The 57,671-nt window shown below is 70.7% G+C and carries 47 protein-coding genes, 2 tRNA genes and 1 other RNA gene (1 of these 50 running past the window's edge); 19 read left to right on the top strand and 31 right to left on the bottom strand.

The genetic code is table 11. The features are described 5' to 3' along the window. Nucleotides 1-213 carry the start of a MetQ/NlpA family ABC transporter substrate-binding protein gene (locus Q6350_RS12245; RefSeq protein WP_305066307.1) on the bottom strand. 675 nt of this gene lie to the left of the window's left edge, so the window shows 213 of its 888 coding nt (coding positions 1-213); it begins with the start codon at nt 211-213; the stop codon falls past the left edge of the window. Between the two features lie 408 nt (nt 214-621). Next, nucleotides 622-718: signal recognition particle sRNA small type (ffs, locus tag Q6350_RS12240), an RNA gene on the bottom strand. A 145-nt stretch (nt 719-863) separates the two neighbouring features. Here ffs and Q6350_RS12235 point away from each other — a divergent pair. From Q6350_RS12235 to Q6350_RS12225, 3 genes are all read left to right on the top strand, one after another. Further along, nucleotides 864-948: transfer RNA gene (locus tag Q6350_RS12235), tRNA-Ser, on the top strand. Nucleotides 949-1,248: 300 nt separating this feature from the next. After that, a complete protein-coding gene (locus Q6350_RS12230) occupies nt 1,249-1,545 on the top strand; it encodes a type II toxin-antitoxin system VapB family antitoxin (protein WP_171245656.1) in 297 nt (98 codons plus the stop codon). A 36-nt stretch (nt 1,546-1,581) separates the two neighbouring features. Further along, a complete protein-coding gene (locus Q6350_RS12225) occupies nt 1,582-2,256 on the top strand; it encodes a LytR C-terminal domain-containing protein (protein ID WP_305066305.1) in 675 nt (224 codons plus the stop codon). Between the two features lie 37 nt (nt 2,257-2,293). Here Q6350_RS12225 and Q6350_RS12220 read toward each other — a convergent pair whose 3' ends face one another. The 6 genes from Q6350_RS12220 to Q6350_RS12195 all read right to left on the bottom strand — a co-directional run bounded on the left by Q6350_RS12220 (nt 2,294) and on the right by Q6350_RS12195 (nt 10,105). Next, nucleotides 2,294-3,634 (bottom strand): uracil-xanthine permease family protein, encoded by a 1,341-nt coding sequence (locus tag Q6350_RS12220; protein WP_304604540.1) that lies wholly within the window; start codon nt 3,632-3,634, stop codon nt 2,294-2,296. A gap of 117 nt (nt 3,635-3,751) precedes the next feature. After that, nucleotides 3,752-5,884: a glycosyl hydrolase gene (locus Q6350_RS12215; protein WP_305066304.1), complete on the bottom strand. Its 2,133-nt coding sequence runs from the start codon at nt 5,882-5,884 to the stop codon at nt 3,752-3,754. Further along, a complete protein-coding gene (locus Q6350_RS12210; RefSeq protein WP_171245660.1) occupies nt 5,881-6,612 on the bottom strand; it encodes an HlyD family efflux transporter periplasmic adaptor subunit in 732 nt (243 codons plus the stop codon). The genes Q6350_RS12215 and Q6350_RS12210 overlap by 4 nt, the downstream gene beginning before the upstream one ends. Next, complete coding sequence (locus Q6350_RS12205) at nt 6,609-8,363, bottom strand: cellulose synthase catalytic subunit (RefSeq protein WP_304607465.1); 1,755 nt, start codon at nt 8,361-8,363, stop codon at nt 6,609-6,611. Before Q6350_RS12205 ends, Q6350_RS12210 begins: the two co-directional genes overlap by 4 nt. Before the next feature lie 192 nt (nt 8,364-8,555). After that, complete coding sequence (locus Q6350_RS12200; protein ID WP_304604543.1) at nt 8,556-9,479, bottom strand: LLM class F420-dependent oxidoreductase; 924 nt, start codon at nt 9,477-9,479, stop codon at nt 8,556-8,558. An 8-nt stretch (nt 9,480-9,487) separates the two neighbouring features. After that, nucleotides 9,488-10,105, bottom strand: coding sequence for a DsbA family protein (locus tag Q6350_RS12195; protein WP_305066303.1), 618 nt, complete (start codon nt 10,103-10,105; stop codon nt 9,488-9,490). A gap of 98 nt (nt 10,106-10,203) precedes the next feature. Between Q6350_RS12195 and Q6350_RS12190 the strand changes: the two genes are divergently transcribed. Genes Q6350_RS12190 through pnuC form a run of 3 tightly spaced genes read left to right on the top strand, consistent with a single transcriptional unit; the run spans nt 10,204 to nt 11,959 of the window. Then, entirely contained in the window at nt 10,204-10,431 is a 228-nt protein-coding gene (locus Q6350_RS12190) for a hypothetical protein (RefSeq protein ID WP_246246253.1), read from the top strand. Nucleotides 10,432-10,475: 44 nt separating this feature from the next. Continuing rightward, complete coding sequence (locus tag Q6350_RS12185; RefSeq protein WP_171245664.1) at nt 10,476-11,255, top strand: TetR/AcrR family transcriptional regulator; 780 nt, start codon at nt 10,476-10,478, stop codon at nt 11,253-11,255. An 8-nt stretch (nt 11,256-11,263) separates the two neighbouring features. Further along, entirely contained in the window at nt 11,264-11,959 is a 696-nt protein-coding gene (gene pnuC, locus Q6350_RS12180; RefSeq protein ID WP_305066302.1) for a nicotinamide riboside transporter PnuC, read from the top strand. 372 nt (nt 11,960-12,331) lie between these two features. On the opposite strand, the gene Q6350_RS12175 is transcribed toward pnuC, so the two are convergent. Together Q6350_RS12175 and Q6350_RS12170 are read right to left on the bottom strand one after the other, a co-directional pair. Continuing rightward, nucleotides 12,332-13,576, bottom strand: a complete 1,245-nt coding sequence (locus tag Q6350_RS12175) for an acyl-CoA dehydrogenase family protein (protein ID WP_171245666.1) — start codon at nt 13,574-13,576, stop codon at nt 12,332-12,334. Between the two features lie 138 nt (nt 13,577-13,714). After that, the gene (locus Q6350_RS12170) at nt 13,715-15,031 is read right to left on the bottom strand and encodes an Nramp family divalent metal transporter (RefSeq protein WP_305066301.1); all 1,317 of its coding nucleotides are present in this window, start codon (nt 15,029-15,031) and stop codon (nt 13,715-13,717) included. Nucleotides 15,032-15,153: 122 nt separating this feature from the next. Here Q6350_RS12170 and Q6350_RS12165 point away from each other — a divergent pair, with 122 nt between their 5' ends. Further along, entirely contained in the window at nt 15,154-16,494 is a 1,341-nt protein-coding gene (locus tag Q6350_RS12165) for a glycosyltransferase 87 family protein (protein ID WP_305066300.1), read from the top strand. Nucleotides 16,495-16,590: 96 nt separating this feature from the next. Beyond that, nucleotides 16,591-17,718 carry a glycosyltransferase family 1 protein gene (locus Q6350_RS12160; RefSeq protein WP_304604548.1) on the top strand — a complete coding sequence of 376 codons (1,128 nt, stop codon included), beginning with the start codon at nt 16,591-16,593 and terminating at the stop codon, nt 17,716-17,718. A 39-nt stretch (nt 17,719-17,757) separates the two neighbouring features. Here the strand turns inward: Q6350_RS12160 and Q6350_RS12155 are convergent, their stop codons facing one another. Beyond that, nucleotides 17,758-18,429 carry a DUF2461 domain-containing protein gene (locus Q6350_RS12155; RefSeq protein ID WP_305066298.1) on the bottom strand — a complete coding sequence of 224 codons (672 nt, stop codon included), beginning with the start codon at nt 18,427-18,429 and terminating at the stop codon, nt 17,758-17,760. 163 nt (nt 18,430-18,592) lie between these two features. Between Q6350_RS12155 and Q6350_RS12150 the strand changes: the two genes are divergently transcribed. Both Q6350_RS12150 and Q6350_RS12145 read left to right on the top strand, forming a co-directional pair. Beyond that, on the top strand, nt 18,593-19,270 hold the full coding sequence (locus tag Q6350_RS12150) for a Type 1 glutamine amidotransferase-like domain-containing protein (RefSeq protein WP_305066296.1): 678 nt from the start codon (nt 18,593-18,595) through the stop codon (nt 19,268-19,270). A gap of 29 nt (nt 19,271-19,299) precedes the next feature. Beyond that, nucleotides 19,300-19,863, top strand: a complete 564-nt coding sequence (locus tag Q6350_RS12145; protein ID WP_304604551.1) for a hypothetical protein — start codon at nt 19,300-19,302, stop codon at nt 19,861-19,863. On the opposite strand, the gene Q6350_RS12140 is transcribed toward Q6350_RS12145, so the two are convergent. The 4 genes from Q6350_RS12140 to Q6350_RS12125 all read right to left on the bottom strand — a co-directional run bounded on the left by Q6350_RS12140 (nt 19,822) and on the right by Q6350_RS12125 (nt 30,245). Next, complete coding sequence (locus tag Q6350_RS12140) at nt 19,822-20,448, bottom strand: class I SAM-dependent methyltransferase (RefSeq protein ID WP_304604552.1); 627 nt, start codon at nt 20,446-20,448, stop codon at nt 19,822-19,824. The genes Q6350_RS12145 and Q6350_RS12140 overlap by 42 nt on opposite strands. 210 nt (nt 20,449-20,658) lie before the next feature. Further along, complete coding sequence (locus Q6350_RS12135; protein WP_304604553.1) at nt 20,659-24,771, bottom strand: NPCBM/NEW2 domain-containing protein; 4,113 nt, start codon at nt 24,769-24,771, stop codon at nt 20,659-20,661. Nucleotides 24,772-24,851: 80 nt separating this feature from the next. Then, a complete protein-coding gene (locus Q6350_RS12130; RefSeq protein ID WP_305066294.1) occupies nt 24,852-27,896 on the bottom strand; it encodes an alpha-N-acetylglucosaminidase TIM-barrel domain-containing protein in 3,045 nt (1,014 codons plus the stop codon). Between the two features lie 117 nt (nt 27,897-28,013). Beyond that, on the bottom strand, nt 28,014-30,245 hold the full coding sequence (locus Q6350_RS12125; protein ID WP_305066293.1) for a hypothetical protein: 2,232 nt from the start codon (nt 30,243-30,245) through the stop codon (nt 28,014-28,016). A gap of 334 nt (nt 30,246-30,579) precedes the next feature. Between Q6350_RS12125 and Q6350_RS12120 the strand changes: the two genes are divergently transcribed. Next, nucleotides 30,580-31,221, top strand: coding sequence for a hypothetical protein (locus tag Q6350_RS12120; RefSeq protein WP_304604556.1), 642 nt, complete (start codon nt 30,580-30,582; stop codon nt 31,219-31,221). Between the two features lie 31 nt (nt 31,222-31,252). After that, on the top strand, nt 31,253-32,296 hold the full coding sequence (locus Q6350_RS12115) for a WxL protein peptidoglycan domain-containing protein (protein WP_304604557.1): 1,044 nt from the start codon (nt 31,253-31,255) through the stop codon (nt 32,294-32,296). 9 nt (nt 32,297-32,305) lie between these two features. Here the strand turns inward: Q6350_RS12115 and Q6350_RS12110 are convergent, their stop codons facing one another. From Q6350_RS12110 to Q6350_RS12070, 9 genes are all read right to left on the bottom strand, one after another. After that, entirely contained in the window at nt 32,306-33,583 is a 1,278-nt protein-coding gene (locus Q6350_RS12110) for an N-acetylglucosamine-6-phosphate deacetylase (protein WP_304604558.1), read from the bottom strand. Beyond that, nucleotides 33,580-34,413 carry a class II fructose-bisphosphate aldolase gene (locus tag Q6350_RS12105; RefSeq protein WP_304604559.1) on the bottom strand — a complete coding sequence of 278 codons (834 nt, stop codon included), beginning with the start codon at nt 34,411-34,413 and terminating at the stop codon, nt 33,580-33,582. The genes Q6350_RS12110 and Q6350_RS12105 overlap by 4 nt, the downstream gene beginning before the upstream one ends. After that, nucleotides 34,414-35,349 (bottom strand): 1-phosphofructokinase family hexose kinase, encoded by a 936-nt coding sequence (locus Q6350_RS12100; RefSeq protein WP_305066292.1) that lies wholly within the window; start codon nt 35,347-35,349, stop codon nt 34,414-34,416. A gap of 35 nt (nt 35,350-35,384) precedes the next feature. After that, nucleotides 35,385-36,404, bottom strand: coding sequence for an ROK family protein (locus tag Q6350_RS12095; protein ID WP_304604561.1), 1,020 nt, complete (start codon nt 36,402-36,404; stop codon nt 35,385-35,387). Beyond that, a complete protein-coding gene (locus Q6350_RS12090; RefSeq protein WP_304604562.1) occupies nt 36,401-37,297 on the bottom strand; it encodes an SIS domain-containing protein in 897 nt (298 codons plus the stop codon). The genes Q6350_RS12095 and Q6350_RS12090 overlap by 4 nt, the downstream gene beginning before the upstream one ends. Nucleotides 37,298-37,359: 62 nt before the next feature. Then, complete coding sequence (locus Q6350_RS12085; RefSeq protein WP_304604563.1) at nt 37,360-38,214, bottom strand: DeoR/GlpR family DNA-binding transcription regulator; 855 nt, start codon at nt 38,212-38,214, stop codon at nt 37,360-37,362. Continuing rightward, the gene (locus Q6350_RS12080) at nt 38,211-39,113 is read right to left on the bottom strand and encodes a carbohydrate ABC transporter permease (RefSeq protein WP_304604564.1); all 903 of its coding nucleotides are present in this window, start codon (nt 39,111-39,113) and stop codon (nt 38,211-38,213) included. The genes Q6350_RS12085 and Q6350_RS12080 overlap by 4 nt, the downstream gene beginning before the upstream one ends. Continuing rightward, a complete protein-coding gene (locus Q6350_RS12075; protein WP_304604565.1) occupies nt 39,110-39,940 on the bottom strand; it encodes a carbohydrate ABC transporter permease in 831 nt (276 codons plus the stop codon). The genes Q6350_RS12080 and Q6350_RS12075 overlap by 4 nt, the downstream gene beginning before the upstream one ends. Before the next feature lie 225 nt (nt 39,941-40,165). Beyond that, nucleotides 40,166-41,449, bottom strand: a complete 1,284-nt coding sequence (locus Q6350_RS12070) for an extracellular solute-binding protein (protein ID WP_305066291.1) — start codon at nt 41,447-41,449, stop codon at nt 40,166-40,168. A gap of 291 nt (nt 41,450-41,740) precedes the next feature. On the opposite strand from Q6350_RS12070, the gene Q6350_RS12065 reads away from it, so the two are divergent. Beyond that, nucleotides 41,741-44,692, top strand: coding sequence for a discoidin domain-containing protein (locus Q6350_RS12065; protein WP_305066289.1), 2,952 nt, complete (start codon nt 41,741-41,743; stop codon nt 44,690-44,692). A gap of 603 nt (nt 44,693-45,295) precedes the next feature. Here the strand turns inward: Q6350_RS12065 and Q6350_RS12060 are convergent. The 3 genes from Q6350_RS12060 to Q6350_RS15355 form a co-directional block, all read right to left on the bottom strand. Beyond that, entirely contained in the window at nt 45,296-45,895 is a 600-nt protein-coding gene (locus tag Q6350_RS12060; protein ID WP_305066288.1) for a hypothetical protein, read from the bottom strand. A gap of 419 nt (nt 45,896-46,314) precedes the next feature. Beyond that, complete coding sequence (locus tag Q6350_RS12055) at nt 46,315-47,118, bottom strand: hypothetical protein (RefSeq protein ID WP_305066286.1); 804 nt, start codon at nt 47,116-47,118, stop codon at nt 46,315-46,317. Nucleotides 47,119-47,169: 51 nt separating this feature from the next. Continuing rightward, nucleotides 47,170-47,517 carry a leucine zipper domain-containing protein gene (locus Q6350_RS15355; RefSeq protein ID WP_370375394.1) on the bottom strand — a complete coding sequence of 116 codons (348 nt, stop codon included), beginning with the start codon at nt 47,515-47,517 and terminating at the stop codon, nt 47,170-47,172. A gap of 179 nt (nt 47,518-47,696) precedes the next feature. On the opposite strand from Q6350_RS15355, the gene Q6350_RS12050 reads away from it, so the two are divergent. Further along, nucleotides 47,697-49,253: a pentapeptide repeat-containing protein gene (locus Q6350_RS12050; RefSeq protein WP_305066285.1), complete on the top strand. Its 1,557-nt coding sequence runs from the start codon at nt 47,697-47,699 to the stop codon at nt 49,251-49,253. Nucleotides 49,254-49,341: 88 nt separating this feature from the next. On the opposite strand, the gene Q6350_RS12045 is transcribed toward Q6350_RS12050, so the two are convergent. Together Q6350_RS12045 and Q6350_RS12040 are read right to left on the bottom strand one after the other, a co-directional pair. Further along, a complete protein-coding gene (locus Q6350_RS12045; RefSeq protein ID WP_305066284.1) occupies nt 49,342-50,151 on the bottom strand; it encodes a hypothetical protein in 810 nt (269 codons plus the stop codon). Further along, on the bottom strand, nt 50,139-50,969 hold the full coding sequence (locus Q6350_RS12040) for a hypothetical protein (RefSeq protein ID WP_305066283.1): 831 nt from the start codon (nt 50,967-50,969) through the stop codon (nt 50,139-50,141). The genes Q6350_RS12045 and Q6350_RS12040 overlap by 13 nt, the downstream gene beginning before the upstream one ends. Before the next feature lie 146 nt (nt 50,970-51,115). On the opposite strand from Q6350_RS12040, the gene Q6350_RS12035 reads away from it, so the two are divergent. The 5 genes from Q6350_RS12035 to Q6350_RS12015 all read left to right on the top strand — a co-directional run bounded on the left by Q6350_RS12035 (nt 51,116) and on the right by Q6350_RS12015 (nt 56,311). After that, nucleotides 51,116-51,547, top strand: coding sequence for a plasmid replication, integration and excision activator (locus Q6350_RS12035; protein WP_305066282.1), 432 nt, complete (start codon nt 51,116-51,118; stop codon nt 51,545-51,547). Further along, nucleotides 51,547-53,088, top strand: a complete 1,542-nt coding sequence (locus Q6350_RS12030) for an FtsK/SpoIIIE domain-containing protein (protein WP_305066281.1) — start codon at nt 51,547-51,549, stop codon at nt 53,086-53,088. Before Q6350_RS12035 ends, Q6350_RS12030 begins: the two co-directional genes overlap by 1 nt. Next, nucleotides 53,081-54,643 carry a replication initiator gene (locus tag Q6350_RS12025; protein ID WP_305066280.1) on the top strand — a complete coding sequence of 521 codons (1,563 nt, stop codon included), beginning with the start codon at nt 53,081-53,083 and terminating at the stop codon, nt 54,641-54,643. Before Q6350_RS12030 ends, Q6350_RS12025 begins: the two co-directional genes overlap by 8 nt. Before the next feature lie 219 nt (nt 54,644-54,862). Then, the gene (locus Q6350_RS12020; protein ID WP_305066278.1) at nt 54,863-55,090 is read left to right on the top strand and encodes a helix-turn-helix domain-containing protein; all 228 of its coding nucleotides are present in this window, start codon (nt 54,863-54,865) and stop codon (nt 55,088-55,090) included. 3 nt (nt 55,091-55,093) lie between these two features. Then, nucleotides 55,094-56,311, top strand: coding sequence for a site-specific integrase (locus tag Q6350_RS12015; RefSeq protein WP_305066277.1), 1,218 nt, complete (start codon nt 55,094-55,096; stop codon nt 56,309-56,311). Nucleotides 56,312-56,380: 69 nt separating this feature from the next. Here the strand turns inward: Q6350_RS12015 and Q6350_RS12010 are convergent. Both Q6350_RS12010 and Q6350_RS12005 read right to left on the bottom strand, forming a co-directional pair. Then, nucleotides 56,381-56,466: transfer RNA gene (locus Q6350_RS12010), tRNA-Ser, on the bottom strand. A gap of 116 nt (nt 56,467-56,582) precedes the next feature. Next, nucleotides 56,583-57,443 carry an SDR family oxidoreductase gene (locus tag Q6350_RS12005; protein ID WP_304604580.1) on the bottom strand — a complete coding sequence of 287 codons (861 nt, stop codon included), beginning with the start codon at nt 57,441-57,443 and terminating at the stop codon, nt 56,583-56,585. Nucleotides 57,444-57,671: the final 228 nt, after the last annotated feature.

Genomic DNA, 57,671 nt, shown 5'->3' with positions numbered 1-57,671 from the left:
GTCGGAGAAGTTCACGATCTCGACCTCGATCCCCTCGGCCGCGGCGGCCTCGGCGAACGTGTCCCAGTAGTCCTCGCCGGCGGAGACGACACCGACGCGGATCGGGTCGTCGGAGGTCCCGGCCGAGGTGGCAGCGGCCTCGCCGGAGCAGGCGGCCAGCGCCAGGACGGAGGCGGCAGCGCCGGCGGCGAGCAGGGTGGGGCGCAGGGTCATGACAGGGGTCCTTCCGGGCAGGGGCGCACGACGACGAGCCTCGCCGTGGCGCGACGAAGAGGGAGAAGCACAGGGGGAGAGCGGCAGGCCGCGGCCATCAGCGCGCGACGGGCCTGGTCGTCGTCAGCGGTGGACGACGGCGGGGAGCTGGGCGGTCAGCGACCGCACATTCGCGGGGCCGGCATCGCCGCGGTGCACATCAGGCCGCGCAGGGAGGTCTGCGCGGTGCGGTGTGCGGCGGGGGCGATGCGGTGCATGCGAGGAGCAGACCATCCGCCGCACCGGCGCACCAACTCCGTGGGGGAAAAATCTCGCGATACGAACGTCCCGGGTATCGCATATCGAGAAGTCGCTGGTCAGCGCCGGGACGTCGCCGTTGACGCCTCGATCACGCATCCGGCCGAAGACGCAAAGGACCCCTCGCGCACCCGCCAGAGCCCACCTACCCTTGCTGCCTTCCGGCCCTGGGGGAGTTCAGCGAGATGACGCCGCACGAGGGGTCTGCCCACAGCCTAACCGAGAGTGGGCGCCACCTCGAAACCGTCCCGGTCGAGGGTCGCGCACCTCACACCGGGCCGATTCGGAGACTCGGGCCTCCGTCCGCTATTCTGCTGGGGTTGCCCGGCGCCCTGAGCGTCGGTCGCGTCCGAGGAGGATTCGCCTAGCGGCCTATGGCGCACGCTTGGAAAGCGTGTTGGGTTCACGCCCTCGGGGGTTCGAATCCCCCATCCTCCGCCGGCACGAAGGGCCCGCACCTCGAGGTGCGGGCCCTTCGTCGTTCCCGGGCTCCTGCGGGGGCCGCACGGCGCCCGAACGAGCACTGCACGTCACGGACGAGGGAGACCAGCCGAGCACGACACCGCACGAGTCAACGACGAGTCACGGATCGGTGAGGCGAGGGGCGCGATCGCACCTCCCCTGCCCGCTGCCGACGGGCCGGGCCGACGAGATCGTGGTGCGATCGTGACCTCGAGGTGACGAATCCTGACAAGTCGTCCTCGTCGGGCGTCACCCCCGGGCTCTACGATGACGTCCATGATTTTCAAGGCCGTGGGCGACGGGCGCCCCTACCCCGACCACGGACGCGAGGGATCCATGGACTGGTCCGACGTCCCCCCGCGTCAGGTGCGTCTCGACGAGCTCGTGACCACCAAGCGCACGCTGGACCTCGACGCCCTGCTCGCGGAGGACTCGACGTTCTTCGGCGATCTCTTCGCCCACGTCGTCGAGTACCGAGGCGTCCTCTACCTCGAGGACGGTCTGCACCGCGCGGTGCGCGCGGCGCTCCAGCAGCGCCCGATCCTGCACGCCCGCGTCCTGACGGTGGGCTGACCCGCCGTCGCGAGGAATCTCGGGTATTTTCTTCGCGTGACTTCACCAGCCCAGGACCCGGCCCGCGTCGCTCGACGACGTCGCAAGCACGAGCGCCAGGCTGTGGTCTTCGGGCTCCTGATCGCCCTCATGGTGATCCTGGGTCTCGGCGCCCTCGCGGTCTACACCGAGACCATCGACTCCCCGATCAGCGAGCCGATCGTCACGCCGGAACCCGCCTCGGCGAGCATCGAGCCCGCCTGCCTGCCCGTCGCGGAGAAGTGGCCGGACGGCACACCGCCGATGGAGTACTCCAAGGTGAAGGTGCGGATCTACAACGCCGCCGACTACACGTTCAACCTCGCCAGCGCGAACGCCGACGCGCTCACGGAGCGCGGTTTCGACGTCCGCGACACGGGCGACTTCACGTACCAGATCGAGGGCCCCTCGGAGATCCGCTACGGGATCAAGGGCGTGCGGCAGGCGTACACGCTGGCCGCGCAGTACGAGAACGTCCGCCTCGTCATGGACGACCGCTCCGGATCGTTCGTCGACCTGATCGTCGGGCAGGAGTGGCAGGAGCCGCTGTCGGTCGAGGAGGTCCCGCTGGAGACCGGCGAACCCATGACCAACGCGCCGGGGTGCGTACCGCCCGAGGACCTCGACCCGGTGGAGCGCGAGTACGGGTACGAGCGAGGTCCGAACGCGGGCGAGAACGCCGACGAGGCCTGACGAGGTCCGACCCCGGGGACGCGGTCCGCAGCCCTGATCAGTCCGCCGGGTCGGTCTCCCGATCGCCGTTCGCCGACCCGCCGCTCGTCGGCGGGGCGACGGAGGCCGGTGACGCCAGGTCGGGCGTGGTCCCCCGCCACCGACCGATCCACCGCATGCCGTGGTACAGCACGAGCGCGGACGCCGTCCCGAGGGCGATGCCCTCGAAGGTCAGGTCACCGGCGGTCCACGTGTAGTTCGCGATGGCCACCACGAGCGGAACAGCGGCCGTCGTGAGGTTCACCGGGTCGCCGAAGTCGACGCGGTTCTGCACCCAGATGCGGAACCCGAGCACGCCGATCATGCCGTACAGGATCGTGGTGACACCGCCGAGCACACCGGCCGGGACCGTGTTGACGACCTCGCCGAACTTGGGCGAGAACGACAGCACCAGCGCGCCGGCCCCGGCCACCCAGTAGGCGGCGGTCGAGTATACGCGCGTCGCGGCCATGACCCCGATGTTCTCGGCGTAGGTCGTCGTGCCGGAGCCGCCACCCGTCCCGGCCAGCGTCGTCGCGACGCCGTCGGCCAGCAGCGCGCGTCCCATCCGGTCGTCGAGGTCCTGGCCGGTCATCGCGGCGACCGACTTCACGTGGCCGACGTTCTCGGCGACGAGGACGAAGACCACGGGCAGGAACAGCCCGAGCACGCCGGGTTCGAAGCTGGGTGCGGTGAACGTCGGGGCGCCGAACCAGGCCGCCTCCCCCACCGCGGCGAAGTCCACCTCGCCGCGCACGACCGCGAAGGCGTACCCGACGAGCACCCCGACGAGGATCGCCAGGCGGCCGAGGATCCCGCGGAACAGCACCGACACCAGCACCACGGCCACCAGGGTCACCACGGCCGTCACCGGCGCCACCTGGAAGTTGCCCCAGGCCGCGGGCGCGAGGTTGAGCCCGATGAGGGCGACGATCACGCCTGTCACGACCGGCGGCATGACGACGTCGATCCAGCGGGCGCCCGCGAGGTGCACGACCAGGCCGACGACCGCCAGGAGCACACCGGTGACGAAGATGCCGCCGATGGCGGCGGACTGCCCGTCCGAGGCCGTGGCCGCGCCGATCGGGGCGATGAACGCGAAGCTCGACCCCAGGTAGCTCGGCAGCCGGTTGCCCGTGATGAGCAGGAACCCGATGGTGCCGATCGCCGAGAAGAACAGCGTCGTCGACGGCGGGAAGCCGGTGATCAGCGGGACGAGGAACGTCGCACCGAACATCGCCACGACGTGCTGCAGGCCGATCCCGATCGTGCGGGGCCAGGTGAGACGTTCACCCGGGGCGACGACCTCTCCCGGCGCCACGTGCGCGCCGTCACCGTGCTTCGTCCAGCCCAGCTGCATGTCGCTCCGTCCGTCAGCCCTGTGAAGACCCGCACACCCTATCGGCGCACGGGAGCTGCGTCCGCCGACCTGCGGACGGCCCGGCCGGGTCGCCGGGTCGGGGGCGGGTCCTCGGGCTCATTCCGCGCGGCCGTGCAGCCAGGCCAGCAACCAGGAGCGTGTCGACCCGTCGTCGATCCGGTCCTCGGGGAGCTCGCGCGCGACTTCGAGGGCCGCCGTCGCCTCCTCAGGCCCCATCAGGCCGGCGTACATCAGCAGCTGGTCGCCGAACATCACGTCCCACGTGGCGTCGTCCGCCCAGAGGTCCGTGGTCCCCAGCGCCTCGGCGAGGTTGTCGTGCACGCGCGCCGGGTCCTCGCCCAGGTACGTCGAGACCCCGGTCACCGGCAGCACGACGATGCCCAGCGCGGCGCTCGGCTCGGCGGAGAACCACGTCGCACGTTCACGCTTGCCGTCCCACACGAGCGAGGTCACGTCCGCCTGCAGCCCGTCGGCGACCGGGTCGGACCGGTCGAAGTCGGTCCAGTAGGCCCGGGCCGAGGCGGCCTCCAGCGAGAGCATCCACCGGGCCTGGGAGGTCAGGCCCTCGTCCGGGAGCCCGGCCGCCGCCCGCGCGTCGGCCCAGAGGGCCAGCCCGTGCCAGGCGGCGACGGCCTCGGAGGCCGACTCCTGGTTGTTGCCGTCCCCGAACGGTGACGGCCCGGAGGCCCACGAGTGCCCCATGACGACGTCGAGCGTCCGCAGGGCCGGCATCGGCGCCCCGTCCCCGGCGGGCACGTCGGCGGCCGCGGCCACGTCGGCGGCCAGCAGGTCGACGACGGGCGCGACCTCCTCGGCCAGCTCGGCGTCCTCGGCGGCCAGCAGGCCGGCCGCGTACAGGAAGTAGCCGTAGTGGAAGTGGTGGTCGTTGCCCTCCTCGGAGCCGAACGCGGTGGCCTGGCCGACGACCGTCCCCAGGGTGGGCTCCCACGTGAAGCACCGTTCGGGGCGCTCCTCGCAGCCGTCCGGGTCGGTCCACAGCCGCAGGTCCGTCAGCAGGCTCTCGCGCAGGTCCGCGGCGACGTCGTCCATCCCGAGGTCGCGCGCCAGCGTCCACAGCTCGGCGTCCCGCGCGAGCGCCTTGCCGCCGAAGTACGTGTCGGCCGGTCGTGTCTCGGCGAGCACCCGGTCCGCGTCGGCGCGCACCTGTTCGACGAGCTCGTCGCGCGCCGACTCCCCCAGGTCCGACAGTTCGAGACCGACGACCGGCTCCCGTGCCGGCGAGCGCCACGACAGCTCGGTGGCCCGGCAGACGTCGACCGTGCCGAGCACCGTGGCGTAGGAGCCGAGCCCGCACGTGGCGTCGTCGACGGCGTCGCGCTGGTGCGGGAAGCGCACGGCGACGGCCGGCCCGCCGGAAGTCGTCTCGTACCCCACGGTGGTGGTGACGTCGTCGGTCCCGGTCGCGTACGAGACGGTGGACGCCTCGACCGCCTCTCCGGCCGCCCGGACCAGCTCGGGCAGCGCCCCGGAGCCCTCGGCGGGGTCGTCCGGGGCGACCAACCACGCCACCGACTCGCCCTCCCCCAGCTCGAGGGTGCGGCCCGAGCCGTCGAGCGCGCCGGCGGCGTCGAGACCGTCCACCCCGACCAGGGCGTGGGTCCGTGCGTCCACCTCCGCGGTCGCGACGCCGTCCGGCAGCCCGGCGTCGGCGTCGTCGAAGGACCGGTCCAGCCCGAGGCTCTGCGCGGTCCGCGCGGTGTACCGCACGACCGGCGACCCGCGGGTCAGGTGCACGGTGCCGCGCACCTGGTCGTCCTCCGCCACCAGGTCGACGTCGACCGTCGCGGCGTCGTAGCGCGACACGAAGCCGGTGACGCTCTCGCCCACGTCCACCTGAACCTGCGGGGCGTAGCCGCCGGCGATCAGCGTGCCGTCGGCCCGGACGTCGGGCAGCCCGTAGCCGAACCCGGTGGACGTGAGCCCGACGGCGAGCGGCAGCGGGAACACCGGCTGCGGCTCGTCGCCGAAGACCAGGCCGGAGAACCAGCGGTTCGTCGGTGGCGGCAGGCCGTCGGCGAGCCGCATCGGCCCCGGCTCCCGCTCGACGGTGGGCAGCGCGGTGGGATCCACGGCCGGCGCCTGCGCGCCCGCCAGGGAACGATCGGTGGCTGCCGGGCCCGCGGCCTCGTCGCCCCCCGGTTCCGTCGTCGTGCACCCGGCGGCGGCCAGGACGACGGCGAGCAGCACAGCGACCGGCCGCCGCGTCACAGGCCGATCCTCTGCAGGAACCGCTGGAACGCCAGGTCGACGTCGGCCATCGGGCCCTCGTCGTGCAGCTGGACGCTCGCGACCACGGGCGTGCCGGGCAGGACGAGACCCTCGCCGGCCTGCTCGGTGAGCGACTCGCTGTCGATCAGGAGCGTGGCCTCGGCACGGTTGCGGGCGTTGTCGACCGCGATGGAGTCGACCTGGCCGGTGACCTCGCGCTGGTCGGGCAGGGTGATGCTGACGGGGGCGCCGGGCTTGATCCGCGCGAAGTCCGCGGGATCGAGCAGCAGCTTCGCGTCCACGGCCGTGGAACCCTCGCGGTGCAGCGTCGCGACGACGTCGCCGGCCTGGACGAACCCTCCGCGCGTGGTGGTGATGTCCGCGATCGTGCCGTCCGAGGGCGCGACGACGGTCATCTCCCCGTCGTCCGTGACCTCGTAGGAGGCCGTCTCGCGGGACACGGTCCCGGACGAGAGGTCGTGCGCGAGCACGAGGCTCCGCATCCGGTAGATCGGGTCGCCCTCGGCGACGGTGTCGCCGGGGTCGACGAACGACTCGACGACCGTGCCGGGGTAGTCGGTGCCGACGGCGACCTCCTCGGCCACGATCATGGCCTGGGCGGAGGTGGCCTGGCTCTCCCGCCGGTTGAGCACCAGCGTGAGGGTCGCGCAGAGCGCGAGGACGAGGACGAACCCGAGGAGCAGCTTGAATCGTGTGGCCCAGGTCATGCGGCACCTCCGGCGGTGACGGTCGGGGAGGACGAACGGTCGAGGCGGGCCCGGCGGTCGGCCCGCTTGCGGACGCGGCGGGCCGCGCGCTGGGACCTCACCGCCTGTCGGTGCTCCTTGACGGCCGTGACGAGGAAGCCGCCGAGGATGAGGGTGTTGGTGAGGTTCCAGGCGAGCGACAGGTTCGGGACCGGGTCGCCCCAGTGCTTCCAGAACCCGACCGCCGAGGTCACCGCCAGGAACACGAAGCACAGGGTCTGCGGGACGATCACGTCGAACGGTGACGCCGAGCCGCCGGAGCTGCCCGTGACCGACCAGGCCTGCTGCTTGCCCGTCAGCGCGTTCCAGAACGCCTTGACGTAGATGGGCCACGAGACGGCCGCCAGCAGCAGCACCTCCCAGCGGAACGAGCCGAGGGTGAAGAAGGCCAGGGCGATCTGCAGCCCGTAGAAGCCCAGGTAGTACAGGGCCCAGGTGCCCACCGACACGTCGAGCTGCATGGGCGTCAGGTCGAGGTAGATCGTCAGCGGCGGCACCAGCAGGAGCAGCAGCGGCGCGATCCCCGACAGGTAGTGGGTCGAGGTCACGAAGTACTGCAGCCGCTGGTCGACGGTCAGCTTGCGTCGCGGGGACAGCGGGTTGTGCTGCAGCAGGATCTCGAACCCGCCGGTGGCCCATCGCAGCTGCTGCTTGGCGTAGGCGACGATCGTCTCGGGGGTGTCGCCGACGGCGAGCGTCTGCGGGATGTAGACGGAGCGCCACCCACGCTCGTGCAGGTGGATGGACGTCCACACGTCCTCGGACTTGGAGTCGGTGTACATCCCGCCGATGTCGTCGATCGCATCGCGACGGAACACGACGTTGGTCCCGACGCAGAAGGCGGCGTTGAACCGGTTGCGGCCCGGCTGGACGAACCGGTAGAAGACCGCCTGCATGTAGCCGGCGCCCCGGGAGATCAGCGAGTTCATGTTGCCGTAGGTCTGCGGGGACTGGACGAACGCGACCTCGTCGCGCACGAAGAACGGCACCGTCTCGGTGAGCAGCTCGGGGCGGGGGACGAAGTCGGCGTCGAGGATGACGAAGTAGTCGCCCTTGACGATGCTCAGCGCGTGGTTGATGTTCCCGGCCTTCTGGCCCCCGCTGGACAGACGCTGGATGTACCGGGCCCCGAGCGTGGCCGCGAGGTCGCGCACCTCGTCGTCCCGTCCGTCGTCGAGCACCCAGGTGCGGTGCTCGCCGTGCACCGCCACGGCGGCGCGGACCGTCCGGGCGATGGTGTCGAGGTCCTCGCCGCACGTCGTGATGAAGATGTCGACGGTCACGGGTCGGTCGTCGAGGTAGAGCCGCCACCGGGTGGGGTCGTCGGTGGCACGGTCCCGCAGGATCTCGGGCGTGTCGAAGAGGCGTTCGCGGGCCTGGTGGTAGGCGAAGTCGCGGGGGTCGTGGCCGGAGGAGAGCACCGTCCACATGGCCAGCAGGGCCAGCGCCAGCAGCACGCACTCGGCCACGAGGACCAGCCCGTAGGGCAGGAGGTCACCCCGGTTGTCCGGGTTCAGCAGGAAGACCGCGTAGGCGACCGCGCCCAGGGTCGCCAGCAGCATGATGAGCATGAGCGACGGCGACTGGGCGGCGGCGTTCGCGTCACGACGACGCGCGGCCGACGTCGGATCGCCCGGGATGGTCGGCGGCGGGGCGGCGGTGGTCCCGGCAGGAGACAGGTGCTCCGGCGCGCGAGGGTCCAAGGTGGTCACGGGGGCGTCCCTTCACGGAGGCCGGACGATCAGAACGCCGCCCGGAACGACGAGAGGTGGGCCCCCTCGTTCGGGGGCCCACCTCGTCGTCTCGTTCCACCGTAGGTCGGTGCCCGGACCCTGTCGCGCGGGATGGGCCGTGTGGTGAACATCTTCACTCCGCGGCAACTGGCCGGTAACACCGCGGGACCGTCAGAGGTGCGGGGCGACCTCCCGCGCCACGAGCTCCAGGTGGTCGAGGTCCTGCTGGTCGAGCACCTGCAGGTAGACCCGCTCCACGCCCTGCTCGCGCAGGGACGCCAGCCGGTCCACGGCCTCCGTCACCGTGCCCGCGATGCCGTGCTCGCGCAGCTCGGCGGGCTCCCGGCCGATGGCCTCGGCACGGCGGGTGAACTCGGCCTCGTCCTTGCCCACGGCCAGCACGAGGGCGACCGACTGGGTCAGCGACCCGGGCGCACGTCCGGCGTCGGCGAGCGCCTGCTCCATGACCGCGATCCGCGGCCCGATGGTGTCGAGCTCGGGGAACGCCTGGTTGTACTCGGTCGCGAACCGCGCCGCGATCCGCGGCGTCCGCTTCGGCCCGCCACCACCGACGATGACCGGGATCCGGTCCTGGACGGGCTTGGGCAGTGCCGGGGAGCCCTCGAGCGTGTAGTGCTTCCCGGTGAAGTCGAAGGTCTCCCCGACCGGTGTTCCCCACAGCCCGGTGAGGATCTCGAGCTGCTCCTCGAGGATCCCGAACCGCTTGTCCGGGAAGGGGATGCCGTAGGCGGCGTGCTCGGCGGCGAACCAGCCGGTGCCGAGCCCGAGCTCGACGCGGCCGCCCGACATCTGGTCCACCTGGGCGACCTGGATCGCCAGCGGGCCGGGCAGGCGGAACGTCGCGGAGGACACGAGCGTGCCGAGGCGCACCGTGGACGTCTCGCGGGCGATGCCGGCGAGCGTGGTCCACGAGTCGGTGGGGCCGGGCAGCCCGTCCCCGCCCATGGCCAGGTAGTGGTCGGACCGGAAGAAGGCGCTGAAGCCGAGCTGCTCGGTCGCCTGCGCGACGGCGAGCTGGGTGTCGTAGGAGGCGCCCTGCTGGGGCTCGGTGAAGATGCGCAGGTCGAGCGGCATGGTGCTCCTCAGCTGTGGACCGGGTGCTCGTCGCGGGACCGCTTGAGCTCGAAGAAGTGCGGGTTGCCGGCCATCGTGACCGCGGCGTCGAACAGGCGGGTCGCCTCCTCGCCGCGCGGGACGCGCGTGAGGACCGGACCGAAGAACGCCACGCCGTCCACGTGCAGCGTCGGGGTGCCGACCTCCTGGCCGACGGGGTCCATGCCGGCGTGGTGGGAGGCGGCCAGGGCCTCGTCGTACGCGTCGGACGTCGCGGCCTCGGCGAGCTCGGCGGGCAGGCCGGCCTCGGCGAGGGACTCACGGATGACGACGTCGACGTCCTTGACGTCCTGGTCGTGCCAGCGGGTGCCGAAGGCCGTGTAGTACGCCGACAGGGCCTCGTGACCGTGGTCGGTCTGCACGGCGGCGGCGACGCGCCCCTGGGCGCGGCCGTCCTCGATCATCTGCCGGTACTCGGCCGGGATGTCCTTGTCCTTGTTCAGCAGGTACAGGCTCATCAGCTTGAACGTAAGCTCGACGTCGCGGTGCTCCGCCACCTCCAGGGCCCAGCGCGAGGTCACCCAGGCGAAGGGGCAGGTGGGGTCGATGTAGACGTCGACGGTGGGCGTGGTGTCGGTGGAAGTCATCGTGCGCACGATACTCCGGCGTCCGGAGCGGCTCGCGGGGATCGTGCGGCATCTCACGGCCCGGCGTGCGCCGCGGGCAGGTCGGTAGGCTCGGCGTCGTGCTCTCGATCGTGCGCAAGATCCCCTGGGCGAGCATCCTGACGATCGTCCTCGCCGGCGCCTTCTCCGCCGTGGCGCTCTTCGCCGCGCTGCGGGGCCGTGTGTGGGCATGGCTGCCGTTCACGCTGTGCGCGGCCGTGCTGGTGCGCGAGCTCCGGTACCTGCAGCGGTCCCGACGCGGGCACGTCGGGTTCGACGCCCCGGACCGGCGGGCCGAGCGCGACTGACGCGGCGGACGCGTGGCCCCCGCACGGCGAGTAGCCTCCTGCCCATGACAGCCGCACGGACGAAAGCCCACGCGCAGGCCGTCGACGCCGCGATCGACCTCTTCTCCCGCCAGGGCTACGAGCGCACCACCGTCGAGGAGATCGCCGACGCCGCCCGGGTCAGCCGCGCCACCTTCTTCCGGCGCTTCCGCTCCAAGGAGGACGTGGTCTTCGCCGACCACGAGCTGCTGCTGGAGGAGGTCGTGGTGATGCTCGCCGCGACCCGCCCCGAGGCGCGGGCCAGCGAGGAGGCCAGCAACCACGACGCCGCCTGGGACCCGGCGGTCGACCCGTACCTGGAGGTCTGCCGCGCCGCCCGGTTGGTGTTCGACCACCACGTGGGCCAGCGCGAGACCTCCCTGGCCCGGCACCGGCTGCTCCAGCAGGTCCCGGCGCTGCGCGACCGCGAGCTGGTCACCACCCACCGCTACGAGCGGGCGTTCACCGCCTACCTGCGCGACACCCTGCCGACCGAGCGGTCGTCGTCGACGATGTCGATCGCGTTCGCGGCCTCGGTGGTCGCCGTGCACAACGCGGTGCTGCGCCGGTGGCTGCGCAACCCCTACCTGGACCTGCGCCCCGACCTGGAGGAGGCCTTCGCCGACCTGCGCAAGGTCGCGACCGCCCCGACGGACGGCCCCGCACCGGACAGCGCCCGGGCCGGAGCGGCTCCGGCCGAACCCGACGGCCGCGGGCCGGGCAGCAAGCGGGTCGTGGTCGCCGTGCTCGAGGAGGGCGCGGGGCCCGACGACGTCGCCCGTGCCGTCCGTGACGTGCTGGCCTGAGGACCACGATGATCGAGTGGCTCTTCGACGCGACCTTCGCGATCGGTGACGAGCAGATCCTGTGGCGAGAGGTGATCGGCAACGCCTTCGGCCTCGCCTCTGCCCTCGGCGGGATGCGCCGCCGGGTGTGGGCATGGCCCGTCGGCATCGTCGGCAACGTGCTGCTGCTGACGGTGTTCCTCGGCTCGGTGTTCGGCGACGCGAGCCGGGCGGACATGCTCGGCCAGGCGGGCCGCCAGGTGATGTTCATCGCCGTGTCGGTCTACGGCTGGATGCGCTGGCGCGAGACCCGGCGTCAGGACCTCGAGCTGCGGGCGGACGGCAAGGTGCCGACGTCGGGCGCCGAGGGCGTGCACCCGCACTGGGCGACGTGGCCCCAGCGGGCGTTCCTCGTCGGTGCCCTGCTGGTCGGCACCGCCGTGCTGACCCCGTTGTTCCGGGCGCTGGGCTCGTACGAACCCGTCTGGGCCGACGCCTGGATCTTCATGGGCTCGCTGCTGGCCACCTACGGGATGGCCCGGGGGTGGGTCGAGTTCTGGTTGGTCTGGGTCGCCGTCGACCTCGTGGGGGTGCCGCTGCTGTGGTCGGCCGGCTACTTCGCCACGTCGCTGATGTACGTCTTCTACGGCGTCTTCACCCTGGTCGGGTTCTTCGTCTGGTGGCGGGTGCACCGTCGCGAGCAGATGGCCGTCGGCGCCGGCTGAGCAAGCCGGTCTGACCCGGGTCCGCCCCGCGGTCGCCCTCCCGTCCGCCCGTCCGCCACGCGTTCGGCAGTTCCTGCCTGGATCGGCAGCTCAAGGTGCCGATCCAGGCAGGAACTGCCGAACGGAGTCCTCGCGTGCGGCACCTCCCGGCCCCGGGGACGACGAAGCGCCGCCCCACGTGGTGGGGCGGCGCTCGTCCGTTGTGCACCGCCTCGCCGGCTGGTGATCGGACCAGCAGGTGCACGGGCCGGCGTCGATCCACGCCGGGGTCTGTGGGGGGCGATCAGGCGAACAGGATCAACCCCGCGTCCGCCGTCGCCTCCGCTGCGGGCGAGTGCCTTGCTGCGCTGCGGCCCTCACCCTCGCTGTGGCTCAGGCGAACGCGGACACTCCCGTGATGTCGCGGCCGATGATCAGCGCGTTCATGGACTCGGTGCCCTCGTAGGTGTGCAGGGCCTCGATGTCGGCGAAGTGCCGGGCGACGCGGTTGGCCAGCAGGATGCCGTTGCCGCCGAGCATGTCGCGGGCGATCGAGGCCACCTCGCGGGCGCCACGGGTGCAGGTGTACTTGGCCAGCGACGCCTGCTCACCGGTGAGCTCGCCCTTCTCGGCGAGCTCGGTCAGGCGCGCCACCAGGAGCTGGAGCTGGGTGACGGTGGAGAGCATCCGGGTCAGGCGCTCCTGGACCATCTGGCGGGCGGCCAGCGGCTTGCCGAACTGGACGCGCTGCGTGGAGTAGGCCAGGGCGGACTCGTAGCAGGCGATGGCGTGCCCGACGGCGGCCCAGGCGACGCTCAGACGCGTGGCGAAGAGGACCTCGGACGTCGCCTTGAACGACGTGGCGCCGGGCAGCGCGGCGTCGGCCGGGACGAACACGTCGTCGAGGACGATGTGTGCCTGCCAGATGGCACGCAGCGACATCTTGCCCTCGATCGTGGTGCCCGTGTACCCGGGCGCGTCCTGCGGGACGATGAAGCCGTGCACCTGGTTGTCGCCGTCATCACCGACGAGGCGGGCCCAGACCACGGTGATGTGGCCGCAGGAGCCGAACCCGATCCACTTCTTCTCGCCGTTGATCACGTAGCCCTCGACGCCGTCGCGGACCGTGCGCTCCGCCGTCGTCTCCAGCGAGACCGAGTCCGAGCCGTGGGTGGGCTCGGTGAGCGCGAAGGCGCCGAGGATCTCGCCGCGGGCCATGGGCTCGGCGTACTGCTCGATCTGCTCGGGCGAGCCGTGCATGACGATGGAGCGCAGCGCCAGGCCGCCCTGGACGCCGCAGACCGTCGCGACCGAGCCGTCGCCGCGGGACATCTCCATGCTGGCCAGGCCCTCGGCCATCAGCGAGACCGTCGGCCGGCCGGGCACGTCGACGCCGTCGCGCAGGAAGTCGCGCTCGGCCAGACCCTTGACCAGGTCGAACGGGACCTCGGCGCGCTCCCAGTACCCGTCGATGACCGGCAGCACCTCGTCCTGGACGAACTGGCGGACGGCGAGCTGGTGCTCGCGCACCTCGGGGGCGATCCCGGCGAAGGCGCCGGCGTAGTCGACGTCCGAGGCGGCGGTGAGGTCGTAGTCGGGTGCGGTGACGCCGATCTGGGTGGGGGCGTTGCGGCTCATGAGGTTCTCTCACTCTCTACGGGGGCGGCCGCGCCGCCGCAGAGGCTGGTGACGACGGCGTCGGCCTGCTCCTATCATGCTCTGCAACCGAGTCTCACGTCAAGCGATACGCAGTATCAGGCGGTGGCCGTTCGCCGGTCAGCCCGCGACGGTGAGCCAGAGCAGCGCCACGTTGAGCCCCACGATGATCCCCGCCACCAGCCACGCCACCGCCTGGGTGGCGCGAGCGTTGCGGAACCGACCCAGCAGCCCGGCGTCCGCGGTGACGCGCACCAGCGGGATCATCGCGAACGGGATGCCGAAGCTCAGCACCACCTGGCTCAGCACCAGCAGATAGGTCGGCGAGACGTCCGTCGAGAGCAGCAGCAGCGCGGGCACCAGCGTGACGACCCGCCGCACGACCAGCGGGACCCGCAGGTGCAGCAGCCCGGCCATGATCTCCGAGCCCGCGTAGGCGCCCACCGCCGTGGACGCCAGCCCCGAGGCGAGCAGCCCGACGCCGAACAGCACCGCGACCGCCGGGCCGAGCGCGTCGGCGATGGCCGCGTGCGCCCCCTCGATGGTGTCGGTGTCGGCACGACCCGGCAGGTTGGCCGCCGCGAGCAGCAGCATCGCGATGTTGACCCCGCCGGCGATGACGAGCGCGGCGACGACGTCGATCCGCGTGACGCGCAGCAGGCGCTCCACCAGGCCGGGGTCCGGCACCGACGGGGCGTCGACCTCCGTGGGTGATCCGTCCGCCCCGCGGAGCTCGGTGAGCACCTCGCGCACCGCGAGGTCGTGGCGCACCCGGTCGCGGGCCAGCGAGCTGTGCAGGTAGATCGCGTGCGGCATCACCGTCGCACCCAGCATCGAGGCCGCCAGCAGCACCGAGTCGGTCCCGGCGAACCGCGGGACGAGCCCCTCGACGACGGCACCCGGGTCCGGCGGGGCGACGACCAGCCCCGCGCAGAACCCGACGACGATGACCCCGAGCATCGTGAGCACGACCGTCTCGAACACCCGCTGGCCCCGGCGCTGCTGGATCGAGAGCACCAGCATCGAGACCACGCCGGTGATGAGCCCGCCGAGCACCAGGGGCACGTCGAACAGCAGGCGCAGGGCGAGGGCGCCGCCGATGACCTCGGCCAGGTCCGTGGCCATCGCGACCGCCTCGGCCTGCAGCCAGTAGGCGATCCGCCCCCGCCGGGTCATGCGGTCCGCCAGGACCTCGGGCAGCGAGCGCCCCGTGACGACCCCCAGCTTGGCCGACAGGTACTGCACGAGCACCGCCATCGCGTTGGCCATGACCAGCACCCACACGAGCAGGTAGCCGAACTCGGCACCGGCGGTGAGGTTGGCGGCCACGTTGCCCGGGTCCACGTAGGCGATCGCGGCGACGAAGGCGGGGCCGAGCAGGGACAGGGCACGCAGCCGGCGCAGGGCACTCCGGGACGATGCGGCTCGCGGCCTCACGGGGCCTCCTCGATCTCGAGGCCGGGGAACTTCGGGTCGTCGCGATCGTAGTCAGCACCCTCGAGACGCGGCCACCTGCCGCCGTCGGAGCGCCGGGGGTGGCGTTCTGGCACGATGTGGCGGTGCCCGACGCCGCGCAGGACCGCTCACCGGAGAACCCGCCCACCGCGACATCCGCTCCGGCGGCCGGCAGCGGAGGGCGGCTGCTCGCGTCCCCCTGGCTGCTGGCCCTCGCCTTCGTCGTGGTGCACGCACGCCTCGTCCACGAGGCGATCTCCTGGCAGAACACGATCTTCGGCGACGTCACGCTGTACGAGTGGTGGGCGCGGCAGGGCCTGTCGGGCGGCGAGTGGCCCGTCCTGGACTACACGTGGGTGTACCCGGCGGGGGCCCTGGTGCCCGTGGGGCTGCCCGGGGTCCTCAGCGTCGACGTGCTCGGGTACGAGATCGTCTGGACGGCGATGATCGTCCTGCTCGACGCCGTGGCGACCGTCGTCCTGGTCCGCATGACGCCGCGGGGTGTGCTCGGCGCGTGGTGGTGGCTGCTGTTCCTGCTCGCGCTCGGGCCGATCTTCCTCGGCCGGATCGACGGCGTCGTCGCCCCGATGATCCTCGTCGCCCTCGTCCTGGCCCGCCGCCACCCGCGCATCGCCGTCGCCGTGGCCACCGCCGGCGCCTGGGTGAAGATCTCCCCCGGCGCCGTCGTCGTCGCGATCGCCGCCACCCGCCGCAGCCTGCGCGACCTGCTGCGCACCGTCGTCGTGCCCGGGGCCGTCGTCAGCGCCGTCGTCGTGGGGCTCGCGCTCGCCGGCGGGGCCGGTGTCCGGGCGCTGAGCGTGTTCGGCCAGCAGGGCAGCCGCACCCTGCAGGCCGAGTCCGTGGCCGCCACCTGGTTCTCCGTGGCCCGCTGGTGGGACCCGTCGGTACGGATCGAGTACAACGACGAGATCTACACCTTCGAGGTGCTCGGGGACGCCGCCCGGACCGTGGCCGACACCCTGGACTGGCTGCTGATCCTCGCCGTCGTGGCCGTGGCCGCCCTCACCTGGTGGGTGGCGCGGCGACACCCCGAGCGGACCTACGAGATCGTGCTGCTGTCGGCCGCGGCGCAGCTCGTCGCGCTCATCGTCTTCAACAAGGTCGGCTCGCCGCAGTTCATCGCCTGGATCGGACCCGTCGTCGCCGTCGCGCTGGCGTCGCTGCCCGAGGGCCGTGCGTTGCGCGCCTGGTGGCCGCCCGCCCTGGGCATGGTCCTCGTCGCCTACGCCACCTACCTCGTCTACCCGGTGGGCTACGGTCCGTTCCTCGCCGGCGACGCCTGGATCGTGGTCATCGAGGCGCTGCGCAACGCCGCGCTCGTGGTGCTCATGGTCGGTGCCGTGTGGCAGCTCGTGCGGCTGGGCACCGCGGAGCCGGGCGGACGCCACGTGACGACGACGGACGACGACGCCCGGTCCGCGTAGCCGGCACCGAACGTTTCCCACCCGTTCCGCGGGTCGACCCCGACCCGTCGCCGGCCGCTCCCCCGTTGGTCACCCGGGCCCGCCAGTGTGCGGAGCGTGAGGGTAGCGATCGTGGCCGAGTCCTTCCTCCCGCAGGTCAACGGAGTCACGAACTCCGTCCTGCGGGTCCTCGAGCACCTGCAGCGCACCGGGCACGACGCGCTGGTCCTGGCTCCCGACACCGACGACGGCGACCTGCCGCCGTTCGTGCACGGCGCCCCCGTCGTGGAGGTGCCGTCGGTCGGCCTGCCGGGCTACCCGGACGTGCGGGTCGTCGTCGGCCAGCGTGCCCGGATCGAGCGGACGCTCGCGGCGTTCGCGCCCGACGTCGTGCACCTCGCCTCGCCGTTCATGCTCGGCTGGCGCGGGATGCAGGTCGCCGAGGCGCTCGGCGTCCCGGCCGTCGCCGTCTACCAGACCGAGGTCCCCAGCTATGCGGCCCGGTACGGGGTGCGGCACCTCGAACCGCTGCTGTGGTGGCGCGTCCGCACCCTGCACGACCGCGCCGCGCTGACGCTGGCGCCGTCGACGCCGACCATCGACCACCTGCGAGCCCGCGGCATCCCGCGGGTGCACCGCTGGGGACGGGGTGTGGACACCGAGCTGTTCCGCCCCGGCGCCCGGGACGATGCCTGGCGGCGAGAGGTCGGGGCCGGGCGGCCGCTGCTCGTCGGGTACGTCGGGCGGCTCGCCGCGGAGAAGCAGGTCGAGGCGCTGCGGGTGCTGCACGACCGGGACGACGTGCGGCTCGTCGTCGTCGGCGAGGGTCCCGAGCGGCCACTGCTGGAAGAGCTGCTGCCGGAGGCCCGCTTCACCGGTCTGCTGCGCGGCGAGGAGCTGGCCCGCGCGATGGCGAGCCTGGACGTCTTCGTCCACCCCGGCGAGCTGGAGACGTTCGGCCAGACCCTGCAGGAGGCGCACGCCTCCGGGGTGCCCGTCGTTGCCCCCGCCGCGGGCGGCCCGATCGACGTCGTCGCGCACTCGCACACCGGCTGGCTGTACCCGCCGGGCGACCACCGGGCGCTGCGCGCGCACGTCGACGACCTGCTGGGCGACGACCGCAAGCGACGGGCGTTCGGTGCGGCGGCCCGGGAGCGGGCGCTCGGGCGTACCTGGGCGAAGGTCTGCCACGAGCTGGTGCAGCATTACGAGTCGGTGGTCGCCGCCGTCGCGACGGAGGTCTGAGCGCGTCCACGCGCTGCCGCGCGGGGTGTCCGCCGATGATCAGCGGAGGGTGACGAAGCGCAGCAGGGGCGAGACGTCCTGGGAGAAGGCGGTGACGCGATCGGTGACGGTGTCGTCGAGCCAGGTCGAGCGCGGCAGCGGCCGCATCACGACCAGCTGCCGCAGCCGCAGGTGGTCGGCCAGGGGATGGTCGGCGTGCTCGGCGTACCCCCGCGGCATGGTCCTGACGGCGTCGCTCCGTTCGAGCTCGAGCCCGGCGGCGGCGAGGTCGTCGACGACGGCGGTGAAGCGGTCGGGGTCCTCGACCATCGACCGGCGCAGCGGGTCCAGTCGCGCGGTGGGCGGCTTGTAGAGCCCGCCCGCGAGCAGTCCACCGTCGGCGCTGAGCTGCACGTAGACCAGGCCGCCGTCCTCGGTTTTGGTGCCGCTGGGCGTCAGCAGGCCGGAGCGCGACGTCGAGTACGGGCTCTTGTCGGGACTGAAGCGGACGTCGCGGTTCATCCGGAAGGTGGTGGCCGACCCGCCGCGCAGGGGGACGTCGGTGTCGGCGAGCCGCGCGGTGACCTCCTCGAGCAGCGCGACGAAGGGTTCGTCGACGTACTGGTCGAAGACGTCTCGGTGGGCCCTGAACCAGTCGCGGTCGTTGTGCGCGGCCAGCTCCTCGAAGAAGGTGAAGGTCTTCTCGGTGAAGCCGGTGCCCTGGGCGCTCACGTCCCACCCCCCCGTCGGAGACAGTGACCACGGTACGGGGCGCGGCCGCTTCGGGCCGCCCGTCCGCGCGTTGTCTCGACGGTCGGGGCGCGCGATGAGTTCCGCGCCTGTCCACCGTCCTTGTGCGTGACCCCTCTGCCCCACCGCATCACGGGAGGCGCACATGAAGCTCCTGCTCACCTCGGGCGGCGTCACGAACCCGACCATCCGCTCGGCCCTGGACGACCTGCTCGACAAGCCCGTCGCCGCGTGCACGGCGCTGTGCATCCCCACCGGCATGTACGGGCACCCCTGGGTGGGGCCCGGCGTCAGGGTGTGGGAGTTCGTCGCCGGGAAGGAGGAGGGCAATCCCATGGTCGGGCTCGGGTGGCAGTCGATGGGGCTGCTGGAGCTCACGGCGCTGCCCAGCCTCCCCGCCGAACGCTGGCAGCCGGTGGTCCGGGACGCCGACGTCCTGCTGTTCAGCGGCGGCGACGCGGTGTACCTGAGCCACTGGGTGCGGGAGTCCGGGTTCGCGGATCTCCTGCCCGAGCTGACGGACACCGTCTGGCTCGGGATGAGCGCCGGCAGCATGGTGACGACGCCGCGCATCGGGCAGGAGTTCGTCGGGTGGCAGCCGCCCGGCGAGGGCGACGACAGCACGCTGGGACTCGTGGACTTCTCGATCTTTCCGCACCTGGACCACCCGAACCTGCCGACCAACACCCTGGCCGCGGCCGAGACGTGGGCGGCCGGCCTCGGCGGCCCCGCCTACGCGATCGACGACGACACCGCGATCGTGGTGGCGGACGGCGCCGTCGAGGTGGTCTCCGAGGGGACGTGGAAGGCACTGGCCGTGTGACCTCGGGAGATGGCACCTAGGCTCTTCCGATGACATCGTCCACGAGATCGCCGACCTGGCGGCTCGCGCTCAGCGCCCTGGCGACCCTCCCCGGAGTCGTGGCCTACGTCGTGATCATCGGCTACCTCGATCTCCACGTGGCCGCCGTCTCCAACAACGCGCGACTCGACTGGACCGGGACCACCTTTGTCTCGGTCATGTCCCCGCCACCCCACATCTGGCTGCTCTGGCCGGGCGCGGCCGTCGCACTCGTGACCGGTCTCGCCGTGCTGCTGGCCTGGCGTTCCCGAGCGAGGGCGAACTCGTACCGCGAGCTGGTCCCCCTGTGGACGGCCACGCTCACGCTCGTCGTGCTGACGGTCTGGCTCGTGGTGTCCACCGAGCTCCCCTACAACGCGGCCGTCGCCCTGGCCAGTCTCGTCGACCCCGAGCCGATGCTGGTCGTCTGGCTCCGCCTCGGCGCGCTGAGCATCGCGACCTACGCCTTCGCCGGCGCCATGATCGTGCTCTCGGTGCTGCCCCTCAGGGCCGCGCCGACGGAGGTGGACCCCTCACACCGTGAGGACGGCAAGCGTGATGTTCCCGCCGGCTGACGGACGCTGCGTGGTGAGGGTCAGCCCGGCCTCGTCGACGAGGGACCGCAACCCACCCCGCCGGAGGTAGGTCAGGGCGTTCCGCGCGTGGCGGGGTCCGGCGAGGAGCTCGGCCACCGCCGTGAACGCGCGTGTGCCCCACCCGCGCGGGAACCGGAGGCCGTCGGTGCCGAAGTCCGTGACGAGCACGCGGCCGCCGGGTGCCAGCGTCCGCCGGGCCTCACGCAGGAGCGCGACGCCGTCCGAGCGGCTGATCGAGTGCAGCACCAAGGAGACGAGCACCAGGTCCGCGCTGCCGTCGGCGACGGGCAGCCGCGACCCCTCGACGAGACGCAGGTCCGCCTCGGAGCCGAGGCGCTCACGCGCTGCCGTGATCATCGCCGGTGAGGTGTCCACGCCGACGACGGCACATCCCTCGTCCGCATACTCGGCCAGCGCCGCCCCGGTGCCGCACCCGATGTCGAGCACGGTCCATCCCGGATCCGGAGGGCACATCCGCCGGGCGATCCGACGCAGCGGCGCGTTCATCGGTTCGACGACCCGGTCGTAGACCTTCGCCCGCACTCCATAGGCATCGCGTCCCATGAGCTCGCGCCTCCTCCCGGCCAGCGTCCCACGCATTCCGGGCCCCCGGAGTCTCTCGGCACCGACGGAGGCCAGCGATCAAGCGGTGGGACTGCGCCGTGCTGCGGCCCGACGGGCGCCGGGACACGGAAGGCCGAAAGGGCCCACCGGCGCGTGATCTCGCGCAGGTGGGCCCTTTCGGCGAGCACCGCGGTGCCCGCCAGTGGCGGATCAGCCCACCGGGTACGGGACGGCCCGCGTCGCGGTCACCTCCTTGCCGTCGATCGTGCCCGTCACCGTGACGAGCACCTCTCCGGCATCGACGGCGTCCGATCGCGTCGAGAACGCCTGGTAGGCGCTCTGTCCCGGCTCGACCTGGCTGAACGACTTGTCCCCGTACGGTGTCTCGATCGTGACGTCGACCGGAACCCCCTCGTCGTTGACGACCCGGACGGCCAGAACGGTCGAGGACCCGATGGTCCGCAGACGGACATCCGTCGAGAACGCCAGCTCCGGGGCGTCCTCGTCGCACTCGAGACGCGGACCGCCCCAGACCCCGTGCGCACCGTTGATCGACGTCCCCGGCGTGGAGACGGCGAGCTCGAGGTACTGAGCCCCCGTGAGGTCGAGGTCGATCTCCTCGGTGGGGAATCCCGGCTGGAACGTCGTGCCCTCGTAGCGGCTCACGTCGTCGACGTCGACGGAGAAGATCACCGAGCCGGAGAACCCGTCCTCGAGGCCCGCGTCAGAGGTGAACCGTGTGCACTCGCCGCCCAGGTAGTAGGTGATCCTCGAGGGCGCGTGGACCCCCAGACCCTTGTCGTAGGTCTCCTTCAGCTCGTCGGTCGTGTTGATGACGAGCGGCTTGTCGGGTGAGCTCGCGTTGTCCTTGTTGGCGACGTCGATGCCGATCACGCCGTACCCGTTGGAGGCCGACACCCACGGCAGGTCCGACAACCAGACGTCACCGGACGGAGCCTCGGGCAGGGTCAGGTCGACGGGCCTCATGTCGAACAGGATCGCGCGGTCCGTCTGCGAGAAGGTGATCGACCGGAGCTCCTTCGACGGGTCCAGCGCTACGACGTTCGCGTACACCCGATAGGTGTACGAGGGGTACTCGTAGCCGTCGGGGTTGGCGGCGTTGTTGCGGCCCTTGCTCTCCACCGCGTCCACCGCGTCCCGCCGATCGCCCTGCAGGAGCCAGTTCGGCAGGAAGAACGAGCGCTCAGCGGTCGTGCCGTCGGCGTAGGTGATGGTCACCTCCGGGGTGACGCCGCCTCCCGACGCCCCCGACCCGAGGAACGCGAGGTGCGTCCCCGACCCGGAGACGGCGACGGTCTGGCCCGCCAGGGACGTCGAGTTCGCGACCCCGGGTGCCGCATCCGGCCACACCATGTCGAACGTGTCGTCGCCCCGGGTGACCGAGACCGGCTCGCCCCAGGTCGCTCCGGCGTCGGCCAGCGCGGTCTCCGAGAACGAGGCCCCCGAACCGTCGAAGTTCCCGGTGTCCTTGGTCTCGAGCGACGTGATCGAGACACGGTTGAACGCGTCCGCCAGGTTCGCGAAGACGACGTCCACCTGCTGTCCACCGGACACCGATCGCTCACCGCCGGCCGAGTCGAGGTAGGCAGCAGCGCCCCGGACCGTGGCAGCACCGGCCTTCGCGCCCGATCCCGGTGTGACGACGAACGTCGCAGTGACCGAGTCCCCCGGGGCGACAGCCGCCGCGGTGCTCCCCTGCACGTCGTCCGTCGTCCAGCCCTCGGGGAGCTCTGCCGCGATCTCGAGGTCCGTCTTGACCTTCGTGCCGGTGTTGGTGAAGGTCATCTCCACCTCTGCGGACTCACCGGGGAACACCTGGCCCGGCGCCTCCACCTCGAGCGACACCCGCTGACCGTCCGAGTCGAGGCCGCCGACGGCGCTGGTACCACGCAGCACGAGGTTCGCCGACGCGTCCGCGGCGAGGGTCCCGACCTTCACCCGCACGACGCCGCCGCGCTCCTCGTCGAAGAACCAGCCGGTCGCCGCCTCCGAGAGCGCGGCCGCGTCGGCGACCTCCGCGAGATCGGTGCCGTCGAGCACGACAGCCTCCGGCGCGGACCCCGTGTGCACGTCGAGGGCGTACGGACGCTCCTCGGCCATGCCGGTGTAGCCGCCGTCGCGCGAGCCGATGGCGATGCTGACGTCGCCGCCGTCGCGGTCCGGCGCCTCGACCGTGAAGCTCTGGCGCGCCGACCGTCCATCGGCGTACTCCCGCGTCACCTTGTCGTCCTCGTACAGCTCGAACGTGCTCTCACCCTGGGGGTAGACGTCGAGCGTGATGGTCGAGTCCTCCGGGACCAGCGAGGCGTTGCGCGCGACCATCCCCTGCGGGACGATCGCGCCGGCGCGGACGAACACCGGGAGCGTGTCGAGCGGCGCGTCGTAACCGTCGAGCACCCGACCACCGTCGTACAGGCGTCCGGTCCAGTAGTCGACCCACTGCCCCTCGGGCAGGTAGATCCCGTCGCGCACGTCCGAGTCGGTGTACACGGGCGCCACGAGGAAGTCGGTCCCGAGCAGAAACTCGGTGTTCGCCTCCTCGCCGTACGCCATCGGGTCGTCGGGGTACTCGAGCGCGACCGACCGCATCGGCGGCGTGCCCTGGGAGTGCGCCTGCGCGGCGAGCGTGTAGATGTACGGCATGAGCCGCTGGCGCAGCTGCAGGTAGTCGCGGTTGATCTTCGTCGCTTCGTCGCCGTAGAGCCACGGACGCTTGTCGACCGCGGCCCAGCCGCTCATGGAGTAGAGCGCCGGGGCGAACGCCTTCCACTGCAGGTCGCGGACGTACGACTCCGGCGACCCGCCGAAGATGCCGTCGACGTCGCCGGTGGTGAACGGGAGGCCGGAGTTGCCGGCGCCGGTCAGCGCCGAGACCTGCCAACGCACCGCGTCGAGGTTGCCCGCGTGGTCACCGGTCCACTGCATGCCGCAGCGCTGGGAACCGGCCCACCCCTCCACCATGAGTGACGTGCCGCGTGCGTCGGAGAACTCCTCGATGCCGCTGTGGGCGCTCTCGCAGGCCGTCAGCGCCTGCCGGTACCCGGACCCGACCCAGGCGACGTCGAGCTTGCGCAGGCGGATTCCCGCCTCGGCGACCTCGTACTCCTGGTTCGTCAGGGACCGCTCGGTCCAGAGGCCCGTCACCAGGTCGGCCTCCTCGGCGATCTGCGCGACCGTCTCGGGCAGCTCGGTGTACTCGCAGCCGTACCCGTCGTTGACGAGCATCCAGCCGCCCGGCATGTCGTTCTCCTTGAAACGGGCCGCGGTGATCGCCGCCTGGGGCGTGGTCTGCTTGATGCCCTCCGGGTCGCCTCCTGTCGGCGAGTAGTCCGGGTTGGAGCGGTTGTAGCAGTCGGCGTCCCCGTACTCGAGCGCGTACACCGGTGGCATCAGGGGGCGTCCGGTCAACGCCGTGTAGCCGTCGAGCGACTCCTTGTAGTCACCCACGAAGTAGTAGGCGTCGAACCGCCGCTCCTCGTGGGTGGTGGTCGCATCGGCCGTGAACGTGTACGAACCCCGGGCGAACGTGTTGCGCAGGACGCCGTAGCCCGCGCTCGTCATGTAGTAGGGCACCGCGTTCGGGTAACCGTCGTCGTTCCAGTCGAAGTTCCGGGCGACGTTGACGGTCTCGCCCGTGTGGATCGAGCGCCCGTTCTGCATGCCACCGCCGAGGAACTGCTCCCCGTCCTGCGTGGCCAGGTGCTGCGTCGCACTGTCCGCGCCGAAGGTGACGGGCGCCGACTCCTCCCAGACGACGGAGCCGTCGGCGCGGTGAAGGGTCATTCTCGACGTGTCGGCGTCGACGGTGAGGGCCACGGCGTCGGTCGACAGCGTGATCTCGCCGTCGGCCTCCGTGACCGTCGGTTCCACACCCGGGAACTCGTCACGCCCGACGACGATGTCCGCCGTGCGGGCGGGGTCACCCTCCGGTGTGTTCGCGGGGTCGGTGAAGCTCCCCGACGGGTCGGACTCCACGCGGACGGTCGCCTCGTCGAGGAACGTCACGCGGGCAGCGCCGTCGGCGGCCTGGAGCGTGACCTGCTCCGCGTCCTGCACGACGTCGGAGATCGCACCGATCGTCGTGCCGGACGCGTCGACGGGTACTTCTGGGACCACGGAGGACGTGGCCGTCCCGACGGGGGTTGCGGTCGCGACCGCCGCTTCCGCAGCGCCCGTCGAGACGGGAGGCGCGGCGAGGACCGCGGTCGTCGCCAGGGCCAGCATCGCGCCGGCTGCGGCGGGACGGCGGCTGCGGCGTGGTGGCCGTGACCGGTGGTCGGATCGTCGGACTGAGGGCCTCATGCAAGCTCCTTCGCTCGGGAGCGCCCGGGGGCGCGAGGGGGCGGGGCGGCCGGACGGGAGTCCGACCGCCCCGGTGGAGGTCAGTTCGCGCTGCCGTAGGGGAGCTCGAACTCCGCCGTCCGTTCGGGGTCCTCCCCGACGGTCGTGACGCTGACCCGGACGGTGCCTCCGTCCAGGTCCTCCCGGAGCACCAGGCCCCGGTAGAGGGACTCGCCTGCCTCGACGCGTCCGGAGACCGTCCCGGACGACGTGGACATCTCGACGTCCACGGGCACGTCCTCCGTGTTGTCGACCCGCATCGCGAGGACGGTGCGCGAACCCACTGAGCGGAGCTCGGCAGAGGCCTCGACGGCCACCGCCGGCCCGCAGGTGACGCGGGCGTCCGCCCAGTCGGCCCGGTCCCACCACTCCGCACCGGCACCGGGCTGGGTCGACGCGACGTCCGGATCGGCCTCGAGGGTGAGGGTCTCGACACCACTGACGTCGACCGAGACCTCGCGCGGATCACCGGCACGGACGGTGCCGCTGTCGAAGAGGACCTCGCCGTCACCGACCACCCGGAAGATCACGCTCGGGTAGGCGTCCGAGCGGTTCATCGTGTCGTCGATCCCCACGATCGCGTCGAACGCGGAGCAGCTGCCGGCGAGATACAGGTCGACCTCGGCCCTCGCGTTGACACCGATCCCCTTGTCGTACACGGTCCCGTCGATGGTCAGGGGCTGACCGTCGCCCGCGGCAGCGTTGCCGACCTCGGTGTCCCGCTCGACCGGACCGTACGCGCCGTTCACCCGCGTCGCGACGAACGGCATGTCGGAGACGTAGGTCGTCCCGGCGGACGGCGGGTCGGGCAGGGGCGCCTCGGCCTCCGCGTGGCGGTCCACCACCTCGGTGGCCAACGCGACGATGTCGCCGCTGGCTTCGGTCGGGAACGACCCCGTGCCCTGGACGAACTCCTCGCCGACGGCGTACCAGTCGATCGCGGGGGCGGGCGTGCCGTCGACGATCCTCTGGTGCTGCCCGTCGAGGAACTGTTCCCAGCGTCCCTTGTAGTAGGTGCCGACGAGCCCCTGCCACTCACGGTTCGCGTAGTCGTTGAGTCCGGCGTTCACCGCGGACCGATCACCCCACGTCGTCAGGATCGACCGGGCGTCGACCTCGAGCGCCGCGGCCTGCTCGTCGTCGACGGCGTAGGACCGCGCACGCTCGAGCCACGCGCCCAGGAGGTTCTGCTCCTGCGTCCCGACCACGTCGTCGAGCAGGTCCATGTTCGCCAGCCACTGGTCGGACAGCTCACGGAACGTCTCGGCGTCCCGGTTGGACGACGCCTCGGCGAGGCGCGGGAGCAGTGTGCGGGAGGTGTTGGAGAGAACCTGTCGTGCGACGTCCATCAGGTCGTACGCGTAGGTCGGCGTGGCCCGGGCCTCGGGGCTCGCGTCCAGGAGCAGCGGGAGCGCCGTCGCGAACTCGTCGATGTCGTAGCGAGCCCTGCCCGGCGAGAACGACGCGGCGGTGGTCCGCGACAGGCTGGGCGTGGCTCCGTAGAGCCCGTCCTGGGCCTCGCTCCACCCGTCGTCCGTCGGCAGGTCGTACACCGTGCGTCGCAGGACGTCCCAGGCGGCGACGGCGGACTCGTCGCGCACCCCGTAGCGTCGGGTCGCGAAGTCGGCGAACCACTTCTCGACGTCGACCGGCCCGTCGCTCCAGGCCCGCGACGCGAGGAACTCGAACGCGACGGGGTTGTTGTCCCCGGCCTCCGGCAGGATCGCGACACCGGTCATGTGGGAACCGGATCGGTCGAGCCACTCGTGGTAGCGGGTGTTCCAGAGGCTCAGCTGAGCGCCGAGCGTCGTGTGCCCGCCGAAGTTCCAGATCGCACCGAACGCGTACGGGACGGGCGCCCAGGACGCTTCACGGTCGAGCACGCGCCGGTCCGAGAGCCCGTCGACGATGAAGGTCGTCGCCGGGTCGGCCGCGTCGATGATGGCGCGGGGAGGGTTGCTCTGCCAGCCGAGCAGCACCCAGGTGGCTCCGGGGTTGGCTGCCTGCAGGGCGTCCTCGACGCCGAGCGTCGCCTCGCCCACGTCCACGCCACCGGCCGTCCCACCCTCGTGCAGGAGGTCCATCTTGTACATCGTCGAGGTGCCGAGGATCTCCTCCGACGCGGTGTAGAAGGCATCGGCCACCTCGGCGAAGACGCCGTCGGCGGGGCTGAGCCAGTCCGGCCGTTCGAAACCGACCCACCCACCCTGGGGCACCGTGACCGCACCGGGGTTCCGCTCGGCGAACTCGTCGGGGACGGTGCCGAAGTACCCCGGCAGCACGGGCGTCATCCCGAGCTCGCGCAGGCGGTCGGCGATCTTCCGGCCGAGCTCGGCGCGGGCGTCGAGGGTGGCCTCCGTGACGGGCGACGGATACCCGGACATGTTCTGCAGGAGCCACCACGGCTGGTGCGACGGCTGCGGGATCCAGGCGAGGATCTCGTCGGTCGAGTACCCGAACTGCGTCAGCGTGTCGAAGTAGACCGCGTCCGTCCCGACGGGCATGAACACCTCGTTGATGCCGTGGGCGGCGAACACGTCGATCGCGCGCTCCCAGTCCTCCCACGTCCGGTACGCGCCGGTGTAGCCGTCCTCGGTGTCGTTGCCGTAGAAGCGGTGCTCGACGTTCGCCGAAGCCTCGATCGGCGCGTCGGGCAGCGGCAGGTCCGACGGGAGGTCGGGTCCGTCCGTCCCCCCGAGGTTGTCGCCGTTCCACGAGATGGACATGTCGAGCTCGGCGCCGAGGTAGTCACGGAAGCCGGCGACGATGGTCGAGGGGGACGTGCCCTCGATGCGCACCGCCCCGGCGTCGGCCGTGACCCGGTAGCGGTCGCCCTCCCCGCCGGCGTCGATCCCCACCAGCTCCAGGTCGTCGCGCGCTCCGACGAGTCGCTCGATCGCGGCGCGCGCGGGCGTGGTGTCGAAGGTGCTGGGGGCGGGCGGGGTGTCGTCGACGGACGCGGGTGGTGGTGCGGACGGGACGGCTGAGGCCGTCGGCACCAGCGCTCCGACGGCGAACGTGGTGAGTGTGGCGAGGACAGCAAGCCGTCGACGGCGTGCGGTCGTCCGGACTGTCGTACGGGACATGGCGGGTGCCTCTCGTGTGTCGTGCAGGGGCTTGGTCACGACGTCATCTCGACGACGGACGGAGGGTTCACGTGCGGACACAGCGCTCTCCGGGTGTCGTGGCCGTGGGAAGCGGGGTCAGCCGCAGTCGGTCGCGGTGTAGGGGACCGTGGTGGTGGTCGAGACCGTCTCGCCCTCGATCTCCGCGCTCGCCACGACCTCCACCTCACCGGCGGGGACGGAGTCCTCCCGGGTGGCGAACGTCGCGGTGGCGAAGGTCCCCGGTGCAACCGTGGCGAAGGACCGCGTGCCGTGATCGCCGCCGATCTCGATCGCGACGGGGTCCGGCTCCTCGTTCTTCGCGGCCACGGCAAGGTAGGCGTGCGAGTCGAGGCACCGCAGCTCCGCCGTCGCCGTCACCGTCGGCTCCGACATCGGCGCGACCGCGGTGGGCGGCGTGGGCAACGGGTCGTCGTCCAGCGAGGACATGATCAGCAGGGACAGCGCGCCGGTCCAGACGAGCGGGCTCACCGACGTCGCCTTGCCGTCCGACGCCACCTGCTCGGGGAGCTCCCCCAGCCAGGTGCGCGAGTCGACGATCCAGTCGAGGGTCTCCGTCGCCCGGGCGGTGTTGCCGGTGCCGGCCCACGCCAGCGCGAAGAAGCTCGTGCTGGGTGTCCAGGCGACACCCCACCCGGAGCCGCCTGGAACCACGCCACCGCTGGGCAGCACGAGCGCGTCCCAGGAGGCGTCGAGCGCGTCCGGCAGACCAGCCGGCGCCTCCACGAAAGGGGGTGCCATGAGCCCGACGGCGGATTCCCGGGCATCCGGGTTCTCCGTCGTCCGCGGGTACCCGAGCGGGGCGAACGTCCTCGCGATGCCGTCGGCCAGCGCGTCGGCGGCACTGCTCCAGCGATCGCGGTCGTCGGCGTTCCCGGTCTCCGCAGCCAGGTCCGCCGCGGCATTCAGCCCGGCGAGCAGCGGGACCGCCGTGCCGAGGTTGGGCGTGTCCGTGCCGAGCTCCCAGTAGTCGGGCGAGGCGGGCGGAAGACCCGTGTCAGGGTCGAGCGAGGCCGCCGAGTAGTCGGCTGCCTTCTGCACGGTGGGGTACAGGTTGGCGAGCTGCGCGTCGCGCGTGCTCGACTCGTCGGCGGCCCGATACCACTGCCAGATCGACCACGGCACGAAGCCGTTGCCGTCGAGCTGCCACTCGCGGTCGTCGGGGGGACCTGCGCCGTCGAGCGTCGTCCGGGCCTCCCACGTGCCATCGGCACGCTGCGTCGAGGCGTTGAAGGTGTTGATCCGGAGCGACTCCTCGATGTGACCGGTGGCTGCGAACGCCGCCGCGACGAAGCTGGAGTCACGCGGCCAGGAGTATTTCCAGGCCGAGTGCCACGCGGCGGCGACGGCACCGTTCGGCCGTGTCAGCGCACGCATCGAGAGGAGCGCCCGCTCGGCGGTGGCCCGCTCCTCCGCGGTGCTCCCGGGAATGGTCCCGGACGCGAGCCAGGCGCGTGACTCCTCGATCTGAGCCATGGCGTCCGCGTCGCCGGCCGCCACGGTGACCGGGCTCGTGGCGCCCTCGGGGAGGTAGCGCCACCGGCCGTCCGGCATCTCCAGCACGTTGCTGCCCGGGACGTACTCCGCACCCCAGCCCTCGGACGGGGAGATCGGGGCGACGTCGGTCCCGTTCGAGTACAGGCCCGCGACCGGAAGTCGCAGCGCCCAGTCCGGCACGACCTGGTAGCAGCCCCCGCCGCACCCCTCGAGGCCCGTCGGGTTGATGTGGAACGCGGCACGGCTGCCGCCGTACTGCTGCCACCCGCCCCAGTAGGGCACGTCGTAGTTCCAGCTCGGCAGGGACCCGGGCCTCGCTGTCTTGGTCCCGTGCCACGCCACCTTGCCGGACGGCACGTCCGCCTGCACCACCAGCGCGTACCCGGTGCCGCCCGCCACGGAGACGTCGTAGTCGAGGTCGATCCAGCCGGACCCCGAACCTCCGAGATCCTCGGCGATGTCGATGCCGGACGTGGCGATCGCGCTCGTCGGCTCCTCGACATCGGTACGGATCTCCGTGGTGATCGTGCCCTCCGTCGCGCTCGAGGACAGCCAGACACTGACCCGCTCGACGGTCGTGTCGACGTCGAGCACGAACTCCTGGGCAGCCGCGTTGTCGGGAGCGACCACGCTGTACAGCGCGGTGTCGTGGTCCGGCTGGTCGACGTAGGCGTCACCGTCCGCGGCGAGCGGGAGGGCCGTCGGGGCAGCTGCGGCCGCGGGAACCAGGGCGCCGACGCCGAACGCCGTGAGGGTCGTGAGGACGGCGAGCCGTCTGTGGCGCGCTGCCGTGCGGACTGTCGTTGGGGCCATGCCTGGGTGCCTCCCGTGCTTCATTGCAGCTGGACAGTGCTCGGTGTGGACGAGAATGACACATTCTGACTTTCATGACCAGAGTTCACGCAAAATCCGTCATAGAGTTCTGGCGGCCACATGCTGTCCATCACGGCCGAGACGCGCTGCAGCCAGACCGGGCACAGCGCGACCACGAGGACCGGGCTGTCTCTGCCGTCGCTCAGGGGTAGACACCGATGATTCTTTCTGAGAGATTCCTAGTTCTACAGAGCAGAAACCTGCTCTTGCCTCGTCGACGAGCCGGTGCGGCACGTGATGAGGCGGATCGCGACGACGACGACGGAGATCTCACATGAACGCACGGAGCACCAGGCGGCGCACGGCCGCCGCGAGCATCGGCCTGTCCCTGCTCGCGGCGGCCGGTGTGCCGACCCTCGCGGCGGCCGCCGACCCGGCCGGTGACGACAGCATCGACATCTCGGTCGACATCGAGGACCTCACCCCTGCGGGCGAGCTGTCGATGTCCGTGGCCGCGAACGACGGCGTGGCCCTCGTCGAGGAGGGCTCCGACGACACCGCACGCCAGTTCGTCGGGACCACGCCCACCGTCACGGTGACCGACACCCGCTCCCCGGAGGAGGTGCCGGACGGGTCGTACTGGGCCGTCGTCGGACAGGCGGGCGACTTCGTGGAGGGCAGCGACGCCACGCAGACGTTCGGCCCCGAACACCTCGGCTGGGAACCCCGGCTCCTCACCCCGTCCTCGACCGGACTGGTCGCCGAGGGAGAGCCGGTGTCCTCGGTGGTCGACGACGGCACCGGCGCCGCCGCCGTGGGCCTGGAGGGGCAGGAGCTGCTCGTCTCGACGTTCTCGGCCGCCGAGGAGATCGGCACGTGGGACGTGGAGGCCGGCCTCACGCTCCGGACGCCCGCCGACATCCCTGCCGGCTCCTACACCTCGACGCTGACGCTCACGCTCTTCGAGCAGAGCTGACGCCCCACCCCGCACACCTCAGGAGTCCTCGATGATGCGGTCATCCGTTCTCGCCACGGTCCTGGGGCTCGCCGCGTCCCTCGCCGCCCCGTCCGCCACCGCGGCCGGGGCGGCGGAGGACGCCTCCGAGCCCGACCGCATCACGTGGTCGGTGGCGGCTGCCGACACCGCCGGCCCGGACGGACGCAGGTCGATCGGCCACACGGTCGAACCGGGCGCCTCGACGACCGACCAGGTCTCCGTGACCAACCACAGCACCGCCGAGGTCACCTTCGCCATGGCAGCCAACGACGGCTACCTCACCGCGAACGGGAGCTTCGACGTGCGCCCGTCCGGATCGGAGCCGGTCGACGCCGGGTCGTGGATCGAGGTACCCCCGTCGGTGACCGCAGGACCGGGAGAGACCGTCGTCGTCCCGCTGGACATCGCCGTTCCCGCGCGGGCGACGCCCGGAGACCATCCCGCGGGCGTGACCGCATCGGTGATCACGGGTGACGAACGTGTCCGCGTCGAGAACCGCGTGGGCGTGCGGGTCGACGTGCGGGTGCCCGGTGCGGTGGAGGCGCGCCTGGACGCCACGGACCTCGACGTCACCTACGAGCCGTCCTGGAACCCGTTCGCTCCCGGCTCCGCCAGCGTCCGGTTCGACCTCGTGAACGACGGGAACGTCCGGCTGGCCGCCGATCCGCTGGTCACGGCCGACGCCTGGGACGGCCAGCGGTCCACGACCGCCGAGGGCGGCGAGGTCCTCCCCGGGAGCTCGCGCGCGGTCGAGGCCGACGTGGAGCAGCTCTGGCCGCTCGGGCCCGTGCGGGTGCGCGTCGCCGCGCAGCCGTCGGCCGTCGAACCCACGGGTGACGCCGCCGACGTCGTCGCCGAGCCCGTCGCCGCCGAGATCACCGCCTGGGCCCTCCCCGTGCCGCAGCTCCTGCTCCTCACCGGGCTCGTCCTGCTCCTCGGTGCCGGCGTCGCTCGACGCCGTCGCCGGAAGCAGGAGCTCGACAGGCTTCTCGCGAGCGCTCGTGCCGAGGGGGCCGCCGCAGCCGAGCGCAGGCTGCCACCTGCCGAGGAGTGACCGCCCGGGTCATCGCTGCACGGGCAGGACGTCGTTCCCCGCCCGCAGCACACGGCGGACACGGAGGTCGCCGTCGGTCACGACGACGTCGGCGCGGTGCCCGACGACGATCCCTGCGACGTCGGCCAGGCCCAGGACGTCCGCCGGCGTGCTCGATGCTGCCCGCACGGCGGCCACCAGGTCCGCACCGGCCGCGACCGCGGAGCGGACGACGTCCAGCAGACGGCTCGTCCCGCCGGCGATGGAGCTGCCGTCCGCGAGCCACGCGGCGCCGTCGACGACGCGCACGCTCATCGGACCGAGCTCGTAGCTGCCGTCGGCCATCCCCGCTGCTGCCATCGCGTCCGTCACGAGGGCGATCGCTCCCGACGGCGCCGTGGCCCCGCCCCGAGCCGCCCCGCACTCGAGCATGTCGAACACGGCGCGAACCATGCCGGGGGCGAGGTGGACACCGTCGGCGACGAGCTCGACGACGAGCTCGCCGCGTGCCGCGGCAGCAAGGCACGCGGCGACCGGACCGGGCGACCGGTGATGCAGCGGTTCCATCCCGTTGAACAGGTGGGTCGCCGTGATGCGTGAGTCCCGGCGACCCACCGCGGTCAGCGCCGCGCGAGCGGTCGAGATGGCCCGCTCCGTGGTGTCCGTGTCGGCAGCCGTGTGCCCGATCGACGGCAGGATCCCGAGGTCGACGAGGGTCTCGATGACCCCGCCCGGGCCGACGACGCCCTCGATCTCGGGCGCGACGGTCATCGTGCGCAGGTGGCCACGAGCGGCTGCCGCCAGCGCCCGGACCAGGTCCGGATCTCCCGCCCGCAGGTGTCGCGGGCTCTGGGCACCACGCCGTGCGGGTGAGAGGAACGGCCCCTCGAGGTGGATCCCGGCGATCTCGCCGGCGTCGGCGAGATCGGCGAGCAGCGCCACTCTCTCGCGGAGCACCTCCGCGGGCGCCGTCACCAGCGAGGCGACGACGCTCGTGGTGCCCTGGTGCAGGTGCGCGGTCACGGCGTGGCGAGCCCGAGCGGCTGTCGCCGCGTCGGGGAAGCTCGCCCCGCCGCCACCGTGGTTGTGGAGGTCGACGAGGCCGGGCAGCACCGTCGAGCCCGGCCGCGGATCGGGCACCGGCGCCTCGCCTGCACGAGCAGGCAGTGCCGTCCGCGGTCCGCACCAGTGGATCCGACCGTCCCGGATCTGCACGGCGCCGTCCTCGATGACGTCGGTCGGGGTCACGATCCGGCCGACCACCACCTCGGTGTCGGCGGTCGCCTCGCCCGCGTCGTCGTTCTTCACGCGCGCAGGACACCGAGAAGTCTGTGGACCTCGGTCTGCACGGCATCCCGGCCCGCACCGACATACTTGCGCGGATCGACCACCGTGGGATGGCTGTCCAGGAACGCGCGCAGCGCACCCGTCAGGGCAGCGTTCAGATGGGTCGAGACGTTCACCTTGGTCATGCCCGACTCGACGGCGCGCGTCAGGTCCTCGTCGGCGACGCCGGAGGAACCATGGAGCACCAACGGCACCGGGACGACGCGGCGGAGCTCACGGATGCGTCCGAAGTCGAGCGACGCGACGCGTTCCGTCATGGCGTGGGACGTGCCGACGGCCACTGCCAGGGCGTCCACGCCCGTCGCGCGCACGAACTCGACGGCCTCGGACGGATCCGTCCTGACACCCGGAGCATGGACACCGTCCTTGCCTCCCACCTCGCCGAGCTCGGCCTCGACGACCGCACCTGCGGAGCGCGCCTCCGCGACGACCTCGGCGGTCGCCGCGACGTTGTCCTCGTAGTCGAGCGTCGAGCCGTCGAACATGATCGACGTGAAACCCAGCTCGAGCGCCTCGGAGACGAGGGAACGGTCCTCCGCATGGTCGAGGTGGACGACCGTCGGCACACGTGATGACCTCGCGATGCTCAGGGTCGCCGCGCCGATGGGCTCCAGCGCACCGTGCCAGCGAACCGCGTTCTGGCTGATCTGCAGCACGACGCCGGTCCCGGCGCGCTCCGCGGCGGCGACGAACGCCTCGGCGTGCTCGACATGGATGACGTTGAAGGCGCCGACCCCACGGCCGGAGCGCCATGCCGGCTCGAGCAGCTGGTCGGTGGTGACGAGAGGCATTCACTTCTCCGTAGTCGTGGAGACCCGGGCGAGCAGGGTCTCGATGTGCTGAGGATCAGCCGCGCCGGCGACGGGCTGGAGTACGGCGGCCGCCGACGTGGCGACGGCGAGAGCGAGGCGGCGGGGCCACGGCGCGGCTCCTGACGCCGCGAGCGCAGCCATCGCCGCGTCGCCCGCTCCGGTGGGGTTGCCCACCACAGGCTCGGGGAGTCGCGCGTGCGCCAGGAGTCTCGCCCCCTGCGGCCCGGCCACGAAGGCGTGCATGCCCCGCTCCCCGTCCGTGACCACGACCGACCGTGCGTGCTGCAACAGCTCGGCGGCCCCACGGACCATGTCGTCCGTCCCGGTGGCCTCGGCGAGCTCCGACCGATTCGGCTTGACGAGGTCGGCGCCGGCCTCCGCCGCCCAGCCGAGCGCCGGACCCGAGACGTCGACGTACACCTGCGCCCCGGTCGCCTGCAACGACCGCACCAGGTCGGTGGTGCGGTCCTTGGTCGTGCCCGGAGGCAACGACCCGCAGACGGCGACCACCACGTGCGACGGCGCCGGTGCGGCCTCTCCGACGGTCCGGACGGTGGCAGCGATCAGGTCGGCCCACTCCGCGTCGTCCAGCTCCGGGCCCGGCTCGTTGACCACCGTGGGATGCGCTCCGTCACGAGGCACCATGGCGACGGACTGGCGGGTCGGACCTGCCACCGGCACGATCAAGGACGGCAGGCGATCCTCGAGCAGGTCGTCGGCGACCAGCCCGCCGAGCGCACCACCGAGCGGAAGGACCGCGGTGCTGCGGGCACCGAGGGTCCGGGCCACCCGAGCGACATTCACACCCTTGCCCCCGGCGCGCGCAGACCGCGCGTGCACCCGGACCGACTCGCCGATCGTGAGGTGGTCCACCTGATAGGTCAGGTCCCAGGCGGGGTTGGGAGTGAGTGTCACGACGGATCGTGGCACGCCCGCGACGAGCGCTGCGCTCACGAGGTGCGCCCCACGGCGGCGTCGAGACCGACGTCTCCTGCCCTGCCGGGGCCGCTCGACGAGAGCGGCGCCCGTACCGACCGTGCCGCCTCCCATGCCAACAGGGCAGCGCCGTGCGTCCCTGCCGCGGACCCCAGGGCCGCCGGCACGAGGCGGGGCACCGGATGCAGCGTGAGGTAGCGCCGCACCGCGCCGTCCAGCGGCTCCATGAGCGCCTGCCCGGCTCGAACGAGCCCGCCTCCGACGATCACGGTCCGCAGCCCCAGGGCACGCACCATCTCGGCGACGAGCTCTCCGAGCCGGTCGACACCGCGGTCCCAGACCGCTGCTGCGGTCCGGTCCCCGGCCTCGGCGCGGCGCAGCACCTCCAACGAACCGGGAACCTGGGCGGACGTGGCACCGGTCAGTCGCCGGTACTCACGAGCCATCCCGGCGGCGGACGCGTACGTCTCGGCACACCCTCGGCCACCGCACGAGCAAGCCTCCCCGGTGGTGGACCCGCCGTGCCCGACCTCTCCGGCCCAGCCGCCTGCGGAGTACACGTCACCGCGGAGCATCAGCGCCGCCGCGATGCCCGTGCCGACCGAGAGGTAGACATGATCCGGGGCACCGCGTCCTGCCCCGAGCTCCCACTCGGCCAGGCCGCCTGCACGGACGTCGTGCCCGAAACCCACGGGTAACTCTGTGGCCTCTTCGACGAGCGACCTCAGCGGGAGGTCGGTCCAGCCCAGGTTCTCGGCGCTCGCGACGACGCCACGGGCTTCGTCGACGGTTCCGGGGACGGCGAGCCCGACGGCGTCGATCCGGCGTCCCCGCGGCACGCGTGCCCGCACGGAGGCGATCGCCTCCAGCACGGCCTCGACGGCAGCCCCCGCGCCCTGCTCAGCGCGCGTCGAGGAGACCTGCTGGTGCAGGACGCCGTCGGCGTCCATGAGCGCCGCCTTGATGTCCGTCCCCCCGACGTCCAGCGCGATGACGACGGGCCGTGTGTCGGTGGACTCCGAGGGCCCGGTCATGCGATCCGCGCATCGAGGATCACGGAACGGGTGAGGTGTCGGGGCGCATCGGGGTCGAGACCCTTGTGGACCGCGTTGGCCACGGCGAGACGCTGCAGCCGCACGAGCGCGACCTGAGGGTCCTCGCGCAGGGGCACCGCCAGGGCGCCCGTGCGCTCCACGTCCTCGACGAGATCCAGGGCGCCCTCTCCGACGAGGTACACGATGCTGGACCCGTCCGAGACGCTGATCGGTCCGTGCCGATAGTCCATCGCCGGGTAGGACTCGGCCCAGGCGAGCGAAGCCTCGCGCATCTTGAGAGCGGCTTCGTTCGCGAGCCCGACGGCGAAGCCGCGCCCGAGGAAGGTGAACTGCTGACGCTCGAGGTGGCCGGGGGGCACGGCCCAGGTCACCGCGGACTCCGCTGCCTCGGCCAGCGGCTCGACGTCCTCCCCGAGACCCGCGCGCAGAAGGCTCAGCGCGCTGGTGGCGAATCGCGTCTGCACGACCGACTTCTCGTCCGCGAACGGCATCGCGACGGCGTCGTCGGCGGCGAGCGCGCAGGGCGACGCCGCATCGCCGACGATCGCCACGGTGCGAAGCCTCCCGCGCAGCGTTCTGAGGAGCTCGAGAATCTCGGTCGTCGTCCCGGACCTGCTGATGGCGACGACGCGGTCGTAGAGCCGTCCTGCCGGGAACTCGCTCCCGGCGAAGGCATCCGTCTCGCCGTGCCCGATCTCCTCGCGACGGGCGGCGTAGGCCTGGGCGATGAACCACGAGGTCCCGCAGCCGACGACGGCGACACGCTCGCCACGCTGCGGCAGGTCCGTCATGCGCTCATGGGCGAGCGCGGCTGCCTGACGCCAGGCTTGCGGCTGGCTGGCGATCTCAGCGCCGACATGGGTGGAACTCATCGTGGGCTTGCCTCTCTTCTCAGTAGTGATCGGCACCCGCCGACCACGGTCGTTCGGACGGTTCAGACCGTCACGATCTCGACGCCCGCGTCACGCAGGGGCGCCAAGGCTTCCTCGGTGGCCTCGCAGTCGGTGACGAGCGTGTCGACCCGACCGATCTCGCAGATCTGTGCGAAGGAGCGGACGCCGATCTTGTCGGACGTGCCGACGGCGATCACCTCACGGGAACGCGACACGAGGGCCGTCGTCACGCCCGCTTCCTCGGGTTCGCCGCAGGTCAGGCCGGCGGCCGCGTCGATGCCGAGCATCCCCAGGACGAGCGCGTCGATCCACATCGTGCTCGCCATCTGGATCGCGGCGGGGCCGGTGAGCTCGTAGGACTGCGCCCGTGCCGTACCCCCCAGGCAGACGGTCCGCACGTGCGGACGCAGCACCATCTCCGTCGCGATGTTCAACGCGCTGGTCACGACGGTCATGGCATGTCCCGTCGGCTGCCGGACCCCGTCGGTGGTGTCCTCGGAGTGCTCGCCGAGCGCCTTGGCGACGAGACTGGTCGTCGTCCCGCCGTTCAGTCCCACCACCGGCGCAGGATGCCGTGCGAGGACGAGGTTGGCGGCAGCGTCGGCGATGCGTTGCTTCGCGTCCAGCTGTCGCCCGAACCGGCGCGGCAGCCCGTAGGCGACCGATGCGGCGACCACACCGCCGTGGGTCCTGTGCGCCAGCTGGCGTCCCGCCATCTGGTCGAAGTCACGTCTGACCGTCGACTCCGATATGCCGAACTCCTCGGCCACCTCGGTGACGGACAGTCGTGTGCGATCCGCCAGGAGGGCCAGCAGCCGTTCCCAGCGGACGGACTTGGACATCCCCTCGGGGTCCTCGGTCCGGTCGTGCTCGTGTCGTGCATCGTCGGTCGTCACTTGATGCTCCCTGCGGTCAGGCCTCCTACGAGGCGCTTCTCGATCAGCGCGAAGAGGATGATCACGGGGACGATAGCCACGATGGACACGCCGAACACGTACTGCCACGCCGAGTCGTACTGTCCGATGAACTTCGTCAGCGCCACCGACAAGGGCTGGTTTCCTGCGGTCGACAGAATGACCAGCGATGCCGCGAACTCGTTCCACGCGGCCACGAAGGTGAAGATGACCGCTGTGACGATGCCGGGCCATACCAGCGGGAGATTCACCCTGAACAAGACCGTCCATCGTCCCGCTCCGTCGATCTGGGCCGCTTCGTCGACCTCCCGCGGAACGCTGGCGAAGAAGCTGTGCATGATCCATACGGCGAAGGCGAGGTTGAAGGCCGAGTTCACCAGGATCATCGCGATCCACGTGTCGTTGATGCCGATCGTGAGGAACTGGCGGAAGAGGCCGGCCACGAGGACCGCCGGCTGGAGCATCTGCGTCACCAGCACCAGGAACAAGAACGCGAGACGACCAGGGAAGCGGTACCGGGCCGTGTAGTACGCCGCGGGAACGGCGACGAGGAGCACGAGGAGCGTGGCACAGACCGAGATGACGACCGTCGAGATGAGGTTCTGCAGCAGCGGGGTCTCCGGGGTGGACCACATCGAGACGTAGTTCGACGGGTACCACTCCTGCGGCAGGTACGTCGGCGGGATCCCGAGGATCTCCGACCTGGCCTTGAGCGACCCGAAGAGCATGATCCCGTACGGGACCAGGAAGACCCCGATGATGACGACGCCCGCCACCACCCGGCCGATGACCGAACCCCCGGCCCCGGGACCGCCGTCGCGGTATCGGGACGTCTTGCGAAGCTGCGCTGCCGTGGCAGGAGCGGCGACACCGGTGCTCACTCGTCCACTCCCTTCATCGGCTTGACGATCCGCATGTAGGCGACGATGACCAGGACGACGATCGCGAAGTTGACGACCGAGAGCGCGGACGCCAGGTCGACGCGCCGGTCGGTCTGGATCAGCTTGAAGATCAGGGTGGTCGTGATGTCGGCGTCGTAGCCCGGGATGGAGCCGGTCATGATGCGGATGATCGGGACGTTGTTGAAGACGTTGATGATGTTGATGATGGTCGCGACGGCGACGGCGGGCCGCAGCTGGGGAAGTATCACGGAGAAATAGGTTCGGACGGGCCCGGCGCCGTCCATCCGTGCCGCCTCGACGATCGAGTGCGGAATGGACTGGAGCCCGGCGAGGATCGTGTACGTCGTGAACGGCAGAGAGACGAAGACAGCGACAAGAATGGCGACGATGAATGCAGGAACCACGTTGCGCGTGAATCCGTAGTCACCGACGTCGAGGATGCCGATGTCCGCCAGGAAATGATTGACGATCCCGTAGTTGGGCTGGAGGCTGTAATACACCACCGTCGACGTCATGACGACGCTCGCGGCCCACGGGACGATGACCGCCAGCCGCACGAGCTGTCTGCCGGGGAACTGCTTGTCCAGGAAGTTCGCCAACGCCAACGACAGCACGACCGTCAGAGCGACGACGACCACGACCCACACCACGGTGTTGAGCAGGACTCTCGGCAGCGCGCTGTTCGCGAAGATGTCGAGGTAGTTGGCCAGACCGACAGCTCCGCGGTCCACCCCCGACTGGGAGATCTCTCGGGTGGAGTTGTAGATCATGTACCCCGCGGGGAAGAGCACGATCAGGAAGATCAACGCGAGACTGGGGCCGATCCACGGAAGAGCGGAGAGCGTGTCCCGGAAGGTCCGCCGTGAACGGTCGACGGGATCCGCCGTCGGCTCGTCCGTCGTCGGCGGTCGCGACGCGCCCGGTGGCCGGGATTCCTGATGGAGAGTCGTGTGGGTCATGTCAAGTCCTCGATGGCGGTGAGGTGTCGGGCGAGCGTGCGGGGGTGGCGCGGGCACGCCACCCCCGGCACGTCAGGACTCGTCAGCCTTGGCCTGGATCTCGGAGAGGACCTCCTGCGCGTCGGAGCCCTGCGGGATCTGGCCGATCAGCGACTGGACGGCACCCTGGGTGGCCGACCACTGCGGGTTGGTCGACGGGTAGAACTGTGCGTCCGGCAGCAGGTCCAGGAAGGGCGCGATGCTCTCCTTGTCAGCCAGCTGCTCGCTGCCGGACTTCGTCACCGGCAGGAATCCCTCGGCGTCGACCCAGGGACCGTAGACGTCCGCCGCGTAGAAGTGGTCGAGGAACGCGGTGATGGCCTCGCTCTTGTCGCCGTCGTTCTTGAAGGCCATCAGGTGGTCGGCCACACCGAGAGTGACCGGCATGCCGTCCGCCGTCGCCACCGGCGCCGTGCCGTAGTCGAGCTCCGGGTTCTTGTCGGCGATCTGGCCGATGGTCGGCGGCAGGCCGACGATCATGCCGATCTTGCCCTGGACGAACACGTCCAGGAGAGGGGTGCGGTCCGTCGCTCCGGCGTCGGGCTGCGTCAGGCCGTCCACGGCGAGTCCCTGGAAGAACTCGGCGGCCTCGACGTTCTCGGGCGTGTCCACGGTGATCGCCTCGGAGTCGCCGTACCCGCCGCCGTTGCCGAAGAACCAGATCGCCGCTTCGGCCTGGGCCTCCTCGGACCCGAGCGGGAGCCCGTAGCCGTAGATCCCGCCGTCCAGAGCCGAGATCGCGTCGGCCGCCGTGCGCAGCTCGTCCCAGGTCGCCGGCGGGTTCTCGGGGTCGAGCCCCGCCTGCTCGAAGAGGTCCTTGTTGTAGAACATCGTCCGGGCCGATGCGATGAGAGGCATCCCGTACTGGGTGCCGCCCATGGAGGCGTTGTCGACGAACGACGCCTGGAAGTCGTCGACGGTCTCCGGGGAGAGCACGTCGGCGGCCGGGTAGAGCAGATCGTCCTCGACGAACCCGGCGAAGGCGTCGATGTTCAGGATGTCCGGCGCCTGGCCCGACTGCACCTTGGTGCGGACCACGTCGTTGATGTTGTCCCAGGACTGGACCTCGAGATTGACGGAGACGTCCGGGTTCTCGGCCTCGAAGTCGCTGATGACGTCCTCCCACAGCGACTTCGTCTGGTCCGAGTAGGTCGGGACGAGCAGGTCGAGGGCGGTTCCGTCACCCTCCTCGGCGTCGCCGGTCTCCGTCCCGAAGCCGCACGCCGACAACGCCAGTCCGGTCAGGGCCATGCCCGCGACCACGGTCATGAACCGTCGTGGCCGCGTCGCCGTCGGCCGCATCATCGTGTTATTCATCCTTGAATCCTCCGCGTCGTTGCATCGAGGGCGATCCTGCCGTGCCCGCCACAGAGCGACGGACCTGCCATCCCTACTGATGGATCATGAACGTTTTTTGCTCGTTCGGATCAGATTCAAGCATGCAACGGAGTCGTGCGTCCAGTGGCAAGATCGCGCGGCCTGCTGGCCGTGCAGCTGAGCGGGCCCGGCCGGCTCTCGTCGGTCCGCGGCGCGAAACGCCTCTGGACAGCACCGATGGCGTGTGACAGTTTGTGATCGAATCAACGCCAAATCAATTGGAGTCCGTCAATGACGTCGGAGTCAGTCACCCGCACCTCCCGCACGGTCGGGGCCGTCCTGGGAACCCTGGCGGTCGCGATGGCCGGCGCCGTGGCCCCGGTGGTCGCGACCGCGTCCGAGGTCACCGATCCGGCCTCGCTGCAGCCGGTGGACACACCCTCGAGGTATCCAGGGGCGCCCCCGGGCGCCGCCGAGATCGACGAGTCCGGCACCGACCTCACGCTCCACAACGACGCGATCTCCGTCACGTGGTCGTTCGGCGGCGACACCGCTCGCCTGTCCGCGCTCGAGCACGTGGCGACCGGCCACGCGGCCGCCATCGATGCGTCGAGCCTCCTCACGCTGCATCTGGCTGACGGAACGAAGATCTCTGACGGCGCCATGACGCGGATCGACGGCCCCACGGTGCGCGAGCTGACCCCGTCCGCCGACGCGGCGCGTTGGGCCGAACGCGACGGTGGTGTCGAGATCACGGCGACGTTCCGGTACGACGACGGTTCGGGGAACGGCGTCGACCTGACCTGGGCGGCTTCGCTGCGGGACGGATCGGCGACCGTGGGGCAGCGCTTCACGCTGAGCGACGTCCGGGGGTCGTTCGACGTCACCTCCGTCGACCTCGTCGACGCGGACTGGCCAGGAGCGCGCGTCGAGGGCGAGGACGACGGGAGCCCGGTCGTCATCGGCGAGCCGGGACACGAGACGTTCTTCGTCGGCGTGGAGAACCCCATGTCGCGACCGGTCGTCGAGAGCGGGAAGCTGCGCATCGACGTCCCACGCTCCGCGCCGCTCGTCCCGGACACCGAGATCAGCTACACGACCAGCATCGGTACGGTGCCGCAGGGTCAGCTGCGGCGCGCCTTTCGCCACTACGTCGAGCGCGAGCGCGTCCACGCGCGCCGCACGTTCCTCCACTACCAGAGCTGGCTCGACCTGAAGCCCCCGTCGGAGGTCATCGACGCGAACGAGCTCAACGAGGCGATCACTCTCTTCGGCAGCGAGCTGACCAGTCGTGGTGCGACCATCGACAGCTTCTGGGTGGACGACGGGTGGGACTACGTGCGGTCACCCGCCGTGGAGGACGAGTCCGATCTCGCGGTCTGGGACTTCGATCCCACCGAGTTCCCCGACGGTTTCGCCCCCCAGAAGGAGATCGCGTCGACGTTCGACGCGTCGATGTCCGTGTGGATGTCACCGTACGGCGGGTACGGCCTCAGCTCCGTCAACCGCCGCGCTCTCAACGCGAGCAAGCCGGCCGACGAGCGGTTGGAGACCAACGACAGCGGGTACTTCGCGCTGGGCGGCGAGCGCTACAGCCAGCGCTTCCGCGAGGTCATCTTCGACATGGTCGACAACCAGGGGGTGCGCGGGTTCAAGTTCGACGGCATCGGAGGCGGAATCCGTCAGTCGGGCCCGAACCCGGAGTACCTCGGGGACTACGAGGCGCTGCTGGACCTCATGACGGATCTGCGCGAGCACGAATCGGAGGTCTGGATCAACGCGACGGTGGGCACGTGGGGCTCCCCCTACTGGCTCTGGTACGCCGACTCGATCTGGCGCGACGGCTCGGACTACGGACAGTCGGGTCAGGGCAGCCCTCGCCAGCAGTCCGTGAACTACCGCGACTCGGAGACGTATCGGAACATCGTGGACGAGAACCCGCTGTTCCCCGTGCCGTCCCTCATGAACCACGGGCTCACCTTCACCGACCTCAGCGGCGTCCCCATGAGCACCGACCTGTCGGACCCGCTGGTCCGCGACGAGGTGGCTGAGGACATGCGGGCCTACTTCGCCCTGGGGCTCGGCCTGCAGGAGCTGTACGTCCGGAACACCATGGTGCGGCCCGACCAGCCGGGCGCCGAGTGGTTCTGGGACGAGCTCGCCAAGAATGCCCGGTGGGCACGCGACCACGAGAACCTGTTGGCGGACACGCACTGGGTCGGCGGCGACGCCGCGTACGGCGGGGTCTACGGCACTGCGGCATGGGCGCCGGGAAGCACGGGATCCACTCCGGATCAGGGCATGCTCATGCTGCGGAACTCGGCCGGATACCCGCAGGAGTTCGCGATCGACGTCGTGGAGGTGTTCGACCCGCCCGCCGGCGCCGCTGACACCTACGCCTTCTCCGATCGCGACGGGGTGCACGACGGATTCGTCGCCGGCGCAGGTGCCGAGTACCGGCTCGAGCTCGACCCCTACGAGGTCGTGATCCTCGAGGCGGTCGCGAGCGACGAGGAGCCGACACCGAGCGAGCCGTCCCGGTCCCCGCTGGACAAGACCGGCTGGAGCGCGACGGCCGACAGCGAGGAGACCGTTCTCGAGAACGGTGCCGCTGCTCGAGCGATCGACGGAGAGAGGGGGACGATCTGGCACTCCCGTTACTCCGACGGCATCGCTCCCCTGCCCCACGAACTGACCATCGACCTGGGTGGTGAGTACGAGATCGACGGTCTGCGGCACCTGTCCCGTCAGGACGGCGGGACGAACGGCCGGATCTCCACCTACGAGATCGCGACCAGCCTCGACGGCGCCTCCTGGACCACCGTGGGATCCGGCGAGTTCAACGGGACGGCAGCTCCGGACCACGTCGAGCTCGAGCCCGGCACCGCGCGCTACGTCAGGCTCCTGGCCACCGGATCGGCCAACGGCCTGCAATACACCAGCGTCGCCGAGATCGACATCTTCGGGCGTCCCGCCGAGGTGCCCGTCGACGTGACAGCGCGGTCCGCGTGCCTGGGTGGAACGGCCGCCGTCGCCGTCCGAGCGAAGAACACGAGCGACGGCGCGCTCGACATGCGCCTGGTCACGCCCTACGGGACACGAGACGTCGAGGACGTGGCCCCGGGGGCCTGGGCCTACCAGGCATTCACGACTCGGGAGGCGCAGATCGACGCAGGCGAGGTGGAGGTCGACGTCGAAGGCATGGGGGTCGTGTCGGCGACGTACGACGCCGCATCCTGCTGAGTCACTGTGCCGCGTCGTACGGCGCGGCAGGCCCGCCGAAGGCACTCGCCAGTCCTCGGCGTGAGGGCCTTCCGCGAACCGGCAGCGAGATCGAGTCACCTGCACGGCAGCCGATGATGTCGCTCGGTGAGCGGTGAACTCTCGGCAGGGAACGACGAAGGGCCCTCCATCCACAGATGCTGCGGATGGAGGGCCCTTCGGAGGGCGGTAGCGGTGGGCTTGAAAACGGCGCGTTGGCTCACCCTGCTCGGCTGGGCATTTCTGGCACGTGACCTGGCCCTTCGCGGTTCGGCCCGCTGGACGTCCTTGCACCCGTGGGGACCGATCCGGCGACGAAAGCGGAGGCAATCCGGAGACCTCTCGGCACCCCTCCGGGCGGGGACACTCCGAGGCGCCGTACCGATAGCGGAGCACCAGAGGCCGGTGGAGGTCCGGGTCAAGGGTGGCCGCAGGCCATCGCGCAGCGACGCCGCAGGCGCCCTTGACGCGGGCCGGAGCCGGTCGGATGCTCGGCGATCGGTGCGGGGCCGTGACCGCACTCATGTCTACGGCAGCGTGGCGAGAGGGGCTAGCTCTCCACGGCGGCATGCAGGCCGGGGGCGATCAAGAGCGGTGGACGATCGCGAAGGGGTCGTCGTCGAACTCGTCGTCATCACCACCTTCGTGGAGAACGAACTCAAAAGTTGCACGCTCAGGCTCCAGTCCATCGGCAATCTTCAGGGCCCCGGGCCCGCCGCGGTGGGACACTTCGGCTGCTGCAGCGACGAGGGACTGGACCCGGGCCTCGGCATCCTCTCGATCCTCATCGGGCCACGCGTCGAGATAGGCAGCGCGGCCGGACTCGATGAGTGCATCCTCGTCAGTGACGCGGAAGTCCCAGCGGCCGACCATCGTCACCACCGGGTTGAGTGGGCGTTCCGGCTCTTCCTCCTCGTCCAGGTCGTCGTCATCGTCTTCCGTCGATGCGAGGGCGAGCGGGAACGAGCCACACCAATCGAACTCCGCGTCGTTGAAGGCTTCCGCCGCGTTCTCAAGGTTCGTCGTGGAGCCGAAGTACTCGGGAATCTCGCGCTCGCGACCCTTGCGCGTCAGCACGAGCTCGACGTGTTCGCGCAGAGCCGCCAGGAACTCGTCAGCGCGGCGCCGATACTCGGCCTTCGCGGCTTCGCTGTACTGCGTCTCGACGTAATCCTCGTCATCCATGACTGTGCTCCCTTTCGCGAACCGGCGTCGCGTGCGCGCAGCGTATCGGAAGCGACCACGGGTGCCTATCCGTCAGGGCGAAGCTCGCTCTCGGGCGGCCTGCTGGGGCCAGAAGCCCGGCCATGAGCGGAGTCTGACGGCCAACCAGAAGGTCAGCGCAGGACAACCCGGCGGCTCCGGAACTCATCGGGGCCGCCTTCGTCGTAGGGCAGGCGGTGGGTCAGGTGGGGCCTGCGGCGTGGGGTGCGCGGAGCGAGCGTGCGAGCGGAGCGCGGGGCCCCGCGACGCAGGCCCCACCTGACCGGACGCCCGCGCGGCGAAGCCGCGCCTTGAGTCAGTAGAGAAAGTCCTCACCGACGATAGGCAGGCTGAGATGACGTCCAACGCCGCGCCGCCTGTCCCAGTGCTGGAACCAGGGCTCATTCGAGGCCGAGATGTTCGCGCAACAGCCGGTCGTCTTCATCCTGGCGGCGGCGCTCCTCCTCGTCCTCTTCGTCCTGGGACGGCGTGGCGACGGTGACAGTGCCGTCCTTGACCAGCCGCGATCCATTCCAGAACCACCGCTCGAACGAGTAGTTCGGGCTGTAGGTGAGGTTGACCTCGGGGTCGAACACGGACGTGCGGTTGGGCTTCCATCCCCGCGTGCCGGTGACGACGGCTTTAACGGCGGTGCGAATGTCTAGCGATGGGTTCGTGCTGTCTCCTTGGAAGCAGTAGCGCCATTCGCGTTCGTGGGTCCAGTCGCTGCGTCCGGTCTGCCCCAGGCTGGTTCGGACGACGAGCGCCGCCCATTCCGGGCCGCGGATCTCGCCCGTCGACTGTCGGAACTGGTTTTCCATCTCGTCTTCGACGTAAAGCACGGGGCGCATCCCGGCTTGCCACATGGCGGTCCGGTCGAGGACGACAGCCCACGGCTCGTACCGCCCCCGCGTGTTGAGTCCCTGGTGAAAGGCCCAGCGCAGCTCGGCGGGAGAAATATCCGAAGCGCATACGACGCGGCTGTTGCCGGACCCTGACACGTAGAATCCGCGAATGAGCGCACCCAGGACGATGTTGCTCAGCATCTGTTCGGCGGGCAAGGCTTGCACAGCAGGTGGGGCTTGCCCGCCCGCACCGGGTCCGCGCGGTCGCCCAACAAAATGGGTCAGCAGCGGCGCGGTCGGCAGGTAGACCTTCTCCTCAAGGCCCTGCGGCTGCGTGTCGGTGACGATGGGTTCTGGCATGCCTCATTCTGCACCGTCGAACCGCCTCCGTGTCCGATGCAGCGGGTGAGATCACGGTGCAACCCGGCGATTCATGGGCAGTGGTCGCAGTCCGGCCCGGGAGGCCCGCACCCCGACCCGGCGAGCCAGGTCCACCGGGCCACGGCGGGCCAGGTGCCGCCAGGTCCGGATCCCGGCCTCCACGCGCGCGCTGGTGCGATGCGGGCACGAGTGCGGCCGTGAGGACCGATCCATCACCGCTGCCCGTCTCTGCTCCTGGTAGCGGCGCCACCGCCGCCACGCCGTGGTGCGCGAAACACCCAACACCGCGGCCACATGCGCCACCGGGCGTCCTGCCGCGATCCGCCGCACCATCGTGAGTCTTCCAGCAGGCGTCAGGCGGGCGTTAGCGTGTGACACGAGAGACCTCCGTTGGTACGAGCCGGGTTGATAGACAGCTCCCACTCGACCCAGAGGTCTCTCGCTATGTCAACAACCTGCTGGGTCAATGCACCTAGGGAACAGTTCTCGCCCTGTCCCCATGGCTGAATCCACGAGCAGAACATGTGGGTCGGCATCTCAACCGGTACGTTTCAGGTGTGAACGATCTGAGGGGCGGACGCCCGAACGACACGCCCACCGGCCGCAGAAGCCACGCACCGTTCCGCATTGGGCTCGCATGGAGCGTGGTGCTCGTGGTAGTCGCTGCAGCCCTCGGTGCGGCAGCAGTCCTCTGGGTCGTCTGGCGCGCGGCAGGAGAACCCCGCATCGAACAGATCGACATTCTCTCCATTGCCACCACGTTTGACGCCCTCAAGTTTGCAGGCGGCCTTGTAATCGGCGTTGGCGGAAGCGTTGCCCTGGTTGTCGCCTACCGCAAGCAGCATCTCGGCGAAGCCGAGCATCGGCGCCAGGAACAAAGCGCCGCCCGAGATCAGACACGGCTTTTCAATGAAAGATTCGCCCGCGCTTCAGATCAAATAGGCTCTGATAGACCTGCCATCCGCCTGGCCGGCGTATACTCCATGGCGGGATTAGCAGACGACTGGTCTAAGGGCAGGCAATCTTGCATCGATGTGCTTTGCGCATACCTTCGGATGCCCTACCGCCCAAATGGGCAGATACCGTCCCTCAAGGGCAAATATCGAGGGCGTCCCCGACCATGGGAGGTTCTCAATTGGGGCGATCAGAGCGAGCGGGACACAATGGGGTCGGCAAGTGAGGCGCAGGTCCGATCTAGCGTGGTTCAAATCCTACGGGAGCGCCTCTGGGAAGGTGCCCACGTAAGTTGGAATGGAGCTTTTCTAGATTTCACTGGTGCGGTGTTTGAAGACGAATCTTTTGATGGAGCGGACTTCACGGACTGTAACGTCAGGTTTGATGACTGCCTATTTTTAGGCGAATGCGGCTTTTCAGAAACCACCTGGAGACGATCAGTGGGCTCCTTCCTCGGTGCCGTCTACGCCGGACGCCTGGGTTTCGAGTATTCGATCATTGACGAGTCCGAGATTACGCTTTACGGAGATTTCGTCGATGGTACGGACATAAATTTTCAGGGGGTGGTCTTGAAGAGCGGATCACTACGCACCCTTGGCCCTCGTGGAAGCGGTGGAAGTATTAGCTTCGTGGAATCGGACCTATCTGGCGGCACTCTCCAAATATCTGGGCCAAAGATGACCAAAGATTCGTCTATTGCATTCAGTAGATCGATACTTTCTGGGACTGAAGTTGTGCTCGAAGGTGGCGAGTACCTCGCGGGACACATATGGTGTAACGGTATGTCCATTGCGGGCGGCAGTTTTGCAATATCGGCGATTCCCTGGAGTCGCGAACCCGTCAAACTTGCAGGTACCGAATTGGCCGTTGATGATGCTCGGGTGACTGGCGGCGAATTCGCGTTGCGCGGTGTCGAAATATCCGGGAGCGACGTTCACCTAGATCAGTTGGAGATGACTGGAGGGCGCCTAGATCTCAGCTCGTGCACGCTGTCATCTGGCAACTTGAGTTTTTCGAAACCCGTGATCTCGGATGGTGAACTTGTTGTCCCTGCTGGCGCCGCTCCTGGGCCGATGACGGACGCTGTTCTCGTGCTTCGTGATTCCGGTATTCGAACCACGCGTACCCCGCCCGACGGAGGCTTCACTGACTCCGGGTGAACTCACTGCCCTGAGTTCGGCCCCCATCCGAAGCGGCGAGCTCGGCTCGTCCACCGCCGGTATGGCTGATTCTATTGCCCAAACGCATCTAACTGGTCACGTACCGTAGGGTAGCGATGGCCTTGTCATCGTGTCGCTTCGCGCGGGGAAGGGCCAGGCCGTCCGGGTCGTCCTGCTTCTCCCAGCGGTCCAGATCCTTCAGGAGGCCGCCAAGGCCGACACCGTCCCTGGCAGCGATAGCCGCCCAGTCGTCAAGACCGAGGTGTCTCATCGGCCGGTAGGCACCATCGGTTGCCAGGACTAGCCAGGGTGTGGCGTTGAGATCTACACGCAGCGTGATGGCGTGGTATGCCGCTGCGGGGGCTGCCTCTGCGATCCAGAAGCCGCTATCGATGTTGCGGTGTCGCGCCTGCTCAGTCTGTAGCGCCCTCAGCAGTTCGCGGTGAGTCCCGTCGTACCCGTGGCCGGCAGCTAGGCGATCCCGGTACGCGTCTCGCTGCGGCTGCGCGAAATGGGCGAGGCGGTTGTCGACGTAGATGCCGTGGGGAGTCGCGATCTGGCTGTCCCCCAGGACCAGCAGGTCGAGCCCGTGCCCGTCCTCGCGAGCGATGGCGACGGTACTCGACGGCGAGGAGCCTGGGCTTAGGCCGAGCAGGGAGGCCGACTGACTGATCGCCTCTGCCAGCAGGTTGGGAAGTCCGATCTCTGGTTCAGCCGAAAGACCTTCAACGAGGAAGCGTCCAAGTGTGTCGACGTAGGTAGCCGGCGAGACCGCAACGGGCACGAAGGCAGATGCCCCGTCGAGGACGATGACGGCAGTCGGGGTCGTGAGAATGCGGTCCTGAGACGACGAGACATCGGGAAGCATCGCTTTCGCAACACGCATCAGACGTCCCACCGCAGCGGGTCACCAAGAGGAGCGGCGCTGGTGATCGTGAGACCGTCGTGCTGACTCTCGACCAGGAGCGAGAAGTCATTGCCGGCAGTGGCGCAGTAGAGCTCGGTGGCACGAGCGGTCAGGTACTCCACCGCACCCAGGGAACCGATCGCGTGGAGTCCCGCAACGTGCGTGATGGTTCGGGCACCATCACTGCGGCGCGCTACGTAGGCGATGTCAGCACTGATGTTGTCAGTGTCGCTCGGTGAGCGGTGTCGGTCTTGGGTCTCGCGGTTCTCGACGAACCAGCCCTCGTCGTCATACGAAATGGTGAGCCGCGGGTCGGTGTCGAGGAGCCGCGCGACTGCAGGCGAGGACTTCGGGCCACATATGACGAACAGATCGCCATCCGGCAGGTCCGTGTCGTCCGGGCCGATCTGCGCGGTGCGCGTCGCAAAGCCGAACGACTCCAACAGCTGCTTGGCGAGGTCGCCAGCGGCCACGTCCTCCGATGCCAGGAGCGGACGCTCGCGGTCGATCACCTGGTAGCGCACGGGCAGCACCACAGTCACGGGGCCGATGCCGAACAGCGCACGTGCCGCGGGCGGGGCTGACGAACGGAGCTGTGTGACGCGCCCCTTGGTGATCCCGAGCGCCTTCGCCACCTCGGTGTACGACATGCCCTTCTCGAGGTGGGCGCGCTCCATGCCGGCGCGACGCAGCCTTCCCAGCTCGGTGGAGTGCTGCTGGTAGACGGCCTGGAGCGTCGCGGCGCGCTGAGCCTGCCGGATGGGGTCAGGCTCCTGCCGGATCGCTTCGATGTCGTCTGGAAGTATCACCCGTCGAGTTTAGGCATCCTCGACTTGGCTTGACGAGCGCGGCGTCGCGGTCTAGCGTGTTTAGCACCCATCAACTCCGGCCTCGCTTCGACGGGACGGTCGTGGACCGTCTTGGTTTAGGGGCCATCAACCGAGAGGCAGCAATCATGGCACTGAAGCAGCGCTTCCCGATCGAGCACACCACGGCGTTCCCCAAGGGCGCGTTCCTGCGCGGGGAGGTCGAGCCCGTGGCGGACTTCAACGCGGCGGCCGGCCCGGACGGCTCGCGTCCGCAGCAGCTCGACAAGGAGACCGGCCTGCCGATGTGGCAGTGCGTAGTCATCGACGGTGACGAGGACGCCGGTCGCAAGGACATCGGCGTCACGGTGAAGTTCGTGGCCAAGCACCAGCCGGTGCCGCCGGAGAACAAGTCCGGCTTCCCGTGGACGCCCGTCGAGTTCGTCGGCCTCATGGCCCTGCCGTACGTCGACGACAACGGCATGCGCCCGCGGATCGCCTGGTCGTTCCGCGCGTCCGAGATGGTCGCGCCGGGTCAGGCCAACCAGGGCGCGAAGTCCACCGCGAAGGCTGCGGCGTGATGACGTCGCGACTCTGGCAGGCGGTCCGCCGGGTGTTGTCAGCGCTGTGGCTGGCGCTCCGGTGGACCGCCCGCGGCTACTGGTGGCTCATCGCGTCGATGATGGCCTACGGCGTGCTCGGCATCATGGGGCACGACCTGCTCAGCGTCGCGGCCCTCGTCTCCGGCCCGGCCTGGAACCTGTTCCGGGCGCTCTGGGCGGCCTTCAGCCCGATGTCGTACGAGCCGTTGCTCGGCGGTCCGCTGCGGCGCCTCGGCTGGCGTCGCCACGTCCGCCGGCATTGGAAGGATCTGGCCTGCGCCTGCGGGTTGGCCAGTCGCGTCGTCGAGGACTACCGGATCGTTCCCCGGCTGGTGCGGGTCCGGGCTCGCGGCAACACGCTCCGCATCCGGATCCGCGCTCGCGCCGGGCAGACGCTCGACGACCTTCGCAAGGCAGTGCCGGCTATCGAGACCTCGCTTGAGGCCGAGAGCTCGACCAGCCAGCGGATCCGGCCCCGCGTGCTCGACGTCGTACTGACGATGGCGGACCTGCTCGACCAGCCGCTCTACGCGACCATCCCGGAGGGCGCCGACCCGCACGGTGTAGACCTCGGCCGGACCCAGGACGGGTCTCGGTGGCGCCTCACCCTGCGTGGCCGGCAGACGCTCGTCGTCGGCTGCTCCGGGTCCGGTAAGGGCTCGGTGTTCTGGGGCATCGCCGGCAACCTCGCACCCGCCGTGGAGGCGCGGCTCGTCCGGCTGTGGGGCATCGACCTCAAGGGCGGAATCGAGATCGGCATGGGCGACGGTGCCTTCTACCGGGTCGCCACCAACGAGGACCGGGCCATCGAGGCGCTGCGCGACCTGCTCGCCGTCGTCGACCGCCGCCAGCGCGAGATGTACGGCCGGACTCGGGACTTCGAGCCGTCGCCCGGGGACCCGGTGCACGTGCTGATGATCGACGAGCTCGCGGTGCTGACGGCCTACGCCTCCAAGAAGGTCCAGGGCGAGGCGTCGGACCTGCTGCGGCGCATCCTCACCCAGGGGCGTGCGCTCGGCGTGGTCGTGGCCGCATTCGTCCAAGACCCGCGCAAGGAGACCGTCGGGATGCGTGGGCTGTTCACGCAGACCGTCGCGCTACGGCTGCGCTCGGCGTCCGAGACGTCGATGGTGCTCGGCGAGGGCATGGCCGACGTCGCACCGGCCCACCAGATCAGCCCAGCCCACCCGGGCACCGGGTACGTGGTGGCCGACGACGGTCACGTGGAGCGAGTGCGGGCCGATTTCTGGGAGGACACCTTCATCCGGATGGTGGCGGACACCTACCCTGCACCCGACCGGCACGAGCTCGAGGTGGCATCGCCGCAGGTGGACGAGGCTCCGGACTCCGCCCCAGTGGACGAGGAGAACGTGGCCCCGGTCGACGTCTCGTCCGGAACGGCGTCCACCAACACCGGCACGGCACGTCCCGCGGGGAACGAACCCGCTCCGCGCCCACGGAAGCCGCGCACGCCCCGCGCTGCCCGTCAGCCTGCCGCGTCGGGGGCCTGCGGTGAGTGACGTGCACACCATCACGGGAGGGTTCCCGGGGTTCGGGCAGGACGCCCCGCTCGACCTCGGGGACCTCTCCCCCGCCGGCGTCGCCGGCATCACCGCCCGGCTGAGTGACCGCACCGTCGGCGCCTTCTCCGAGGCCGCTGCCCGGGTGGGCTTCTGTTCCCACCCGATCCGACTCAAGGGCTCGTCGACCACCATCGACGCCGCAACAGGCGAGGTCCTGGCCGAGTTCAGCTCCGCCGACGCCCCGCTCGGCGTCCTCTATCGGGCGTGCGGCAACCGCCGGGAGTCCGTCTGCCCGGCCTGCTCCCGGGTCTACGCCCGCGACACCTTCGAGATGATCCGCGCCGGGCTCCTGGGCGGCAAGACCGTCCCGGCAGAGGTGGCGGACAACCCGCTCGTCTTCGCGACGCTCACCGCGCCGTCGTTCGGGCACGTGCACGGCGCCCGCTCCAAGAACGGCGGCGCCGGCCGCTGCCGGCCCCACGGTCGAGGCACCTGCCCGCACGGCGTCCCGCGCTCCTGCACCGCGCAGCACTCCGAGCACGACCCCGCCGTCGGCGGTCCGCTGTGCGACGCCTGCTACGACTGGAAGTCCGCCGTCGTGTGGCAGTGGCACGCCCCGGAGCTGTGGCGGCGGTTCACCATCGCGATGCGTCGCCAGGTCGCCGAAGCTCTGGGCGTGCGGGAGTCGGCGCTGCGCGACGTCGCCTCGGTGCAGTTCGCCAAGGTCGCCGAGTACCAGGTGCGCGGGCTCGTGCACTTCCACGCCCTCATCCGACTCGACGGCCCCGACGGGCCCGGCTCGGCCGCTCCGCTTCCCGGCGCGGTGCTCGGTGAAGCGGTCCGAGAGGCTGCGCGGGCGGTCTCCGTCACGGCACCTCCGGTCGACGGTGCGGACGTCCCGCGCGTGCTGCGCTTCGGTCAGCAGCTCGACGTGCGGTGCGTGCGCTCTGGCGTGCCGGAGAACGACGAGGGCTCGGACGATCTGCGCCCCGAACAGGTGGCCGGCTACCTCGCGAAGTACTCGACCAAGGGCACCGGCACCGACCCGTCAGCCCCACGCCCGCACCACCGCCGGCTCATCCGCACCTGCCGGTGGCTCGCCGAGCGCGCCGACACCGCCTGCCGGGGCCTCGCCGGCCCGGACCCCGAGGACGACGCCGGATGCGTCTGCGGCCAGTGCGCCGACAGCCCGTACCGGCTCCTGGCGAAGTGGGCCCACATGCTCGGCTTCCGCGGGCACTTCTCCAGCAAGTCGCGCCGCTACTCGATCCCGCTCGGACGCCTACGCCGCGCGAGGATGCGGTTCCAGCGGCTCAAGGCCGACGCCGACCGCGACGGCACACCCATGGACACCGCAGACCTCGAGAACCGCCTGCTGTCCGAGGACGAGGAGACCACGCTTGTCGTCGGCTCCTGGACCTACCAGGGCACCGGATGGACCAACCCCGGCGACAAGGCCCTGGCCGACGCCGCAGCCGCGCGAGCTCGCGAGTACGCGCAGTGGAAGGCGCGCACCCGCGAGGGTGAAGCCCCGATCACGCCCGCAGCGTGAGGGACTTCTGGACCCGGCCCGGCTCGAACGGGCTGCCACCCTCTCCAGACTGCGGGCGGGACGCACCTTTACCGGTTGGGCACGCCTTGGGCGGGTTGGCCCGAGGCTAGTCCACCGATTAGAGCCCGGGCGAGGGTTTTCGTCGCACGTCCTCGGTTCGGCGCTCGGCTCAAGACAAGCGATCAGCAGCTCCACCACAACGACGTAGGAGGAAGCATCATGAGCACCACGAACGTGCCCCAGACCGACAGCCCCACCCGCCGCCGGCGCCTGATGACGCCGGAGGAGCTGGCCGACTACCTGGGGGTGACCCTGCACTGCGTGTACGCGTGGTCGAGCCGCGGCGGCGGCCCCACGGTGCTGCGGGTCGGCGCCCGGCTCCGGTACCGCCCCGACGACGTCGAGGCCTGGCTGGACCGGGTCACCGACAACCGCGTGGTGGGCTGATCCGTGCCGCGCAAGCCGATCGAGCCGGGCCGCTGGGGGAACATCAGCCGCAGGGAGCTGTCCCCCGGCGTCTGGCGGGCTCAGGCCCAGTTCCGAGACTTCGCCGGCGTCCTCCACAAGTACGAGTCCCGGGGTCCGTCGGGCGCGGCGGCTCAGCGGCGTCTCGAGGACAAACTGCATCGTGCGAGCACGGAGGGCGTCGCCGACGGCGGGGCGACGATCACGCCGGACACGCGCATGGGGGTCGTGTTCGACCAGTGGGTCTCCGAGAAGCGGGTCGAGGGCCAGATCACGCCGCAGTCGCTGACGACGTATCTCGGCGTGCTGGAACGCGACCTCCGGCCGGCCTTCGGCGCCCTGCGCGTCCGCGAGGTGACGCCGGTGGCCGTGAACCGCGTGCTCATGGCGCTCAGCGGTGCCCGGAAGTACGACACCGCCCGGCAGGCGCGCAACGTCATGTCGCAGGTCATGATGATGTGCGTCCGCTACGGGGCGGCGTCGTTCAACCCGGTCCGCGACGCAGTCACGGTGCGCAAGCCCCAGCGTGCCGAGGTCCGCACCCTCGGGCTCGAGGACATCGCCCTGCTGCGCAAGGCCGTCCGCGCCTGGGAGGACCGCCCCGCCCGGGTTCGCGGACGACGGAACATCACCCTGCTGCCGCAGATCGTGGACACGATGCTCGGTACCGGTCTGCGGATCGGCGAGTGCCTGGCGCTGCGGGAGGCCGACCTCGACCTGGACGCCGACGTCCCGACGCTCACCGTGACCGGGACGGTCGTCCGGGTCGAGGGCCGGCTGATGCGCCAGACCAAGCCGAAGTCGGACTCCTCGCGGCGGACGATCACCCTGCCGGCCTTCGTGGTGGCGGCGATCACCGAGTCGCTGAACCTCGGCCTCGACGGCGGGCCGGACGCCCTGGTGTTCCCCTCGACGCGGGGCACGCCGCGCTCCCCCAGCCGGATCCGCGACCAGCTCCGCGAGGCTCAGGCCGGCAACGCCGTCGTCGTCACCCCGCACGACTTCCGCCGGACCGTGGCCACCCAGGTCGCCAACTCGACCACCATCGCCAACGCGACCGCGCTGCTCGGCCACGCCGACGAGGGCACCACCGTGCGGCACTACGTGAAGCGGACCCACGTGGCGCCGGACCTGCGGACGGTGATCGATCAGCTCGTCACCCAGGCCGCGGCGTCAGGCATCCCGGAAGGCAAACCGGAGTGAAAACGGAGTACGGGGAACGACGAAGGGCCCCGGACCGGTGTCTCACCTGGTCAGGGGCCCTTCGGAGGGCGGTAGCGGTGGGATTTGAACCCACGGTGGCTATGAACCACACAGCATTTCGAGTGCTGCACCTTCGGCCGCTCGGACACGCTACCTTCGCCGGACGAACCGGCCATACGAGGATACCGAACAGGTCCGCATCCACGAAATCCCGCCGGGTGCGACGTCCGTCACCGCCTGGCGTCCCGCGCCGCGGACCGGCATCCGCCGACTAGAACACCGGCTTGCCGCCCGTGACTCCCAGTACGGTGGCCGAGACGTAGCTGGAGTCCGTCGGGGACGCCAGGTAGACGAACGCGGGCGCGACCTCGGCCGGCTGGCCCGCCCGGCCCAGCGGGGTGTCCTGGCCGAAGCTCTCCAGCTTGTGCGGGGGCTGGGTCGCCGGCTGCAGCGGCGTCCAGATGGGACCGGGCGCCACCGCGTTGACCCGCACCCCGCGGGGCCCGAGCTCGGCGGCAAGGTTCACCGTCATGTTGTTGATCGCCGCCTTGGTCGAGGCGTAGTCCACCAGCGACGTCGACGGCTGGTAGGCCTGGATGGACGAGTTGTTGATGATGCTCGCCCCCTCGTTGAGGTGCTCCAGCGCCGCCTGCGTCACCCACATCAGGGCGTAGAGGTTGGTCTTGAGGACGCGGTCGATCTCATCGGTGGTGACGTCCTCGAACGACTCCCGCCGGGCCATCTGGAAGCCGGCGTTGTTCACCAGCACGTCCAGCCCGCCGAGCTCGTCGGCGGCCAGGCCGGGTAGCGCCCGCGCGGTGGCCTCGTCGGTCAGGTCGCCGGGCAGCATCACCGCGTTGCGGCCCGCCCCGCGCACCCAGCGCGCCGTCTCGTCGGCGTCCTCCTGCTCCTCGGGCAGGTAGCTGATCGCGACGTCGGCACCCTCCCGGGCGAAGGCGATCGCCACGGCGCGGCCGATGCCGGAGTCGCCACCGGTGATCAGCGCGGACCGGCCGGCCAGCTTCCCGCTGCCCTGGTACGACTCCTCGCCGTGGTCGGGCACGGGGTCCATCTGCCGGGTCCAGCCGGGCGGGTCCTGCTGCTGGCGGGGAAAGGCAGTCTTGTCGGCCATGGTCGTCCTCCGTGGTCGGTCGAGGTGCCGTCGCCGAGGGCAACAGCCCTGTCCACGCTAGGTGGGACAACGGGTTCCGGCGACCGGAGCGCCGTCGTGCGGACGTCCAGGCACGTCACAGGACTCCCCGGAAGTCGGCAGGACCGCAAGAATCGGCGCGGGCCGGGATATCCCGGCCCCCGCCGACCCGTGTCCCGGCGCGGGGCAGGCGGGCGGGGAGTCGAAGTG

The sequence above is a fragment of the Isoptericola sp. b515 genome (genome assembly GCF_030588125.1).
In the GTDB taxonomy this organism is placed as follows: Bacteria; Actinomycetota; Actinomycetes; order Actinomycetales; family Cellulomonadaceae; genus Isoptericola; species Isoptericola sediminis.
This window is presented reverse-complemented; position numbering and strand designations above follow the sequence as displayed.

Bases quoted from the DNA above. Each gene is read 5' to 3' on its own strand.
- Q6350_RS12230 (WP_171245656.1), top strand. From the start codon at position 1,249: ATGATTTTCAAGGCCGTGGGCGACGGGCGCCCCTACCCCGACCACGGA.
- Q6350_RS12220 (WP_304604540.1), bottom strand. From the start codon at position 3,634: ATGCAGCTGGGCTGGACGAAGCACGGTGACGGCGCGCACGTGGCGCCG.
- Q6350_RS12210 (WP_171245660.1), bottom strand. From the start codon at position 6,612: ATGACCTGGGCCACACGATTCAAGCTGCTCCTCGGGTTCGTCCTCGTC.
- Q6350_RS12200 (WP_304604543.1), bottom strand. From the start codon at position 9,479: ATGCCGCTCGACCTGCGCATCTTCACCGAGCCCCAGCAGGGCGCCTCC.
- Q6350_RS12195 (WP_305066303.1), bottom strand. From the start codon at position 10,105: ATGACTTCCACCGACACCACGCCCACCGTCGACGTCTACATCGACCCC.
- Q6350_RS12185 (WP_171245664.1), top strand. From the start codon at position 10,476: ATGACAGCCGCACGGACGAAAGCCCACGCGCAGGCCGTCGACGCCGCG.
- pnuC (WP_305066302.1), top strand. From the start codon at position 11,264: ATGATCGAGTGGCTCTTCGACGCGACCTTCGCGATCGGTGACGAGCAG.
- Q6350_RS12175 (WP_171245666.1), bottom strand. From the start codon at position 13,576: ATGAGCCGCAACGCCCCCACCCAGATCGGCGTCACCGCACCCGACTAC.
- Q6350_RS12150 (WP_305066296.1), top strand. From the start codon at position 18,593: ATGAAGCTCCTGCTCACCTCGGGCGGCGTCACGAACCCGACCATCCGC.
- Q6350_RS12145 (WP_304604551.1), top strand. From the start codon at position 19,300: ATGACATCGTCCACGAGATCGCCGACCTGGCGGCTCGCGCTCAGCGCC.
- Q6350_RS12140 (WP_304604552.1), bottom strand. From the start codon at position 20,448: ATGGGACGCGATGCCTATGGAGTGCGGGCGAAGGTCTACGACCGGGTC.
- Q6350_RS12135 (WP_304604553.1), bottom strand. From the start codon at position 24,771: ATGAGGCCCTCAGTCCGACGATCCGACCACCGGTCACGGCCACCACGC.
- Q6350_RS12130 (WP_305066294.1), bottom strand. From the start codon at position 27,896: ATGTCCCGTACGACAGTCCGGACGACCGCACGCCGTCGACGGCTTGCT.
- Q6350_RS12125 (WP_305066293.1), bottom strand. From the start codon at position 30,245: ATGGCCCCAACGACAGTCCGCACGGCAGCGCGCCACAGACGGCTCGCC.
- Q6350_RS12120 (WP_304604556.1), top strand. From the start codon at position 30,580: ATGAACGCACGGAGCACCAGGCGGCGCACGGCCGCCGCGAGCATCGGC.
- Q6350_RS12115 (WP_304604557.1), top strand. From the start codon at position 31,253: ATGATGCGGTCATCCGTTCTCGCCACGGTCCTGGGGCTCGCCGCGTCC.
- Q6350_RS12105 (WP_304604559.1), bottom strand. From the start codon at position 34,413: ATGCCTCTCGTCACCACCGACCAGCTGCTCGAGCCGGCATGGCGCTCC.
- Q6350_RS12095 (WP_304604561.1), bottom strand. From the start codon at position 36,404: ATGACCGGGCCCTCGGAGTCCACCGACACACGGCCCGTCGTCATCGCG.
- Q6350_RS12090 (WP_304604562.1), bottom strand. From the start codon at position 37,297: ATGAGTTCCACCCATGTCGGCGCTGAGATCGCCAGCCAGCCGCAAGCC.
- Q6350_RS12070 (WP_305066291.1), bottom strand. From the start codon at position 41,449: ATGAATAACACGATGATGCGGCCGACGGCGACGCGGCCACGACGGTTC.
- Q6350_RS12065 (WP_305066289.1), top strand. From the start codon at position 41,741: ATGACGTCGGAGTCAGTCACCCGCACCTCCCGCACGGTCGGGGCCGTC.
- Q6350_RS12060 (WP_305066288.1), bottom strand. From the start codon at position 45,895: ATGGATGACGAGGATTACGTCGAGACGCAGTACAGCGAAGCCGCGAAG.
- Q6350_RS12055 (WP_305066286.1), bottom strand. From the start codon at position 47,118: ATGCCAGAACCCATCGTCACCGACACGCAGCCGCAGGGCCTTGAGGAG.
- Q6350_RS12035 (WP_305066282.1), top strand. From the start codon at position 51,116: ATGGCACTGAAGCAGCGCTTCCCGATCGAGCACACCACGGCGTTCCCC.
- Q6350_RS12030 (WP_305066281.1), top strand. From the start codon at position 51,547: ATGACGTCGCGACTCTGGCAGGCGGTCCGCCGGGTGTTGTCAGCGCTG.
- Q6350_RS12020 (WP_305066278.1), top strand. From the start codon at position 54,863: ATGAGCACCACGAACGTGCCCCAGACCGACAGCCCCACCCGCCGCCGG.
- Q6350_RS12005 (WP_304604580.1), bottom strand. From the start codon at position 57,443: ATGGCCGACAAGACTGCCTTTCCCCGCCAGCAGCAGGACCCGCCCGGC.